Origin of the sequence: Sedimenticola hydrogenitrophicus (assembly GCF_025175675.1) — a bacterium.
Lineage (GTDB): Bacteria > Pseudomonadota > Gammaproteobacteria > Chromatiales > Chromatiaceae > Sedimenticola > Sedimenticola hydrogenitrophicus.
The window spans coordinates 1-56,067 of sequence record NZ_JANIOA010000008.1 but is presented as its reverse complement, the minus strand read 5'-3'; the positions used below and the strand labels follow the sequence as shown (position 1 = coordinate 56,067).

Genomic DNA, 56,067 nt, shown 5'->3' with positions numbered 1-56,067 from the left:
GCCTGTTCTCCGACTACTGGGAGTGGATGAAGCCAAAGGATGACGAGTTGTGGCACACCAACGGCCGGGTCAACGAGATCTGGCAGTCCGGATTTGACGACGTCGACCGGCGCGCCTACATCGCCCAGCGCTGGCCGGAAAACTGGACCGAGATCCACCCGGACGACGCCGCCGCGCGCGGTATCGAGTCGGGCGATCAGTTGATGCTGTTCTCCGAGCGGGTGCCCAACCTGAGGCAGAGCATCAAGGCACAGGATGATGCGGATTTCAGTTTTGCCTCGCGGCTGAAGAATGGCTGGATCGAGCTGAACAAGGCGGCAGTGACCGCCGTCGCCATCGTGACGCCCCATGTAAAGAAGGGGACCCTGTACTCCTACTATCTCAACACCAATCAGCCCAGTAATGCGTTGCAGGGTCGCGTGCCTGACCAGATCAGCGGCAACTACAATTACAAGATGGGCGTGGCCAAGGTGAAGAAGATCGGCGAGTCGAAGTACAAGAGCGAGTTCCGCTCCATGTCCTTCGCACCGCGTAATATCGTCTGATTCATCTTTTTGTTGTACTGAAGAGACAGGGGCGGCCTTCGGGTCGCCCCTGATCCTGATTTGGAGCATTACACGAATTCAGAACAATCGTGTAATACTCCCGGTTGTATCGTAAGTAACCACGGAGGTGGTTATCTTGGTGCTTACGTTTTTTCTCGGTAACTACTCACCCCCCGTCATCCCGCATGCCTGCCGACGGCGCCCACGGGGAGCCCCATGACCTGTTTTCGGGGTAGGATGCTGGTGAGCTTGCGAACCGCATCATTTGCTCGTCGCCGGACCGATGCGGTTCGTTTTACTCACCGCATCCTACGGGTTGTAGTTTTGCGGGCGGAGCTCCGCAAAACCGCACTGGATGCCCGCCTGCACGGGCATGACGGGGGTGAGTAGTTACGTATCTCTTTGTGTACTTTGAGCTCTTCGCGGTTGAATCGGAGAATTCAGGTTTAATCGACAGTGGGAGCCTGTTCCGCGTTATCATGTCACCCACCTTATTCAAATACATGAAGTTTTTGCGGTAATCCTTCAGGAAAGCATGGCTTTATTACGTTTTGCGGGCCTCTCCAGGCGAATCTATCTCTCTTTTCTGCTGGCCGCCGCGGTGCCGACAGCCATTTCCGGCGCGATCGGCATTGTCTATTCGTTGAATGCCCTGAAACAGGAGACCCTGACGAGCGTCGAGCAGGAGATTCTTATCCGCACCGCGAACATTGCCCGTTTCTTTGCCCAATTGTCGTCGGAACTGCGTTTTCTCTCCCAATCCGACGCCTTGCACCAGTTGCATGAGGTGGCGGCTCGGGGGACTGGCGAATCCAGCGTGGCGGCGTCGCGAGAGCGGCTGGAGCAGGACTTCTCCCGCTTCGCGGCGTACTATCCCCACATCTACCAGATCCGCTATTTGGGTCCGGATGGGCGGGAGCTGGTGCGGGTGGATCGGCGGGGCGAAACGATCGAGACGGTGGCCGCCGGGCGCCTTCAGGATAAGTCCGATCGCTACTATGTGGTGGAGGCGAAAGGCCTGGCGCCTGGGGATGTTTATGTATCCCCGCTCGATCTCAACATCGAATACGGACGGGTGGAGCGGCCGGAGCGCCCGGTTATCCGTTTTGCCACGCCGGTGAAACCGTTGAACGCGGCGGATGCCGGCCTGCTCATCGTCAATCTCAACGCCGATATCCTGCTGGACCAGATCCAGCAGTTGGCGGACGCGCGGGGCGGCATCGCCTACCTGTTCGATCGCGCCGGCCACTTCCTCTCCCGCAGTGCCGGTGGCAAGCCCGATACCTTTGTGATGCAGCCCATCGAGCGCTTGCGCTCCGAGTTCGGCGAGACGGTGCTCGACGAAGTGGTGTCGGGTGGCAGCGGCACCACGCTGGTCGCGGGGCAGATCTTCTCCTTCGCTCCGGTGACGCCCTTGGATAGCCAACACGCCCAAACCAGGACCAAGGGTTGGGTGCTTGCGCTGGCCTTTCCGAGAAATCGGCTGTTTCTCTCCATCTTCAATCTGTCCACGCTCTATATCGTGCTGCTGGCGAGCCTGGCGGCCACCGCCCTTGGCGGTTATCTGGTTTCACGGCGGCTCCTGGGACCCCTTGACGACCTGTCGCGGGAGGCGGAAGCGGTCGCCGCCGGCGATTTCACCCGCCGCGTGCGTATCGAAGGCGATGACGAGATAGCCGGGCTTGGCGAGCGCTTCAACATCATGGCGGAAAGGCTTCAGGAGCTGGTTGGAAAGCTCAACGCGCATCGTTCCCGGCTGACCGACGAGGTGCGGGCGCGAACCGACGAACTGGATCGCGAGCGCGCTTACCTGGCGGCGGTGATCCAGCATACCGGGGATGGCATCCTGGCCGTTGATGAACAGGGGCGCTGCACCCTGGCCAATGATGCGGCAAGGCAGCTGATCGATGGACTCGAACGGCACCGGCCGCTGGTGTCGTGGCTGCCACAGTGGCCCGGGTTGGCTGCCGCGGCGGCCGCCGCCGGGGCGTATCGCGGGGACATCAGCCTGGCGGGACGGACCCTGGCGCTGTCGGTAACCCATACCAGCGACGGCGGTGGCGAGGCCTTCATCGTCGTGGTCCGGGATGTCAGCGAGGAACGGCGTCTGCTCGATGAACGGCGGGAGTTGGATCGGCAGATGTTCCAGATGGAGAAGATGACCACCCTCGGCGAATTGGCCATGGGCCTTGCCCACGAGATCGGCAACCCACTGGCCGGGCTGAAGGCGGTTACCCAGTCGCTGCGTTACGAGTCCGACACGCCGAGCCACTTATTGGAGGCGCTGGGCCGGATGGAGGGCGAGATCGACCGGCTGAGCGGTTTTCTGCACACCTTCAACAGCTTCGCGGCGCCGCCCGCCGGCGCTCCCGTTGACTGTGATCTGGCCGGGGTGATGGACGATGTCCTGTTCTGGACCCGCAAGGAGGCACACGGCAAGGGGATCGATCTCCTCACCGAGATCGACGGGGTGGTGCCGTTGCGCGCCGATCCGCGCCAGATGAAGCAGCTGCTGCTCAATCTGGTCATCAATGCGATGCATGCCATGCCCGAGGGTGGGCTACTGCGTATCGGTGCCCGCTTGCGGGGGGCCGAGGTGGTGATCGAGGTGGAGGATTCGGGTGCGGGCATACCCGCCGAGGTGTTGCCGCGGATCTTCGAGCCCTTCTACACCACCCGCGGCGAGGGCACCGGACTGGGGCTGGCCATCGTGCGTAAAATCGCCCAGGACCACCACGCCCGGGTCGAGGCGAAAAGCGAGCCTGGCCAGGGAACCCGCTTTACCTTGTATTGGCCGGCCGCCGGAGGTGCGCATGTCTGACCACATTCTCATTGTTGAAGACGACCAGACGCTGCGTCTGACCCTGGGCCAGTTCCTTACCCGCAGAGGCTTCGAGGTGGAACTGGCCGCCGATGCGGCCGCCGCGCTGGCGGCTGTGCGGCGGGGGCGATTCCAACTGGTCCTGCTCGATCTGCGGCTGCCTGATAGCGACGGCCTGGAGCTGATCGGCCGGCTGCGTCAGCTGGACGATGGTTGCCTGGTGGTGATCATGACCGCCTACCCCGAGGTGCGCACCGCCATCGCTGCCCTCAAGGCCGGTGCCTACGACTACATCAATAAGCCGTTCGATCTGGATGACCTGCTGGAACTGATCGGTCGCGCCGTCGATGCTCAGCACATGCGCCACGAGCTGGAATGGCGCCGCGCCCAGTCCTCGGCGCAGGATGACGCGGAGTGGATCGGCGACAGCGCCGCCTTCCGGGAGATGGTTGACGTGGTGAGTCGCATCGCCGCCGCCGGGCGGGTGCCGGTGCTCATTCACGGTGAATCCGGCACCGGCAAGGAGCGGGTGGCCCACACCGTGCACGCCCGTTCCACACGGGCGGAGGGTCCGTGGATTGCGATCAACTGCGCCGCCCTCCCCGAAACGCTGCTTGAGGCGGAGATGTTCGGCTACGAGAAGGGCGCCTTCACCGACGCCCGGCAGGCCAAGCGCGGGCTGTTGGAGCTGGCCGACGGCGGAACCCTTTTTCTCGACGAGATCGGCGACCTCGCCCTCGCCCTGCAGCCGAAGCTGTTGCGGGCGCTGGAGACCCAGACCTTTCGGCGCCTTGGCGGCAGCCGCGAACTGCAGGTGGATGTCCGCATCGTCGCCGCCACGCACCGCGACCTGCCGGCGATGGTGGCCGCCGGCCAGTTCCGCGAGGACCTCTATTACCGGCTCAACGTCGGCGCCATCGACGTGCCGTCGCTACGCGAGCGCCGCGACGACGTGCTGCCCCTGGCCCGCTATTTTCTGCGGCAAATGGCGCCGACACTGGGTGTGGCCCCACTCACCCTGACTCCGGAAGTGGCCTCGTTTCTGACCGCTTACCCCTGGCCGGGCAACATCCGTGAGCTGCGCAACGTGATGGAACGGGCCGCGATCCTGTCACGGGACGGCGCGATCCGCCCCGAACACCTGCCCAGGGAGATGTCGGGTGCCGGCCAGCCGGGCATGGCCCAAGCCGCCGAGTCCCCCCTGCTCCTGGCGGACGCGGAGCGGTTTCACATTCAACGGGTGCTGGCCGCGTGCGAGGGCAACAAGACCCGAGCCGCGGAGTTGCTGGGTATCACTCGCGCCACCCTGCGCAACAAGCTGGGCGATCAGCGCGGCAACGAAGACGATGAGAGATCGTAACTACTCACGGGGTGATTGGCCAACAAGGCAGGCCAATCACTTACAGACCGGGTAAGTAGTTAGTGAGAGAGATCGTCATAATCACCGGTCGATTATTGACCGGTCGCCACCACAAGCCGGGCGATATTTATCCGCTGGATAGCCGGAATAATAATATATTTACCATGAATACAATGTGTTAAAGCATTGGCACGGGTTGTGCTCCGAGGCTGTAGATGCCTGCCTTAATAATTAAGGTGGCGCCACGAAACCTAACAGACTCGCCGGGAGCCCAAGCATGAATCTGGCTTATGCAACACAGATACAACCCGTGGATGATTTCGCATGCCGGGACGATGCCGTGTGCCGGGACAGTTGCTGTCTAGCGGGCATATGCCAGTTCGGACTCTGGCCCGGGGCACAGGCCGTTTCGGTCGAAGTGCGGGCGGGCAGGCCGATCATTCGAGATGAACCGGCCCTGTATGTGGTCAAGGAGGGGTGCCTCAAGGTCAAACCGGAAACCCCGGATGCGACCTGGGTTGATTTCCGTGTACCCGGCGAATCCCTTGGATTGCAAGGGGTCTACTACGGCTCGCCGGAACGGGAAATCGCCTGGGCAACCGTGGATACCCGGTTGTGCAAGATTCCCTATACCAATGTGCGCCGAATCGCGGATGCCGCTCCGGGTCGTTTCGCCACCTTGTTCAAGATGCTGGCGCATGACGCCAGCCGCGCGCATGCGCTGATTGCGCGAACGGAAAAGTCGGCGGATGCCCGGCTGGCCGAGTTTCTTCTTGACCTGGCCGTGCGGATGCGGGTGCCTGAAGGGCGGCGGTTAAAACTCAACATGAGGCGGCGCGATATCGCTCACCACTTGATGATCGCACCGGAGACGCTGAGTCGTGCGCTGCTGCGCCTCAGTGACAAACAACTGATCACTGTCGATCGAAAGTGGATCAGGATATGCCGTCCGCTCACCCTGCTCAGGCTGTCCGGTATTGACAGGCATTCGGCCGGGGCGTGCCGGTTACCGGCGAAGCGGAGTTATGACCGCCCGTTGGAGCAGGCGCGACTCGCGTAAGCCGCATGCGCGGATTTGCCGCCAACCTGAGTCCGCTTGAACCATAGGGCGGGCCGTGCCCGCCGCAACACCGGCACGAACATCCATGGCGCCCATGGGGCGCCCTATGACGGGTTTTCGGGGGAGGGAAGCCCGTGCTCGCAGCGACGCAGCAGCACGCTATCCCATGCGGCTGCAGCGACCGGGGTAGCCAGTCCGGCATAGGCGAGCGGCACCAGGATCTATGCTTTTTCGTAACTACTCACCCCGTGAGTAGTTACTTCCTCGCTTAAATTCCGAATTCTGCAATCTTTGCGCTTTTGGCGTTCTTCACGAGAGAAAATGCCTTCTCTCCGTACCTACAAGTCTTGCGAACGATCTCTATTTGCTCTCGGGCGCGAAGGTGTTCCCGTCAAATCCACTCCCGCAGGTGGCAGGTTCGCCCCGTCGGTGTGTAGGCCTGTAGCGCGCAAACAAACGCCCCCGGCGGCGATGCCGTCGGGGGCGTTTTTTCAGGGATAGCCTTATGCCGCGAAGTGCGGGAGCGGCTCTCAACTGCGATCAGCCACCATGAATGATGTCGGTCGAGATGTCCTGACGTTCGTTGGCGACCCGCTCGAACGGCTGGGCCTTGTCACTCTGGCCGCGGCTGTCGGAACCGTAAACCAGATCGGTGACCAGCTCCGAGTTCACGGGGCCGTTCTGTACGAAGGGGCTGCTCGGGCTGACGCTGACCGGGGCGCCACCGTACAGGATATCGGTGCTGAGATCGTCAGCGAGGGCACCGGTGGAGGCGAAAGCCAGTACTGCGAGAGTGATCAGTTTGTTCATGTTGTTCTCCTTAAAGGGTTGTTTACTGCGTAATGTTTTGCTCTGTGACTTGGATGTTGCAGATGCCGTGCCAGTTTTGTATATTTCTATATTTATATAATTAATACAGATACTTATATGTTTCTTGCAGGGTTTGTCGGTGGCGGTTGAGGCGATGGGACATAATGTTTCGATGTAACGAAACGTTAGATAGCGTAATGCCCCGTGGTATTTCGCGGTATGGGCGCAGGTTGGTTTGATCAGGCAGATCCTCCTAAACAATTACGTCTGTGGTGAAATCGGAATGGCGCAACTTATGGCTGGACCGGGACAAGAGGGGCATTTACTCTTCCTGTACTTGCGAGAACGGATTTATGCGCCCGCCACCATTAAGGAGGTACCCATGTCACTGAAGGACAAGACCGCCGTCATCACCGGATCGACCCCGGACATAGGACTCGACATTGCCGCGGAACACGGCGGCTGGACGATACTGTGAGCGCACCCAAGCGCATCAATCTTGCGCTCCAGGGCGGCGGCGCGCATGGCGCCTTCACCTGGGGAGTGCTCGACCGGTTGCTGGCGGATGACGGCATTGAGATAACGGCGATTTCCGCGACCTCGGCGGGGGCGCTCAACGGCGCGGCGCTGAAGGCGGGGTTGCAGCGCGGCGGCCGCGCCGGGGCAAGGGAAAGCCTCGACTGGCTCTGGGAGCAGGTAGGCGCGCTGCCCTCCGACGCGGTGACCGCCTGGCTGGCGGCGCTGAGCCCCGAGCCGAGTACGATCTCGGCGATGATCGACGCCTCGCCGGTGTTCAACTGGGCCGATATGATGAGCCGCATCATCAGCCCCTACGGAATGCCCGGCGACAACCCGCTGCGCTGCATCGTTGAGCGTTTCGAATGGGATCTGGTCTGCGACACCCGCCCGCCCGTGCTCAACATCTGCGCCACCAATGTGCGCACCGGGCGCATCCGCGTTTTCACGGGTACCGAGATCTGCACCGATACCATGCTTGCGTCAGCCTGCCTGCCCACACTCTTCCGCGCGGTGGAATGGGACGATCCGAGCACCGGCCGGCGCGAGGCGTTCTGGGACGGCGGCTATATCGGCAACCCCGCGCTCTTCCCGCTGTTCCGGGCCGATCTGCCGCGCGATATCGTGGTGGTGAACATCAACCCGCTGTTCCGCGAGGAGGTGCCACGCACCGCGCGCGACATCCAGAATCGGATCAATGAGATTAGCTTCAATTCCTCGCTCCTGCGCGAGCTGCGGGCGATCTGGACGGTGCGCAATCTGGTGGACGGCCATACGCTCGACCCCGGCGGCATCCAGCGCGCATTGATCCACATGATCGCCGATGATGTGCTGATGAACCAGCTTTCCGTGGCTACCAAGATGGTGGCTCACCCGGTGATCCTGCACCGGCTGAAGGAGGCGGGCCGCACCGCCGCCGACCGTTTTCTCGCCAGTCACCGAGGTGATTTGGGCGAACGCGATACGGTCGATACCGACGCGATGTTCGGCTGACCCCCCGCTGCGCGCAAAGCGTGCCTTGCCCGCAGGAGCAGATTTGCCGCCAACCTACGTCCGCGAGAACCATAGGGCGGGCCGTGCGTGCCCGCCGCAACACCGGCATGAACATCCATGGCGCCCATGGGCGCCCTATGACTGTTTTTCGGGGCAGGGAATCCCGCGCTCGTAACGACGCAACAGCACGATATCCCACGCGGAGGCCGCGACCAGGGCAGCCAGTCCGGCATAGGCGAGCGGCACCAGGAACCACAACGCCGCGAAGGCGACCAGGCTCGCCACCAGGCCCAGCACAAAAGGCCCGTTCCGGCCATGGTGCCGGCGCGATTTGCGCAACCCCCATAGCGTGATGCCGAGAAACAGCACGAACAGGGGGATCAGCACCAGGTCATTGATAAGAAATCCCGCGCCGATGGATGAAAGCCCGGCAAGAAAGGGCGTGAACCCGAGGCAGCAGGCGCCGCTGATGGCGGAACCCGTCGGGCTGATGATCTGTTTCAGCATTTCCACATCACCCCGCGCAACAAGAGAGTTGTTTGACATCCCGGGTGAAGGTCTGCGCGCACAGCTTCAGCCCCTCGACCATGGTGAGATAGGGGAACAGTTGATCCGCCAGCTCCTGCACCGTCATGCGGTTGCGGATGGCCAGGGCGGCGGTCTGGATGATCTCCCCGCCCTCGGCCGCCAGCACTTGGCAACCGAGAATCCGTCCGTCGTCCCGCGCCGCCACCAGTTTGATGAAACCCCGGGTATCAAAGTTGGCCAGGGCGCGCGGCACATGCTCCAGCGGCAGGGTGCGTGACTCCGTCTCGATGCCTTGCGCCCGGGCCCGGTCTTCGCTCAGGCCCACCGTGGCGACCTGCGGATCGGTGAACACCACCTCCGGCATGGTGGTGAGATCCAGCGCCGCCTCGCCGCCGGTCATGTTGACGGCGGCACGGGTGCCGGCGGCCGCAGCCACATAGACGAACTGCGGCTGATCGGTACAGTCGCCGGCGGCGAAGATATGTTCCATCGAAGTGCGCATCCGCTCGTCGATGGCGATAGCGCCATTGCCGCGGGTGTCTATACCGGCCTTGTCGAGTGCCAGCCGGTCGGTATTGGGTTGGCGTCCGGTAGCCACCAGCAACCGGTCGGCGCGGATCTCGCCGTGCCGGGTCGTCAGGATGAACGCCTTGCCGTCATGGGCTATGGCATCGGGCAGGTTGTGCAGCAGTACCTGTGCGCCTTCCTCCTCGAATATCCCGGCTAGGGCCTTGCCGATCTCGGGGTCTTCCTTTGAAAGGAAGGTGCTGCGTGCCAGGATGGTCACCTCGCTGCCCAGGCGCAGGAAGGCCTGGGCCAGTTCCAGCGCCACCACCGAGCCGCCGATGACCGCCAGCCGCTTGGGGATCTCCTCGGCGACCAGCGCTTCGGTGGAGGTCCAGTAGGGGGTGTCGCGGAGGCCGGGGATGTCGGGGATGGCTGGGCGGGCGCCGCTGGCGATCAGGATGCGATCGGCGGCGAAGCTGTTCTCCGAACCGTCCGGGCGCGTGACCGTCAGGGTGTGCGGATCGGCAAAGCGTGCCCAGCCACGGATCAGGTGGATGCCGGGATAGTTCTCCAGGACGTCCTGGTATTTGGCCTGGCGAAGCTCCTCGACCCGGGCCTGCTGCTGCCTGACCAGGGCGCCGCGATCGATGGCTGGCTGGTGGAGTGCAATCCCGTCGAACGCATGGTGCGCCTGCAGGTGGGCGATATGCGCGCCACGGATCATGATCTTGGAGGGTACGCAGCCGACGTTGACGCAAGTGCCGCCGATCACATCGCCGCCTTCAAAAAGGGTCACCTGGGCACCCGCGTCGGCGGCTCGAATGGCCGCCGCGAAGGCGGCGGATCCGCTGCCGATGATGGCGACCCGCAATCCGCCGGCAGTGTCACCAACGCTAGTCCGGTCTTGCTCATTTGACAGATTGGCCTGGTAACCTGCAGCCACCACCGTTGCCAGCAACCGATTCGTTGGGGTCGCGCCGGTGGTCTCGACCCGGGCCGTCGCCGCTTCGTGGGAGACCTCGGCCTTGACGCCAGGCAGCGCGTTCAATGCCTGCTCGACACCTTGCGCGCAGTGCCCGCAAGTCATTCCCGTGATGTGTAATGTGATGGCTGACATGGTGGATAGTCTCCGGTTATTGGTATTGTTTATTCGGTCTTGAGCGCGGAGGGGTAGCCGGCTTCGAATGTCGCATCCGTGAGCATTTCAACGTCGGTCTTCGACCCATCGAAGGTCACCCTGGCCCAGCCTATGCTACCTTTTTCGTATCCCGCCTCGGCTTTGATGACGCCCGGTACTCTCTCCAGGGCCTTGCGCACGGTGATGGGGCACATGCTGCAGGTCATGTTCTCAACACTCAGGGTGACGGTTCGGGGTTGTGCTTGTCCGGCGGCTTGGGTGGCCGGAACCGCAAGTGCCATGCCCATGGTAATCAATCCCAGCAGCAGTATGAACGTAATTGTACGAATCATCGGGTTGTTCTCCTTGTCAAAGCTCACCGGTTAACCGAGCAGGATGGGGGCGTACCAGGGGAAGGCGATCAGCAAACCGAGGATCGCGGTCACGAACCAGAAGATCAGGCGCTGGTTTCGGCGCACGGAAGGATTGGCGCAAGGTGTGCCCGGCTCGCAAACCTGGGGCACGAGGTAGAGTTTTCGAAATGCCAGCCCCAGGAACAGCAGGGTCAGGCCGATGAAGATGGGACGATAGGGTTCCAGGGCCGTGAGGTTGCCGATCCAGGCACCACTCACCCCCAGCATCAGCAATACAAACGGGCCGACACAACAGAGCGAGGCACCGACCGCCAACAGCGCCGCTGTGATCAGTGAACGGTTCTTGGTTACGGTGTATTCCGCCACGAAGCACTCCTCATTCATTGGTTCCAATCCCTGAAATAAGGATAAACGCCGTACCCAGGTACGGAGTCAAGTCGCTGACCGGAATCCCAGCAATTCTAAAATTGGCGAGGTTTAGCCTCAGCATCTCTTGGCAAGGATTCATTTTTAGCCGCGAATGAACGCTAATGAATAAGAATAAATTTACTATAACCCCCTCCGATGGTTTGGTGGGCGCCAGAGAGGTGAGGCATAACGGGCAAATTCATAATGGGCGGGACCCAGGAGAACCACGGATTCACACAGATAAACACGGATTCAGAATTCTGATCTCCTATCTGTGTGAATCCGTGTCCATCCGTGGTTCCTTACTAGCCGGGGCTGGGATAACTAAACGGCTATTGAAAGCCGTACTTAGAATTGCTGCCGGAATCCAGTTGGGGTTCGCAGGCTCACCGCAACGAGTCGGGGTGGAAAAGAGGTCCGTAGGAGCGCCTCCGGCGCGAAGGTTTTCGCGGCAAAGCGACGCACAAGGAAGTGCTAATGCCGCGGGAGGCAGGATGCCGGGAGCGGCCACTCCTGTAGGTGGCAGATTTGCCACGCCGGGGTGTGGACCCGTAGCTCGCAAACAAAAGCCCCCGGCGGCGGTGCCGTCGGGGGTGGCTTTATCATTCATCATTCAGCTGTGATCAGCCGCCGTAGATGATGTCGGTCGAGATGTCCGGACGTTGGTTGGCGAACTGCTCGACCGGCTGGGCCTTATGACTGTGGCCGCGGCTGTCGGAACCGTAAACCAGGTCGGTGGAGAGGTCCGTGTTCACGGGGCCGTTCTGCACAAAGGCGCTGCCCGGGCTGACGCTGACAGAAGCGCCGCCGTACAGGATATCGCTGCTGAGGTCGGGCGTTACGTTGGCGGCCAGGGCACCGGTCGAGGCGAAGGCGAGTACTGCAAGAGTGATCAGTTTGTTCATGTCGTGCTCCTTAAAGGGTTGTTTACTGCGTAATGTTTTGCTTTGTAATCTGGATATTGCAGATGCCGTGCCAGTTTTGTGCTTAACTATTTTTATGTAATAAATACAGCATGTTATGGTTTGGTGGCGGGGGTGGGTGAGGGGGGTTGAGGCGATGGATATTAATGTATCGATGTAACGAAACGTTATGTGGCGTAATGCCCCGTGGTGTTTCGCGGCGTTAGTGCGGGGTTGGTTTGCGCCGCGTATTCCGGATGATTTTCGCCGCGGCGGTGAATAAAAAACAGGGCTTGACCTGGAGTCAGCTCCAGGGTCTATGCTTTTTAAAACTTGGATATTTTTTCGCGGCAATCTGAACGTGGGAGTCTGTATGAGTAGGCATTACAATGGAGGAGGGGCAGTCTGGGCAGTCGCCCTGTTGGCGCTATTGATCAACAGCCCTGCCTGGGCGCATGACCCGGTGTTCGGTATCGGTCCCCACGTGCTGTACAAGGGTGGTGTCGAGGTGGCCACGGAGGTGCATCTGGGCGAGGCGGGCGAGGAACGGGAGTTGGAACTGGATCTGGAGATGGTGTACGGCATCACCGGGGATTGGGCCGCGGGTATCGAACTGCCCTACGCCTGGAAGGAGGAGGGCGCGGATGATTCCAGCGGCCCAGGCGACCTGAGCCTGTTCACCAAGTACCGGTTCTGGCGCCACGACACGCTGGGTGCCCAGGAGAGCGCGGCCGCGCTGCTGAAGATCAGGACCGATACCGGTGACGAGGGCGCCACGCCCGCCCTGGGGAGCGGTACCACCGATGCCATCCTGGGTCTGACCTACGGTTACGAGAGCCTCAAGTGGTACCGCTGGGCCAGCCTGCGTTACCGGCATAACGGAGAGAACGATGCCGGCCTGCGGCGGGGCGACAAGGTGCTACTGGATCTGGCCGCCGGCTGGCGGCCCAGGCTCCCCAGTTACTACCTGCCGGATACGGTGTGGCTGCTGGAGCTGAACGGCGAATATGGCAGACGCGCCGAGCTGAATGGTGCGGAACTGCCCGACAGCGGCGGCACCGAGTGGTTCCTGTCGCCGGGCATTTTCTGGACCAAACGCAACTTCGCGGTCAAGGCCGGGGTGCAGATTCCGATCGCCAGCGATCTGAACGGCAATCAGGAGCAGACCGACTACCGTGCCAAACTGGTGCTCGAATGGCATCTGTAGGTTGTCGGATAGTGATGGAATGAGCAAGGGGTCGGAGTCAAACCGCCGGGGCGGGTGGTATTTACCAGTCGCTGGAGCACGGTTTGACTCCGACCCGAATGGTACTTACTTAAGCCAAGAACCACCGTCATCCCGGCGCAGGCCGGGATCCAGATTGCTTAATGTGGCGATATTCCTGGATTCCATCCTCAGGTCCGTAAACGGTGCATCCCTGCACCACTCCTTCGGCTGCGCCGGAATGACGATTTCTGTAGGCCGTAGGTTGGGGTGAGGAACGAACCCCAACATCATGGCATTGAATGGGTGTTTGTTGGGGTTCGCAGGCTCACCCCAACCTACATGGACATATCACTTTAAAAGTGAAAGAGGTGATGAGATGAAACGCTATATTATGTTGCCGCTGTTGTTGCTCTGGAGCCTGACGGCCTTGGCTGCCGGCACGCAATACGCCATGCGGGTGGATGGGCTGGCCTGTCCCTATTGCGCCTATGGCATCGAGAAGAAACTGAACCAGATCGAGGGTGTCGAGCGGATCGATATCGACCTGGAAAATGGCCTGGTCACGGTGGATGTGCGCGAGGGGGTGGAGATCACCGAAGCGCGGATGCTGCAGCTGTTCAAGGACGCGGGTTTTAGCTATCGCAGCATGACGCGGCAGCGGCTGTGAAGCAAAGTTCAGTACTGAAAATCGGCGCCACTACAGCAGCGGGTCTGCTGGTTCTTCTGGCCGTCGTCTGGCTGGTCTGGGTGCCGTCGCCGAAAGAGCCGGCCTACGTGTTGACCATCAGTTGGGGTGGGCTCGGTTCGGGAGCCGGACAGCTCAATGAACCCACCGGGATCGTGGTGCACGAGGGCGAGGTGTTCGTCAGCGACGCACGCAACGCGCGCATTCAGGTGTTCGACGTTGACGGGCGCTTCAGACGCCAGTTTGGCGGCAAGGGCGACGGTCCCGGCAAACTCGGACGGCCGATGAATCTGGCCATCCACCAGGATGAACTCTACGTGGCCGACTACTGGAACGACCGCGTCGAGGTGTTTGCCCTGGACGGCACGCCGCGTCGCCGCATCGGCCGCGCCGGTAGCGCTCCCGGCGAGTTCAGCGCTCCGGGCGGAGTGGCGGTGGCAGCCAACGGCGATCTCCACGTGGTGGATTTTTATAACCAACGGGTGCAGCAGCTGAAGCCGGACGGGCGTTTCGTCTCGCAACGGGGGGAGAGCGGCAGGATCGGCATCTGGGCGGGCGAGTTCAACTACCCGACGGATGTCGCCCTGGCGGGTGATGGTACCCTCTACGTGGCCGACGGCTACAACGACCGCATCCAGGTATTCGCCGCCGATGGGCGCTTCCTGCGCAAGTGGGGCGGTCCATTCGCACTCAATGTTCACGGTCCCTTCAATGGTTGGTTCGCCACTGTCACCTCCATCGCCCTGGGGCCGGAAGGCAATGTCTTCGTGGCCGACTTCTATCACGATCGGGTGCAGAAGTTCCGCCCCGATGGCACCTTCCTCACCGCCTTCGGTACCCCGGCGACGGGTCCGGCCCATACCGCCATTGCCGTGGATGTCGATGCCGACGGAACGGTCTACGTGGCCAATTTTGATGCCCATCGTATCGAGAAATGGCGGCCGGGAAAGCGCTGAAGATGATGCTGAAAAGGTAAGGAGGCAACGGATGAGTATCAACGTCGAGCTGTTCTCCTCTCCCGGCTGCCGCAGTTGTGGCCAGGCCCGGGAGACGTTGCGCAACCTGGTCGGGGAGTTCGGTGAAAGCCGTATCGAATGGCGGGTGGTCGATGTGCTTGAAGAGCTGGATCATGCCGTGGCGCTTGGCGTGCTCGCCACCCCCGCCATTGCCATCGACGGACAGCTCCGGTTTACCGGCCTGCCGTCGATCCGCGAACTGCGTGCCGAGTTCACCCGGCGACTCGCCGCGAAAGGGGGGTAGCCCTGCCCTTTACCCACAAATGCCGATGAACAAGCGTGTAGGATGGGTGGAGGCGCGGCACCATTGTTAAGGGCTATTCACGGCGATAGGTCGCGCCGTAACCCATCTTCGGATGCGGATGCAGGTGCGCGATGGGTTGCGCGCCGGAGAGGGAGCTGGCGGAGAGTTCATGGAGGCGCTCCACCCATCCTACGCCTGGATGCAGTCCGAGCCACTTATGCATAAAGGGTAGAGGCAGCCCGTCCTGAAGGACGCCTTGTGAACTCCGAAACTTTAGCCACCAAATTCACACCGAAGGCGGACATAACATGAGTGATCATCATCAGTCCCGATTCCGTATCGGCGAGGTGGCCCACCTCACCGGCCTCAGTGTCGATACGCTACGCTACTACGAGAAGATAAAGCTGTTGCGGCCGGTCGGCCGTTCGCTCTCCGGGGTGCGCCTTTACGACCACCACGACCTGTCACGGCTGCGCTTCGTCCAACGGGCCAAGGCGATGAAGTTCTCGTTGGAAGAGATCGCCCGGCTGCTGGAGATGCGCGAGGACCCGCAGCACGCCCGCGATGAAGTGCGCGAATTGACCCACCAGAAGCTGGCGGAAGTTGAAAATCAGATGAAGGCGCTTGAAACCCTGCGCAGGGAATTGACGCTACTGGTTAATCTCTGTCATGGCACCCGGGACGGATGTCCGATCATCGAGGATCTGGATAATCCTGCCTGACCAGAGAAAATGTAAGATTTAAATCACCTGATAGATAAAGCCCTCGCCATTTGGCGAGGGCTTTTCGTCCTTCAGAGTGGGTAGTGAGAAAATATTCAGATTCCTGAAGCCCGCTCGCTGGGGTGGTCTTGCATGCCACCATAGTTCTGCGCCGTTTTGATTGTGGTGGAGCGGCCCGCACCGGTAGCTGGCATGCGGCTAAAATTTACCTCGCTATTTACGCTGGGACCGTAGACCAGATCAGTATTCAGATCGGTATTGATGTCGGCGCTGGCAATGCCGGCAGCGAAAAGTGAAACCAGGGTAGTGGTGATGAGTATGCGTTTCATGACAATTCTCCAGTTGTTGATATTTGAGTTTGATATTCATGGACCTGAGAAGTGGTCCTTGCTGTAAAAGACCTGGAGAGCGGCTGGAATATTTCACGGATCAGTGAATTCTGCAATTGATCTTGTATTGTTTGATAGACCCCGGATTTGTGTCTTTTCAATCCGGCATGTTTAATTACTGTCGTTTTGTGGACGTTGCTTTAACTGCTAAAAAACTCGTTGAATCAATTATACATCGTGTTTGACTGTGTCATGATGCCTGTTGCAGGGGCATTTTCTGATACCGAATTGCAAGGGTCAATCGGCATACGCAATTATATGGTTATTGCATATGAACTTAGAAAATACTGCCTTATGCAAGGCAAGATAAAACAGTTGGTTTTCCTTGGCGTTACTTGTGATACGAAAGAATAGGCAGCAATTACTGGTCTATTACATTACACAACGAAACGTTTTTCATTGTGTAAAACAAATAACGCAAACTAAAAGGAAAATCGCCATGAAGAAATCAACATCGATTGTAAGATCACTCAGTATTGCCGCGGCCCTATTTGGTTCAATGGCGCTTTATGCAACCTCGGTACCGGCAGCGACCATTGAAGGTAAGCTCAATGGCCTGGAATGTGCTTCACGTGGGGAGGAGTGCCCTGTTGACAAGCTTGATCCGCATATTGCCACGGAACGTGACTTCGTAGTACAGACCGATGACGGCCAGTATTACTTTGTCACCAATATTGACCGGGCAATAAAAGCACGCCATGCACTTGAGAAGGTTCGTGTAGAAGGTAAATTGAGCCCAAAATTCAATGCGATAAATGCCAACGAATTTTGGGTAGACAAAGGTAACGGCTACCGTCTTATCTGGAGCATTGAACTGCAGGAGCAAGAAGAGAGGCGCATGCGCGGAACCGGCCCTGATAAAGGCATAGATCGTAGTTGATAACGAATAATCAGACCATTAACCTAACAGGATAATTTGCCAGGCAAACAGGGCGTGGATGTCAATAAGTGTCGTCCACGCCCTCTTTTTCGGGTGAAAAAATTCAAATCATGAACATCATTCGATTACTCAGCTTGCAACAAATAAATTACCGGCCGCTATCTGTTCACAGCCGGCTCTTCTGTACCATCATGGTATTCATATTAACCTTTGCCTCGTCATCTCTTATGGCAAAGGAAAATACCTCAAATAGACAGCAATCCTATCGAACCGATCTTGATGCAGTTACCGACAATCGTTTTGCCTCTGATTTTGAACTCCCTGACCGCAACGGCAACCGTCATCGCCTGGCGGACTACCAGGGACGTATAGTGGTGGTCAACTTCTGGTCAACCTGGTGCATACCCTGCAGAATAGAGATGCCAGCACTCGAAAGAGCATGGAAAAGACTTGAGCCATCGGGTATTGTTTTATTGGCCATCGCCATGCAGGATGAGTTGTCATCTGTTAACAATTTTCTGGATCAATCGCCGGTATCATTCCCTGTGCTTCTGGATCACGATGGCAAGGTCGCTGGCGAATGGCGCGTCGTCGGTATTCCGGTGACATATATTCTGGATGCATCAGGCCGTATAGTCTACAAGGCAACCGGTATCAGAGAGTGGGACAGTGATTCTATCATCAGTATTATTGCAGCATTGTCCAAAAATCAGGAAACAGGGGAAAGTAAATGATTACCGGAGTTATAAACAAGCAATTGCGACACTAGGGAAAACACCGATTTTTCTCTGCAAGACTGTAAGGCCGGCAGTCCATCTGACGACAGTACCGCGAGAAACCAAATTACGGAGGAAATACTATGGATTATGCCCTGCCGGGTATTGTCGTCACTGTTGCGTTATTTTCCATGATGCTCTCTTCCCGGGCCAATAGTAACCACACTTTTTTCAACGGGCTGTCTGCCAATGGTAATCCGCCGGGCCTGTGGATGCTTACGCTGTCCCAGGTGACCACCTGGATCTTCGCCCGCTCCCTGATGAATGCCGCCATCCTGGGTTACTACTATGGCATCTGGGGCACCCTGGCCTATGCCGCCTATTATCTGTCATTCCTCACCGGCGGAATGATTATCGACAGCCTGCGCTTCAAGCAGGGTTACGATAGCATCCAGGCGTTTCTCCAGGTGCGCTTTGGGGCTTGGGGGGCCGGCTGCTATAACGTGGTAGTGGGTCTGCGTCTGCTCAGCGAGGTATTCGCCAATCTGCTGGTTATTGGCATCCTGTTTGGCGTGACCGGCTCGCAATCCTATGCCTTGTCGGTTATCGGTCTGGCCCTGGTCACCCTGTTCTACTCCATGATAGGTGGCTTGCATGCCTCCCTGCGCACCGATCTGTTGCAGATGCTGCTGTTCATCGGCATATTGCTTGTACTGATGCTATCCGCACTTGTCAGTGGTCACCTCACGCTGGATGCCTTGACCTTCAAACCCTTCGAGATCGACCAACCCGGTCCCGTCCTCATGGCCGTGGCACTGCTGCAGATCTGGAGCTATCCGATGCATGATCCGGTGATGATGGACCGTGGCTTTTTGTCCGATCGTGAAACCACTCGCCGCAGTTTTCTTCACGCCGCCTGGATCAGCATGCTCTGCATCATACTGTTTGGCAGCCTGGGCGTAATGGCGGGAGCCAACGCCCTGGCGGGTGACACCATGAACCAGGTGTTGTCCCGCGTCCTGGGGGAGATTCCCATGCTGTTGTTCGGCGCGGCACTGGTGATATCGGCCATGTCGACCCTGGACAGTACCCTTTCAAGCGCATCCAGGCTGGCGGTGGTGAATATGCGTGTCATTGAGCCTACGGTTAGAAATGGCCGAATCACCATGGCCCTGTTCATGCTGCTGGGGTTATTGCTGGTGTTCGCCGGAAACAAGGATCTGTTCAGTGCCGTGGCGGTCAGCGGTACCGCTTCGATGTATCTTGCACCGGTGGTCTTTTTCTCACTGTGGGGAGGGCGTGAAAACATCCCGCTCTGGAGTTACCTGGCCACCTTCGTCCTGGCCATTACGGGCGCGGCACTCTATTTTACCGAATCCGCCAATCACACCCAGTGGCTGGGGGATATGCATAAGTACACGAAACTGCTCTACATCTCGATCAGCGTACTGGGGATCGGCTGCCTGCTGTTCTGGGTTGGCGATCTGCTGACAAACCGGCGCCGCAGTCCGGTCGCGTCCACGGTCCAACCCTGATGGCAACCAATAATGCATTACATCATCTGGGCTCTACGGATGGGCCGCTGCTGCTGTTTGGTGGGCCCTACGGCAACCTGGAGGCGTTAACCGCCATCCGAAACGAGGCGGAGCGTCGGCATATACCGGCGCAACGGATCATTTGCACAGGCGATCTGACGGCCTATTGTGCGTCACCCTTTGAATCGGTTGAAATGACCCGTGACTGGGGTATCCATGTCGTCATGGGCAACTGCGAGGAGGCGCTGGCAGACAAAGCCATTGATTGCGGTTGCGGATTCGATCAGGGGTCTGTCTGCGCCCAACTCTCCGAGTCGTGGTTTGGGTATACCAATAGCCGGATCACGCCGGCGCAGCGCGACTGGATGCGCACACTTCCGCGTTCGCTACGTTTTACCTTCGGTGCTCACTCGTTCCATGTGGTGCACGGCGCCCCCAGCTTGATTAACAAATTCATTTTCCCCTCCACCCCCGATGAGGAGAAACAACGGGAGCTTGCACTGGTGGCTGGTGGTTCAGTTATTGGCGGGCATTGCGGCATTCCATTCGGCCAGCGGATCGGCCGGCAGTATTGGCTCAATACGGGTGTTATCGGGCTGCCGGCCAACGACGGCACGCCCGATGGATGGTATCTTCTGCTTGAGTGGAAGGGCAAACGCGTATGTGCCAGCTGGCATCGCCTTGCCTACGATTACCGAAAAGCCGGCCGCGCCATGCGGGACGCCGGCATCGATACAGGCTATGCCAGGGCACTGTCAACCGGACTCTGGCCGAGTCTGGATGTTCTACCACGGCGTGAAAAGGCCCAGCAGGGGAATCCCCTTAACCCTCCAGACCTGTGGCTGACATGATCACGGGCAGTGTGACCGACTGTCGTGGTCGCGGTGAATGAGCGCACATTCAGTGGTGTGTCTGTCGCGTTCCCGTGGGGGCTTCTGCCCGGCAAAAAGCGGATCTTCGTCCGCCTGCGGCGTTACAGCAAAGCTTGCGTAGCGTGACGATGCGCGTTTGGGACAAACAATAGCCCGGTGCAATTCGTAGCTGCCATATCTTTTTAGATGTTTACTTCGCGTCACCGCCTCCAATGCGCCGGCACGCCTTGCGTATGAATTCCATTTGTCGGTCGTAGTTCGTGCATCCCGAACACATTATCAGGTGGAGACGCAATGCGAGACGCTCCCTGTATGACAGGGGCCGATCCTGTTTTTCCGATAGCAGTTTCGTGGTCTGTTTGCAGTTCAGCATGTCATTTACCCGCGGTTGATCCAGTTCTCTTCCAGGCACAGGCGCAGGCGTGATCTCGCCCGATGCAGGGTTACCCAGCAGTTGCTCTCGCTAATGCCGAGTTCCGTACAGATCATCGCCGTTTCCAGGCCGAGAAATTCGCGCATGGTGAAGATGCGTGCTGTATTCTCCGGCATGGCGTTTAGACAGATCTCAAAAATCATCCAAAACTGCTCGCTTCCCAGGGCCGCTTCCGGATCGCCCCAATCGGCAGGGCGCGCCGCTTTGTGCCAGTACCCACCCTCGTCAAAAAGTGCGCCGACCTCTGTATCGCTGCCATCGTCCCGGGTAAGGCTGTGGGTTGGATGGCGTGTATGACTGCGTATCTGGTCGATGATCTTGTTGCGCAGGATGGAAAATATCCAGGTCTTTACCTGTGCCCGACCGGCAAAACGCTCCCGTGTCGCATAGGCCGCCGATAGTGCCTCCTGTACCGCGTCTTCCGCCGTGGCGACATCACGCAACTGCAGTTTCGCGAATCGCAGCATCTCCTGGCGCAGAGTGGCGATCTCCGACTCTTGCAGCCAAAGCTCCGTCGCTGTGCTGGTGTTACCGTCCATTTCACTGTTCATGATCTGCCCGCGGCCGATGAAACAGCGACTATTGTAAACACCAGGATGCACAAAAGGTATCGATATGCGTCTGTAGGTATAGACGCTGCAGGTCGACTATCCTTACAGGCGGGAGCGGTACCCGGGTTCGACCGGATGAATGAAAGATTTCACCGCCGGGAACCGGTCTCATGGGTTGAGCGAAGGTAGAAAATGAGGAGATCGACATGCGTCAATTACTGATGGCCGGCCTGGTTATGTTGGCCCCTGTTCCGAGTGCCCCTGCGTTGGCGGAGACGCAAGTCATCGAGTTGACCCAGGTGCCGTGTCAGTTCCTGGAGAGCGAGCGGGGTATCGACCGGGGCTTTTCATCCCGGAATATCGGCGATTGCCAGGCGATCAACCAGCGGACGGGCGACGAGCGACTGGCCGAGGCCGAGGTGATCACGCTCACGCCCGGGCGCTATGTATTCAGGGTCAGCAACAAAAATGTACCCTATGAACTGGGTTTCTGGCTGCGCGGAGATGGTCTGGTCAACCGTGCCCGGTTGCCCAGCGTCTCGGGTGGCGGACTGACCACCGGCAAGACCCAGGACTACCCGGTCGACCTGAAACCGGGTGAGTATGTCTACTCCTGCCCCCTCAATCCGACGCCCGACTACAAACTGATTGTCAGTGGCGGTTGAGCGAATAAGGGGCGGCGGGATTCCCGCCGTTCAGCGCCGGCGATGTTCGAGAACATAGGGCGGGCCGTGCCCGCCGATGGCCCCCACGGGGCGCCCTATGACCGGTTTTCTGGGTAGGATGCTGGTGAGCTTGCGAACCGCATCATTCGCTGACCGCTGGACCGATGCGGTTCGTTTTACTCACCGCATCCTACGGATTGAACTGCTTACTTGGACTGACTGCCGGGCAGAGGCGCGCTGAAAACAAACCCTCCTTGTTCACCCGTCAGCAATCCCGGGCCCGGTGGAATCTCCGTTTGATCGACGTACTGGTAGCTGCGTGCGGCGCCGCAGCCGGTCAGCCAGAGCAGGCTGAGCAGAACCAGTACCCATTGGCTCCCGCTTGATGAACGAATATTCATATCAGAATTTCACCCTGACGCCTGCCAGCAACGCCGAGACATCCTCGAAATTACTACCTGGTCGATCCAGTGAATAATTCCTCAGACCAGCATAGGCTTCGGTTGCCCACGGTTTGATCTCCTGAACCAGCTGAAGACCGTAACTGCTGGCGTCATCACCCAGCACGCCGGCATCATCCGTCTGATGATAGTCCACGGAGAGGGATGTCTTGCCGACACTGAACCAGGATGCCCGATAGCCTAGCTTGGCATAATAGAAGTTCGGGTCCGCGGAGGTCCCATCCTTGTCCTGATCACCGGCCCCAAGGGTGAAATTCAACCCGTTGTCGAGCAGGATCGAGGCGGATCCATTGACCTGATCCGAACTGGATGTCTGGGCGTAGGCGAGTGCGCCAACCAGCTTGAAGCCGGGGAAGGCAGATGAATAGAGGGCTGCCACATCCCAGGCGTCGCCATCCACCAGGCTGGTCGCCAGCTTCAATCCGCCGAAGCTGGGTGTGTCGTAGCGAATACGATCATCACGCCCGAGACCATCCAGGTTGGTCAGCACACTCTTGACCGTGATGGCACTCAGCACGCCGTTGCTGCCACGGAAGAAGGTGCCACCCGCCAGGATATCGGTATCCGAATAGCCGGCCAAGGCGGTACCCGACAGGTCCGCTTCCGAGGTTCCTTCACTGGCCGTCCAGCCTTGGCCCAGCCACAATTTACCAAAGCGCTTATGATCGAAATAGACCTCAAGCCGGCGTTGGGTGAAATTGTCGGTGCCAGGTGTGGGTCCACCTGTTTCCCTGGTCAACTGACTCACATCGGCGGTGGAGTTCGATTCGAACTGCACCTCGATTGCCGTACCTACCGTCAGTTCATCGGTGGGGTCTGCTTCGCCAATGAAGCGGATACGCGTGGACGAGGCATCATTGTCGACATTGTGGTAGTCCGTCTCTTCCCCGTCATCGGTTATCAGCAGGCCCCGGTTGACTTGCCCTGAGATGGATAGTCGCACCTGCTTCTCGCCGGAGGTGACGGTCGGCTTGCTGTCGGCGGCGGTTTTCTGGTTTTCCAACTGCTCTACCCGGGTCATCAGTTTTTGGACCTGAGCCTTCAGGTCATCAACCTCGCCTGCAAAAAGTGGTGCTGAATTCGCAATAAACAGCCCCACCGCGGTGCAGATGAGCGTTTTTTTCATGTGCATATTGGTATCTCCGTATAATGAAAGGGTTGGTCGGAATGGCGACATTTACATCACTTGGCGACCCCATCCCTTGTTAGGAGACCGGGAAGGTGATTCAGAAATTTCACCGGACTGGAGATTCTGAATAAGTGCGTTGTTGCGAGCATATCCCCCGCTTAGAGTTGTTGAGAAAGGACGAAAGGGAGGGCAGTTTGGATGGGTTAGGTGCGGTCTGCATCGGGGGTGGTAGTTTGCATTGCACCGTGCTCGCCGTAACCCACCCTTTAGCGGCCGAGGAGTCGATGGGTTACGTGGTGCCCGGGCGTTGTCGCGGAATGAACGTGTCGTGCCTGTGCGCCGCTACCCCACCCACCAAGACTCATCGTCCCGCGCCGACGGTGTACGAGAACATAGGGCGGGCCGTGCCCGCCGACGGCGCCCTCGGGGCGCCCTTTGACCGGTTTTCGGGGTAGGATGCTGGTGAGCTTGCGAACCGCATCATTTGCTCGCCGCCGGACCGATGCGGTTCGTTTTACTCACCGCATCCTACGGGTTGTAGTTTTGTAGTGGATAAGCCGGTAGGTGCATCCACCTTTGTCTCTTCATGAGGTGCCGGTTGTCGCCGCCTCCATGACTATCATTTTACGCACCTGCATGTCGTGCAGGGTGTAGGGGATGCCACCCACGCCGAGCCCCGATTGGCGGAGTCCGGCAAAGGGCATCCAGTCCACGCGGAAGGCGGTGTGGTCGTTGATCATCACCGCCGAGGCGTCGAGTCGACCGGCCGCACGATTCGCTGTTGCCATGCTGTCGGTAAACACCGCCGCTTGAAACGCCCAGGGCAGGCTGTTGGCGCGGGCGATGGCCTCATCGAGGTCGGTATAGGGATAAACGCAGACCACGGGGCCGAAGATCTCTTCGTTGCTGACCCGGGAACTGTCCGGTGGATCATACAGCACGGTGCAGGCATAGGTGGTGTCTGAGAGTGGCCTGCCGCCACAGAGCAGCTCCGCGCCGTCTTCCATCGCCTCCCTGACCCATTGTCCGATACGCTCGACCTCGGCGGGGCGGATCAATGGACCCACTTCGGTCTGTTCCAGGGTGGGATCACCAATACGCAAACTGGCCGCGCCCTCGGCGAGTCGGCTGGCCAGTTCTCTCGCCAGGGTTTCGTGGACGAATACCCGTTGAACCGAGACGCAGACCTGGCCGGCATGGTAGAAGCCGCCCTTGAGCAGCTTCGGTACCACCGCCTTGATGTCGGCATCCTGGTCCACAATTACCGGGGCGGCACCGCCGTGCTCCAGCGCACAGCGGGCACCGGGCGCGAGTTGTGAACGTAGCATCCAGCCCACCCGTGCACTGCCGATAAAGCTCAGGAAAGCGACCCGCCGGTCCGCCACCAGCCGGCCGGTCACCGCATTGCTTTCGGTCACCAGTGCCTGGCACCAGGCGTCCGGCAGTCCCGCTTCGCGCAGCAGGGCGACCAGACGGTAGCAGGAGAGCGGCGTGTCCTGGGCCGGTTTGACAATCACCGGGCAGCCAGCGGCAATGGCGGGGCCTATCTGGTGGGCAATAAGGTTGAGTGGGTGGTTGAAGGCGCTGAGTGCCACCACCACGCCAATCGGCTCGCAGACGGTGTGCGCCTGTTTCCCTGCCGAGGCGGGGTTGATGCCCATGGCAATCACCTCACCCCTTGCGTCGCGCAGGGAGTCGGCGCAGAGGCGGATACTGTCAATGGCACGCACCACCTCGACGCGTGAATCGATCAGCGGCTTGCCCCCTTCACGCGCCGCCTCAATGGCCAGAAAATCGGCGCGCGCGCGCATCAGTTCGGCACACTGTTCCAGGATGGCAATGCGCCGATGCACAGGCAGCCAGGCATCACGGTCGCGGAATAGCGTGTAGGCGGTTTGCAGTGCCTGTTCGATACCATCGGATCCGCAGGTATCGATCCTGGCGATGGGCGATTGATCGAATGGCGCCACGACCTCCAGCGAACCGGTGGGCTCGATGGCCCCGGCGATCATCAGCGGAAAGTGTTCAGGCATGGTGTGCTCCCTTGGGTTAAATGGTACGGCTCTTTTCCTTGATCTCGTGGTTAAGGATACGGTCATTATCACGGTAATCGATTTGGGCATCCACCAGATGCACCCCGGGGCTGTCCAGACACTGCTGCAGCAACGGCAGCAGATGATCCGCCGACTCCACGCGATGGCCCTGTGCGCCATAGCTCCTGGCATACTGCACAAAGTCGGGATTTGCGTAATCGAGGCCAAAGTCATCGAAACCCATGTTGGCCTGCTTCCATTTGATCATGCCATAGGCGTCATCGCGCAGGATCAGTATCACCAGATCCAGGCCCAGACGCACGGCGGTCTCCAGCTCCTGGGAATTCATCATGAACCCGCCGTCACCGCAGATGGCCATCACCTTGCTCTGCGGGCGGACCATCTTCGCCGCCATGGCCGAGGGCAGTCCCGCTCCCATGGTGGCCAGTGCGTTGTCAAGCAGCACGGTGTTGGACAGATAGGCCCGGTAGTTGCGGGCAAACCAGATCTTGTAGACGCCGTTATCCAGCGCGATGATGCCGTCATCCGGCATCACCCGACGCACATCCGCCACCAGCCGCTGCGGGTAGAGCGGGAAGCGTCCGTCGTCGCTGCCTTCAAGCAGTTGCGCGTCGAGCGCCTGCTTCACCGCCATGAAGCGGTTGAAATCCCAATGGTCCGGCGGCTCGATCGTCCGGGTGAGCCGTTCCATGGTGTCGGTGATATCGCCGATCACCCCCTGCTGAGGGTAGTAGACCGCGTCAATGGCGGCGGTGATGTAGTTGATATGAATCACCTTGGCCCCGCTGGCGTCCCCCGCGCCTTCCCATGCGTCTTTCAGGTGGCCGCCGGCCATCTCCTGTCGAGCTACGTTGCCCATGATAAAGGGCGGTTTTTCCACCACATCGTGGCCCACGTTGATGATCAGGTCCGCCGCCTCGATGGCCCGATGCAGGTAATCCTCGCCGGACAGGGCCGCGTTGCCGATAAACAGGGGATGGCGTTCGTCGATCACCCCCTTGCCCATCTGGGTACTGAAGAAGGGGATACCGGTCTTGTCGACAAAGGCGCGCAACACACCGCAGGTGTGGCGGCGATTGGCCCCGGCGCCGACCAGCAACAGCGGATGCCCGGCCTGCTCGATCATGTTCTTTGCCGCGGCGAGGGAGTGCTCGCTGGCGCGTGGCTGCTCGAAGCGGCTGCGCTGAATTACCTGGGCATCGGTCTGGTCGTGGGCGATGTCCTCCGGGAGTTCCAGATGCACTGCGCCAGGCCGCTCATCCTCCGCGCGCCGGAATGCCTCGCGTACACGCGCCGGGATGTTGTGGGCGCTGCCGATTTGCCGCGTGTACTTGGTCAGCGGCTGCATCATGTCGACCACGTCGACAATCTGGAACTCGCCCTGCTTGCTCGCCTTGATCGGTTTCTGGCCGGTAATCATCAGCATTGGCATGGCGCCGAGCTGGGCGTAGGCGGCGGCGGTGACCAGGTTGGTGGCGCCCGGCCCCAGGGTGGCCATGCAGACACCGGTCTTGCCGGTCAGGCGGCCATAGGTGGCGGCCATGAATCCCGCCGCCTGCTCATGGCGGGTGAGAATCAAGCGGATCGACGACTCCCTGAGTGAGTTGAGCAGGTCAAGATTCTCTTCCCCGGGAATGCCGAAGATGTACTCCACCCCTTCCGCCTCCAACGCCTGGATAAACAGGTCCGATGCCTTCATGAAACGTCCTCCATGGTTTGATGTTTATCTTCACCGACCTGTTTGGTGCCGGGAAGCGACGCTTGCCCGGCGCCATCGACTTCGCAACACTCCCGGTCGATATGGGTCAGGCACATTTTCGGCATGAAGCTGCCGGGGTCGGCCTCGTCCAGATAGAGCCGCCAGGCCTCGGGCGGACTGCCCGAGAGCAGGCAGTCACGCTTGAGGTAGGGGAATACCTGGTCATAACGCCGCACCGTCTCCTGGTTGACGCGCCGGTAGATATGGGTGCGGGTCAGTTCACTAGTGTGGCACAGGCCCGCCGAGGCGATGATTTCGGCGGTGGCATGCACGGTCTTGGCATGGAACTGGGCCACCCGCCGCGCCTTGTCGGTAACCACCAGGCCGCGGTAGAGGCGGGGATCCTGGGTCGCCACGCCCGAGGGGCAGTGGTTGCTGTTGCAGGTGAGCGACTGGACACAGCCCAGCGCCAGCATCATGCCGCGCGCGCTGTTGCAGATATCCGCCCCCAGTGCCAGGTTCTTGACCAGATGGAAAGCGGTGAACACCTTGCCCGAGGCGATGATACGGATCTGTTGGCGCAGACCAAAACCGGTCAGGCAGTCATCGACAAAGGCCAGCGCCTCGCGCAACGGCATGCCGACGGAGTTGGTATACTCCAGCGGCGCCGCGCCCGTGCCCCCCTCGCCGCCGTCCACGGTGATGAAATCGGGTGTGATGCCGCTGGCCACCATCGCCTTGCAGATGGCGATGAATTCGCTCTTGCGCCCGATCGACAGCTTGAACCCCACCGGCTTGCCGTCGGAGAGCTCGCGCAGCTGCTTGACGAAGTCGAGTAGCTGCAACGGCGTGGAGAAGGCGGCGTGGGCGGGTGGCGAGTTTACCTGGGTGGCGACCGGCACATCCCGTATCGCGGCAATCTCGGGGGTGTTCTTGTCGGCCGGGAGGATGCCGCCATGCCCCGGCTTGGCCCCCTGGGAGAGTTTGATCTCGATCATCCTGATATTTGGCAGCAGCGCCTTGTCACGGAAGGTATCGGGGCAAAATCGGCCAGCGTGGTCGCGGCAACCGAAATATCCGGTGCCGATCTGCCAAACCAGATCTCCACCCGACTCCAGGTGGTGGGAACTGACGCCGCCCTCACCGGTGTTGTGGTAGAACCCGCCAGCCTTGGCCCCACTGTTGAGGGCGAGAATGGCATTGCGGCTCAGGGCGCCGAAGCTCATCGCGGAGATATTGAAGATGCTGGCCAGGTAGGGCTGCCGGCAATCGGGGCCACCGACGCTGACCCGCAGGTCATGCTCCACCTCGGTTACATCGATGGCGGAGATGGAGTGGCCGATCCATTCGTAGCCGTCACGGTAGGTGTCTATCTGGGTGCCGAAGGGTACGCTCTCCAGGGCGCCCTTGGCGCGCTGGTAGACAATGTTGCGGAACATGCGATTGATCGGCGCGCCGTCGGTGTCCGACTCGATCAGGTACTGGCGGATGAAGGGGCGCAACCACTCCATGAACCAGCGCCCACGCCCGAACAGGGGATAATTCCGGCGTAGCGAATGATGTGGCTGGGACATGTCATACAGGCCCAGCAGAATCAGCGGAATCAGTACCAGGAGCGCCCAGATGACCGGCGGCCATAACCCGTAAAGTAGTGCGACGATAGTCAGCGATCCGACGGTAAACAGAAAAAAATTGCGGTGCATCGCTTTCCTCTCCCCTTATTTGTAATTTCAGCACGGTAGTTCCGTGACTTTCCGGATCGGCTTTGAATAAGTCAGCCCCAGCACCAGTCTAGCCTTTGTGGTTTTTTTATGTGGTTAAATTTGATATTTCCATTTGTGCAGCAGAGATTTTTTTGGCTCGTCCGCAAAATTTATGGGTACGAAGAGAAGGCATTTTCTCTCGCCAGGAACGCCAAGACTGCATGTATCGGAATTTAAGCGAAAAAGTCAGTTTTTCTTGGCGTTATTGGCGAGAGCGGAAAAATCCGCTCTGGAAAAAATCGACCCGGAAACATGACCTGGCATTATTTTTATTCGTTCAGTACAAGCGTGTCACATAAAGCTCGCCTCCATTCGCGTCATCAACCTGCTCCACGGCATGACCGAGGGCGCGGCAGGCGGCTGTCAGATCGGTGAGCACGGCGGCTGTGCCGGGGATGATTCTGAGGGTTTCGAACGGCGCGATATCCCCGAGACATTCCTTGAGCTTGAGGATATGGGTGGGGCAGGCGACACGCGCGATGTTCACCACTTTGACATGGGGGTGTTCTGAATCGAGCATACGTTGCCGCTTCTCCACCTGGCGCTTTTCATAGGCGATATTGGAGCGCCTCACCATATCGGTAAATGCCGGATCGGCGGACAACGGTTTGGCGGTTGGACGTCTGATGACGGTACGTCTGCCTGGTGTGCTGCACATTGTGCGCCTCCGGTGGATTTGCCGCTTGATAAGAAGTTTGTCGGCACGAGGTGCCAATTCCTTACAGGAGATACGCCAGGCCACACGAATCAAGGAAATTTCCACCCGGGGCTAGGCATGACCTGTCAGTTGACTGCGCAATCGAGACAGCAGGTTCGGTTTGCTCTCGTGGAGCAAGGTGTCGGCCCCTGCCAGGAGATCATCGATCATGTCGTCATCCAGGCGCGGCATCAGCTGCGCGGGCGTGCCGCGTTTGCCGGTCGGCCGGGTCCGCCACTCTCCAGCTTGCCATAGCAGTTCCGATTCACCGCCGCAGGAGCGGCAATAAAGGTGATCGCCGGGCGCGTTGTGGCGCGTTATCACCAGCGACGGACCGCAATTGGGACAGACCTGCAACGGGATTCCCGGTTCGCTGTGGCCGACGATGGGCGACAGATGACCCGCCTCGCCCAGATTGGTAAAGCGTACCCCAAGCGCCGGGTCGAACTGAGTGCCGAGGTTGTCACGGATAATGTTCAGCGCGGTTTCAATCGGCATGCCCTTGCGGTAGGGCCGTGTGCTGGTCATGGCATCGAAGGCGTCGCAGATCCCCACGATGCGCGCATCGGGCGGAATATATTCAAGGGTAAGCCGGCGCGGGTAACCATGGCCATCGGGGCGTTCATGGTGAGCGTGAACGACGTCGATGACCAGTGCGGCGAGGGGATGGTTTTGCAGCAACCGTTGGCCCACATCGGGATGGGTCTGGATCACCCGGTACTCTTCATCGGTCAGCTTGCCCGGTTTGTTGAGAATGGCGTCCGGCACACCGATCTTGCCCAGATCATGGAGGAAACCACCCAGTGCGATACGCGCCTGCTCGATGGGCGGGAATCCGGCATCCCTGGCAAGCAGACGGGCAAATTGCGAGACCCGCCAGAGGTGGCCGCCTGTGTAGGGGTCTCGCGCCTCGACCGCCGAGGCCATGACGAACAGGGTGCGCAGCAGTGGTTGTGTGTATTCCATCCTGATGGCCCTCAGTTGTTACCCCCACTGGATTATCGGCGAGTGGCGTCTCCGACAATGGCATTGAATATCTCGTCGAGCTCCGTTGCCATCGCATCCAGATCCCGGTTGCCATAGGGCGCGAAGATCGCGCTCGGCAGGCGATAGGTCAGGTTCGAGGTGCCGTCGCCGTTCTCCGTGAGGTAGAGGCGCAACGGCGCCTCGAAGCCGGCCGCGACGCTGGCGTTGAGCATGCGCACGGCATAATCGTTACGGAACACCATGAGTACCAGATTGCCGGGGATGCTGACCCCGCGTGACGCGGCACCGCGGCTGGCGCTGGCCTGTGCCACCAATCCCATCTTGTGATTACTGACCGCCTGTTCGACCCGGGTGGCAAGCACGTCGAACGGATATGACGTCTGCAGGGTGACGGTTCCGGGAAGTGGCGTGTCGATGTCGGCCCGGGTAGCGGAAATGAACAGCATGCCGAGTGCCAACAGGAGGCCGTGTAGTCGTATATTCGTTGATTGAGTGGTCATCTTGGTTCCTTTTGATGAAGATCTAATCCAGTTGAGCGTCGCCATAGCCATTTTAGATGAAGCTCATGAAAAGAGACCGTGAATTGTCGAGGATTATTTCCTCCCTTCAGCAACACCGGTCGTCATCCGGTCGGTGTGCCGCCGGTGCCGGGGTCAGGACGGCTCTTTTCAGCAGCAGGCCGCCGGCCACCCCGCCGACCAGCATGAGGTAGATCCACAGGCTGTGCGGGGTGAGTGTGGGGATCAATCGCAGTAGCAGGGTGTCGTTGCCGCCGGGGATCAGGGCGCCGCCGAGCCCCATCAATAGGCCGCCACCGAGATTCAGGGTCCAGCCTGTGGCCGGTCTCGCCTTGTGCCAGGCACCCCGCCGCCAGGCCGAGATCATCATCCCGAGCAGCAGCACGGGTACCAGCAGAAGCTGGGTGGCGGGCGGTGCTACCGGGCCGCCCGCCAGCGCGCTGACCGAACCGCGCAGGGTATAGGTGTAGGTCCAGGGTCCGAATCCCAGGTAGAGTGCGCCGGCCCCCAGGCCGAGCAGGACGGCGGTGGTCCGGGGGCTGTAAGCGTCGGCCCCCAGCCGTTCCCGCAGTCCATGCCTGTGTGGCCAAAGCGCCCGGATCTCGGCGCCTCCCCAGATGACCAGCAGTGCCAGCGCCGCCATCAGCCAGGCCGGGGACGGAAGGCCCGGTGGGGTGTTCAGGGTGAACAGTGGCGGCGCGAGCTGCCAGGCGGCGACGCCGCTGATGAAGCCCGCCAGCGTGGCCAGCATCCGCCAGTCGGCGTCGGCAAGCCGTTGCAGGGTCGAAAAGGAGCAGCCACCATTCAGGGCCGCTCCGAGGCCGAACAGGAATCCGCCGCCCAGTCCCACCCACAGCGGGGCCGTTGGAGCGGGTGCGGCGTACAGGTTCGGCATCAGCAGGAGCGCCGGCAGGGTCAGCAGCATTGCCCACAGCACGGCCCGCAGGAATCCGCCGAAGCGTTCAAAACGACGCGATTCCAGGACATCCGCCACCGCCCGGACCGTACAGAGGCTGGCGCGGTGCGCGGCATAGCCGAGGAAGGCCACCAGGGGCGCCGCCCACAGCAGCGAGAACGGGTATTGCATGCTGGACATCGGATTCTCCTACCTCGATTTCCCGTACATCCCTGGGTTGTCGTGCAGACGCGCCGACCCTTACGTCGGCAGGCTCCCGGAGTGCTTCTTTCACGATTGGCGCATGGATTAGGAGTTTGCCAGAATGCGCAAAAAGCTACATCATTACTTGACCCGCGATATGAAGAGATCGCGCTTCCGAGGCTCGCCGATCTCGGCGGCAAGGTGGTGGATCATCCGCGCAAGCGCCGCCGGATCGGCCGGCTTTCCGTGATCCTGGAGATACTCCTCGCACAGGATGGCCGCAATGGGCCCGATATGGACGGTCAATTCCCGCCGCAGGGTGGCGAGTGTCTCGTCCGATGGGTCCGCGGCGGCCGGGCCGAGGTTGTCCTCGTCTCCCCTGTCCATCTGGAGGAGACCCAGCAGCTCGCTGGTCTCCGGCATAGGGACCTCCTCCATGGACATGAACCCCTGATCCACGAAGCGGTAGTAGCCGCTCCTGATCTTCTGAATCCTGGGCAGGGCATCGTAGCCGTGATAATGCCGGTAGCCGAGGGAGGTCACCTCCCCCCCTTCCAGGACGAAACGGGCGGCATGGTTATCGTCCGTGGTGATGAAGAGTGTCCCCGATCGCTTCTCCCCGGAGAGCCGTTTCAGCTCCTCCAGGATTTTATCGAAGCCGACGATCGTACGTTGATTACTGTTCATGGGCAGGTCTTCCCCGTCGCATCGCCGGGCACGTCAGGCCCGGCGCCGGTGTTCTATGGCCCGCACCATGCTCACGCGCATACGCTCGAACGCCTCGCCCAGTCGCCCGATCTCGGTGGCATCGCGCAGATCGATGGGGTTGAGCAGATTCCCCATGCTGACCTTGTCTGCCTGCTCGGTGAGGTATTCAATGGGCCGCGAGATCCTGCGGTCAAGAAACCAGGCGAGTAGCAATGCTACCAGCAACGCCCCCGCGAGGATGGCCCCGAAGTTGATCCGAAACTCGGTGACGCTCGTCAGCAGTTCGTCCGATTGACGAACCGACAGGACGGTCCAATACCTGTCCGACGCGGGGACCTGAAGAGACTGATAGGTGATGAGCCGGCTTGCGGTCTCCAACTGTCCGCCTTGGCGTCCCAGCAGCTGGGAAATATCCTCAGGGTTGTCCTTGCGCAGGCCCTCTCCCGTACCGAGATCCCGCTCACTGCCCCAAACCTTTTCCGGGTCCGGGTGGGCAAAGTAGTAGCCTTTCTCATCGACCAGCCAGGCCTCGCCGATGGCGGACAGGAATTGCGTTGCATCTACATTGGTCAGCACGACCCCGGCCTTTCTGCCATCGGAGAATCTCACCGGCGTCGCGTAACGGATGACCGGCCTGTGCGGGACCTCGATCTTGCCTTGCTCGCGGTTGAGATCGAGCGGCGAGACGAACACCCTACCGGGAAGAAGTCCGACCGACTCCTCGAAATAATAGTGTCCCGACTTGTCCTGCAGGCGATTCCGGGATCGGATGGAGGCCTGTTCGCCGTCGAAATCCACCCGCACGACCTCCCGCCCCCTTTCGTCCAGATAGCGCACCTGGTAGTAGATGCCGCGTTGCTGGGCAAAGGATCGGAACTCCTGTTCCAGCTCACCGCGGGCGGATCGCACAGACGATCCGGCGGTCTCCCCCTGTTCGCGCGCGCGAACGAGCGCCACGAGTCTGGTTATCAATATGTATCTGATCTCCGGTCTCCCCCTGTTCGCGCGCGCGAACGAGCGCCTGCATGGGACGGGATTGGCTGAGGTAGAGCACGTCCCCCCGCGCCGAATCCAGGAATCCCTCTATGACCCGCCTCGCATTGTCCACGCCCTGCCGTTGGGCATCGAGTTCACGATCCAGCAGTGACCGGCTGGAGACCCTTTCGGAATAGGTGCCGATGACCAGCGCCGGGATCAGCGCGACCGCCACGAAGGCGAGCGCCAGCCGATGCTGGATGCGATGAACAATAGCCATAGAAGTTCCCCTGATCGATCCGGTCGCCACTGGAAGCGCGCCGATTCTTGTTCGCGGACAGAGTGTCCGCCCGGAGCCGATCCACGGCGCTTGCCGTCCCGGCCATCCCTCGAAATGTGTGCAAGATATATTCCATCCGATGAGGATCGGTCGCACCGGATGGAAATCAACCGGTTACCAGGTTTTTTTCCCGATAGGGGGGCACCGGGTTCGGAGAAATGGAACGAAACATCTAATTACCATTTATTAAATGTGGATATTTCGTTCAGTTCACTTCGCTACCCGAAAAGTGGCTGTGGCAGCATCGCGTGCTTCATGCGGGTTGCCTGCTGCATCCACGGGTGGCGGTGTCTTCCCGTCGGTCATCGGCAGATGCAGGACTACCGTCTCCGGCGCCAGGCAGACCTGGTCATTGCAGGCCTGCAATCCCAATCTTAACGGCACGATCCGCGATGCCGGTGCAACGGGTTCGATCGTGGCCTCGATCTGCACCTTGCCCTGGTAGAGCGAGAGGGGTTCGCGCTGGAAGCCCAGCTGTTGGCGCTCGCCCACCGGGTAGTCGATTTGTCCCAGGCGCCATCCATCGGTGCCGGGTACGAGGGCGAGGGTGGTGGGGATCAGATTCTCCTGCAAGGGCTGGTGGGCATTGACATGCCAGCCCGGCGGGATCTCCAGTTCCACGGTGACGCGCCGGGCCCCGGCCTGCGCGGCGTGGATGCGTATGCCGCCGAGGGCGGCGTAGCGGCGCCGGCCCCACTCGCCATGCAGCAGGTAACCGAAACCCGGGGGATGGCGCGCGACGGGTTCGGCGAAGGCCGCCAGCGTGGCCCTGGCCCGCTCGCCGTAATCGAACCGGTCGGTGCGCACCGAGAGCATCTGCAGCACCCGCAGGGCCACCGAGTTGCCGGAGGGCATGGAGGTGTCGCCGCTCATCTCCCGGGCACGGCCCAGGGCGGTGATCTGGTTATCCTGACGGGCCATGAAAAATCCGCCCTTCTCATCATCCCAGAAGCGCTCCAGCATGGCGTCGGCCAGTTCGCGCGCCCGCTCCAGCCAGAGGCTGTCGCCGGTGCTGTCGTACAGCTGCAGCAGCCCCTCGGCAAAATAGGCGTAGTCCTCCTGGAGGGCCGGAATGGATGAGCTGCCATCGAGATGCACCCGCCACAGCTCGCCTGCCGCGCGGTGGTTTTGTTCCCACAGGAAGCGGGCGGCCCGTGCCGCCGCCCCGGTATAGCGCGGCTCGCCGAGCAGATCGCCCGCCTGGGCCAGGGTGGTGATCATCATGCCGTTCCAGGCGGTGAGGATCTTGTCGTCGCGCAGGGGATGGGGACGCGCCTCCCGCGCCTGGTAGAGGCGTTCGCGGATGCGGTCGAGGCGATCCAGAAGCTGCGCCTGCGACATCCCGTTCTCCCCGGCAAACTCGGCCAGGGGGCGCGGCAGATGCAGGATGTTGCCGCCCTCGAAGTTGCCGCCGTCGGTGACGCCGAACAGGTTAATGGCCAGTGCCGCGTCCTCCCCGGGCAGCACGCCGCGTAGCTGTTCCGGCGTCCAGAGGAAGAAGGTGCCCTCACGGCCCTCGCTGTCGGCATCGCTGGCGGAGTAGAAGGCGCCTTCCGCCGAGCGCATGTCACGCAGTACGTAATCCAGGGCCTGGGTGGCGACGCGGCGGTAGAGTGGATTGCCGGTCAACCGCCAGGCCAGGAGATAGACCCGGGCGAGCTGGGCCTGGTTGTAGAGCATCTTCTCGAAGTGGGGCACCAGCCAGTCGTTGTCGGTGGCGTAGCGGTGGAAGCCGCCGCCTACCTGATCGTGGATGCCGCCCCGGGAAATCGCATCGAGGGTGGTTCCGATCGCCTCCAGCAGTGCCGGTTCGGGGCTGCGTTCGGCCGCGTTCAGCAGCAGCATGAGCAGCGGTTCGCGGGGGAATTTGGGCGCCGGGCCGAAGCCCCCCTGCAGTTCATCGTGTGTCTCCAACGCCTCCGTCACCGCCGCCTGAATCGCCTCGCGGCCCACCGCGCCCGCCATGGCCTGGCGCGCCTGCACCGCGGCGAGTACCTGGGCAACGCGTCCGGCCTGGTCCAATACCTCCTGCCGCTTGCCGTCCCAAAGCGCGGCGACCCGAGTCACCAGGCCGCGGAACGGGCCGGGTGGGGAGTAGGTGCCGCCATGAAAGGGTCTGCCGTCCGGGGTGAGGAAGGCGTTGAGCGGCCAGCCACCGCGGCCGGCGATCAGCTGCACCGCGGTCATGTAGGTCTGATCCACCTCGGGACGGCGCTCCCGGTCCACCTTGATGGCGACGAAGTGGCGGTTGAGCAGGTCGGCGATGGCCGGGTTTTCGAAGCTCTCGCGCTCCATGACGTGGCACCAGTGGCAGGTGGCGTAGCCGATAGAGAGGAAGATCGGCTTGTTCTCCCGCTTCGCCTTCTCGAACGCCTCGGCTCCCCAGGCATACCAGTCCACCGGATTGTGGGCGTGCTGGGTCAGGTAGGGGGAGTCCTCCAGGATCAGCCGGTTGGTGTAGCGCGGGCTGCCGTCGGGCCGCAGGTGTTCGCTGCGGGGCCGGTAGTCTGCGCCCTTGGCCTTCAGGGCTGTGTCGATGCGCGCGTTGAGGGCCGCGGGACGCGGGGAGTGTGTGACCGGCGTGCTGCCCCCTGGCACACCGGCATACCGTCCATCCATGGAGATAACCGGTGTTTCCGTTGCGAGCGCTGGGGCCAGGGAGCCGGCCCACAAGAGGGCAAGCAGAACGCGGGGTATTTTCATCGACTCATTCCATGACGCCAGTCGTAAAAACATGCACCCCACCATAACACCCGCTCGGAGGGGTGCGTCCCTTCCCGGGCATGGGCAGTCTGCTTGATCGTCTCGGTCTGATGCCGGTAGACCGGGGACGTGACCGGTAACCTGTCGAGACCGATGCGCTTCATATCAAGACGGTCCATCGGTATCGGCAGGCGATGAATCCCTGGCCGCAATCCGCGTCATTGCGTGGGCGACCTCCTGCTTGCCATATTTCTTCAGTGGCAGGCTCACCAGGGTCTCCACCCGGGAGCGGAGCGTTTCGAAGCAGGACTTGAAGGCCGCCCGGGCGTGCCCGGGATCGCCGGTGACCGCCGCCGGATCGGGCAGACCCCAATGGATGTGAACACTATCTCCGGGAAAGGCGGGGCAGACCTCGGCCGCCGCGCTATCGCAAACGGTCAGCAGGATATCCAGGGGCGGCGAGTCTTCGGTCGTGAACTCCAGCCAGCTCTTGCTGCGGTAGTCCGAGGCGGACATCCCCTGTTCCCTGATGCGCTCCAGGGCCAGTGGATTGACCTTTCCCGTGGGGCGGCTGCCGGCGCTGAAGGCCTGGAAATGGCCTCCTCCGAAGTGATTGAAAATGGCCTCGGCCATCACGCTGCGTGCCGAGTTGCCGGTGCACAGCACCAGAATGCGGCAGGGTGGCTGAATGGGTTTTCCCGTGGGGTGTTGTTTATCCTGGCTTGGTTGCATGTGCGTTATCCGTGTTTTGAATGGCACTAAGTTAAGGCAGGAATCCATTTTTTCGTCATTCCGGCGCAGGCCGGAATCCATGAATTCACCGCGGATGCGGGTTCTGGATCCCGGCATTCGCCGGGATGACGGGGCTCTGGGCTTAACTTAGTGCCATTCATCCATGTTTTCAATGATCATTCAGGGCACCGCCGCAACTGCTGCCCTGGCCGGCGGTACAGCCGTAGCAATGGTCGGCCACCCGGATCGGGCGGCCGGCAAAGTCGTGATCAAGCAGTATGGACAGGTGGACGGGTTCGCTGCTACCACCCGGTGGCAGCCCCAGCATCTGGTTGAAGTCACAATCATACACCCGGCCCTGCCAGTCCACCGATAGCATTGTACGGCACATCACCGAGGCCAGGTTGCCTTCCTGGTGCGCACCCTTGAGCAGATTCATGTAGTCAAAGAATTCGTTGTGGGAGATGAGTTGGCTGCCGAAGCGGCGGATCGGCATGTTGGCCAGGGCGTACAGCTGGTTGAAGACAATGCCGAAGCGGGACCGCAACTGCGTCCGGTAGTCGGCCTCCAGTTGCCGCTGATCGGGCGGCAGGCTCGGTCCGGCAGGGTTGTAGACCAGATTCAGCCGTCTGCTGCTGTCCGCTTCTCCGTAACCCAGTGCGTTGAGCCGGTGCAGGCCGGCGAGACTGCCGTCGAACACCCCCGAGCCCCGTTGCCGGTCCACATTCTCCTCCAGGTAGCAGGGTAGCGAGGCGATGATTTCGACGTCGTTATCGGCGAGAAACCGCGCCAGATCCTCCTGGCCGGGTTCGTTGAGTATGGTGAGATTACAGCGGTCGATGACATGCAGCCCCTGTTCACGCGCGGCGATCACCAGGTGGCGGAAATCCGGGTTGAGTTCCGGGGCGCCACCGGTGAGATCCAGGGTGGTGATGCCCTGCCGGCGCGCGAAGAGTAACAGCAGGGCCATGGTCGTCCGGCTCATCGCTTCCACGCGTTTCGGGCCTGCCGCCACATGGCAATGCAGGCAGGATTGGTTGCAGCGGTAACCGAGGTTGGCCTGCACGGTCTCGATTCGTCGGCGCCGCAGAAGCGGAAAATCGGTATTCAGCAGTAGCGGAAGTGTTTCGTTCATTCTGAATTCACTGGTTCTGATTCACTTGTGCTGATTCACTGGGCCTCAGCGCAGGCTGTTGAAATAGCTGGCGAGATCTTTCATATCCTGATCCGACAGTCCCTTGGCCTGGCTCAGCATGATCGGGTTGGTGCGTTCCTTGTGCTTGAACGCCTTCAATTGCTTCAGCAGGTAGAGCCCCTTCTGTCCGGCCAGGTTGGGGTACATGGGATTGGCGCTGATCCCTTCCTGTCCGTGACAGGAGACACAGCCCAGGCTCCGGGCCTTCTCCTTGCCGGCGCTGGCGTCGCCGGTGGCCAGGCTCTATCCAGAGGCTCCCAGGGCCAATACGCCGATAAGGGCCAGGATTGCGGACTTGTGTCTGGAAAGGTACTTCATGGTTGCTCCTGTAGGGTCGTCGTTTCTCTCTGTGCCGATGGCACCTATCGAGAAAATTGGTCGGCGAACAGGGCGATTCCTTACAGATCCTAACCTCAAGTTTCGGTGTTCAGTTCCAGACACTGCAGCGACGTTTGACAAGAAGGCAGCGAGATACCCAGGGTTTGAAATGCTCGGATAAGGGATTCTCTTGCGAGACTGCAAGAACCTCCGGGGGCGCAAACGGCACTCGTTATCATAGCAATGGAATCTCCCGCTCAAACAGGGTAAAGACCGACGCATCGGCAGCATCGAGCGCACGCCGCAGCAACCCGCTGCCTTTACCGGCCCAGCCGTTATCAAGCATTGCCTGGTAGAAGTCCCGGTAAAAGCGGTCCGGCTCGACGCGGATGCGCAGGCGCAGGGAACCGGCTTGCGGATCGCGCGGCTGCCGGTAGTCGAGAGTGATGCTCCCGCCCGGCGCCAGTCGGGTGTCGGACAACTCCTCGCTCAGGTCCATGCTCACCTGCCGGGCGATGATCCGCTCCTCCCGGGTCTGCGGCAGCAACGTACCGTCCGCGTCCAACTGTACCGCCTCCATCACCACCCGGGGCGTCACGTAGGTGGGGAAGTGGTGGCCGACACCGCTGTTGGTCAGGCTGAGCCTGGCGGAGAGCGTCGGGCCGGTGGCCGTGACACCGTCAAGCCCGATCTCCACCCCCGACAGCACGGTATCCTTGTCGTGGATGCCGCGCCACTGGTGGCGGCGGTCCGGCATGTGGCAGGACTGGCAGCTCTGCCCGGCCGCCGCCTGGGGACTGGCGCGCCACTCCGTGAAGGTGTTTTCCAGCAGTTTGCCGTTGAGGGCGAAGCCGTCCGACTCGAACTGGTGGCAGGCGGCGCAGAAGCGTGAAGACTCGAAGGCTACGTCGGGATTGAAACCGCCATGTGGTCCGGCGGTTTTCCCGCTTTCATCCCCGTTGCGGGCGGGCGGGCCGTGAATCTCCCAGGCGCGCAGGTGGCAGGCGGTGCAGATCAGCCCCTGGTTGAAGAGTGGGCCGGTGGGCACCCCGGTAGGCGTGGCCGGGGCCAGGCCGCTGTGGCCCTCGGCGATCCAGGTCGCCACTTCCCCGGCCTGCTCCGCCAGGGGGGCGTGGCAGCGCAGGCAGGCCTGGTGTTCCTCGCGGTTGGCCGGGTCCATCTCGATGAGCTGTCCCAGCAGGCCGGGACCCATGGCATGGGCGTGCAGGCTGTCCTTCCAATCCTGGAACTGGTGGGGATGACAGGCGCCGCAGGCGCGTGGATCCAGGGAGCTCTCCAGCGGTGAAAAACCCGCCGGCGCTTCCCCCTGGAGTGGCAGCGGGCGCTGCCAGTGGCGGTCGAGGAAGCTGTCGATGGAAGGGTCGGCATCGCTGTCCGCCAGTGACACCGTTGCGCCGGACATCAGCAGCGCCCAGCAGATAAACGCGATTCGGAAACGGAGCCGGGTCATGAAGCCACCTGCCTCAATTCCGCCATCCAGTCATCCACCGAAACGGGCAGATAACCGGTCAATTCCAACTCGCGGTCCTCGAACACATCCCGCTGCGGATGGGCCTGTTGCCAGGCATTGATCACCACATCGCGGTGCAGGATCAGGGCCTCGACGTGGGGCCGGAACAGCCGCAGCATGGCGCTGATCCAGCGGTTCAGCGGCCAGGAGGGCCAAGCGTGGCCGATGGCGAAGCGTGGCAGCATCTCGATGACGTTGTCTGCCGGGTACCAGGTCTCGCCGGTGACCCAGCGGTTGGCGGCGAACAGCCCGATGGGCCGGCCCCAGGCATCCATGGAGATGCCCGCCAGATGGGCGATGGCCTCGTCCCCCCGGGGCCAGGGGGCGCTGGCCAGGGGGTAATCCAGGGGACGTGCATCCCCGGGCATGCCGCCGGCGCGCAGAAAGGTGTGGAAGTGGCCGTGTTCGCCGTGATCGGCGCGGTGGGCGTGGTAGTAGTACTGGCCATGGGTCTCGTCGTCGAACACATCATCCTTCGGATAATGCTCCAGCTCGATGAATTCGCCCTGGCCCTTGAGCACCTCGCCCACCAGGTTGAGCCCGACCCGTTCCAGCGCCCGGATACAGGTATTGACCTCGTCGCCCGCAATAAGCATCTGCTCGATTACCCCGGCGGGCAGCCGGGCCGGATCGGGAGGTGTCAGGATGGCGGGTGTACGGGATATTGCTGCACTATCTGTACTATTCATCGATTCGAAAGTCCGAAATGGGGCCGCCAGCACACGCCCAGCACGCTGCCGGCGAGGGCGCAGATGATCCACAGCCAGCCGTGCAGGCTGAGCGAAGCGACCCCGGAAAAGAAGGCGCCGATATTGCAGCCGTAGGCGATGCGGGCGCCGTAACCCATCAGCACACCGCCGATAATGGCCGCCGCCAGGGAACGCATCGGGATGCGGAATGACGGCGCAAAGCGGCCACCCAGCCCGGTCGCGGCCAGCGCCCCGAGGAGGATGCCGATATCCATCACCGAGGTCACATCCTGTAATACACTGCCCTGGAGCGCCGCCTGCTGAAAGCCTCCGGTCCAGAAGGCTGATGTGGCGGGATCCCAGCCTAAAAGCAGCGCGGCCTTGGCGCCCCACAGGGTAAAGGCCCAGGTGATGGTCCAGGGATGACCGGCGGTGAGCAACGTCGCCAGTCCGAGCAGGGCAAGTGCCAGGGCGGCGGCGGGCAGGCTCCAGGGGCCGGTCGACAGACGTTTCCAGAATCCCTGCCGTATACGCGGTGCTGCATCGCGCCGCACGCCCCAGCGACGCAGCAGCAGGGCGAGCAGGCCGATGAATCCAAGCTGCAGGGTGACCGCCAACGGATAACCCAGGGGTTCGGCAAGCGACTGGGTCTGTAACGCCGGCAATGTCTGCCACTGGACCATGTGCAGGCTGGCCCAGAAGGAGCCGGCACAAAATGCGAGCAGCGTGATGACCATGCGCGGTGCGCCGCCGCCGGCCTTGTAGAGGGTGCCGGAGCCGCAGCCGTCACCCAGTTGCATACCGATGCCGAACAGGAAAGCCCCGGCGGCGACCTGCAGGCCGGCCGGCGCCCAGGCGCCGATCAGGCCGCGGCCGAGAAACTGGCCCTCGCTGAGAAAGGGCGCGAACAGCAGCGTGGCGACGGCGAGCATGAGCAACTGGGCCTGCAGCGCTGGAGTTTCGCGCTTTAGCAGGAAGCGCCGGTAGGCACTGGTAAAACCAAAGGCGCCATGCTGCAGGGTGATGCCCAGGGCAACGCCCAACAGCAGCAGCAGCGCCAGGCGTGGCGTGGCGAGAAACGCAACAAGCACCAGGATAACGAGTGACGCTATCGAAAATACGCCCCACTGAATGGCTCTCCGGGAGCCGTTACGGGATGCCGGAGCGGTGGGTGACACCTTCTCCACATCCGATAGTCTGTTCAAAGATTCATTCATCAATAGGGATTGACCATTACTTGATGGAAACCAAATTCAGGCCACTGCCGCCTGGATCGGCGGCGGGCTCAAGCCCGCCGCCGATCGACTATTTCGCGGAGCAGGGGTTCATTGGCTTCGCGGAGCAGGGGTTCATCGGCTTGGCCGCACACGGATTCATCGGTTTCGCGGCGCAAGGGTTCATCGGCTTCGCGGCGCAGGGGTTCATTGGCTTGGCCGCGCAAGGATTCTTGGCCGCACAGGGATTCATTGCCCCCGTCTTGTGCTGCTTGGCAAAGCCCTTCTGCTGTTCGGTGACATAGGCGGCGAGGGCCGCCAGTTCCCGGGAGTCCCAGGGCAACGGTTTGGCGGCCATGGGTGCGACCATGCAGAGCTGGACCATCTCATCGGCGTGGACCGCCTTCAGCTTGAACTGGTCATTGGCCATCTGCACATAGTGGGGATACGGTTGCGCGAAACTGGCCTGGAACATGCCGTTGTTGTTGTGACACGTGTTGCAGGACATCCCGTTGGTGCTCAGGCTGGTATCCTTGAACAGCTTCGCGCCCTCGGCAACCAGGGCCGCGTGATCGCCCTTATAGGGCTTGTAGTCTGCGGGGCGTGTCACGCCCGCGGACATGTTTTTGGCCGCGCAGGGGTTCATGGGCTTTGCGGCGCAAGGGTTCATCGGCTTCGCCGCGCAGGGGTTCATCGGCTTCGCGGCGCAGGGGTTCATCGGTTTCGCGGCGCAGGGATTGGCGGCCTGCAGCGGGCCGCTGCCGAGGGCGACAACCGCGAGGCATCCGCCGACAATGGCGGTCAGTTTCTTCCTGGAAAAAGTTGTGGTCATGTTTATTCTCCTTCTGATGGGTAAAATCCTGATATTTCCTCAGGCGGGAATTTCCAGCGGTTAGTCGCGGGGATTTTATATTCCTTACAATGGTTGTATTCATGGGCGTTCATGTGCCAATGGCTAAGAGTAGACTGAATCCTCACCCGTTGTGATTTGCGGTTCGTTCCGATTTTCATCCTCCCAATGCAACTTGCGAAAATCGAAACCCATTTCGACGGTGGGTTTGATCACCCGAAAATAAGGTGACACATCGAAGTCCCGTGGCACAAACAGACTGTGATGCCGAACCCTGAGGCTCTCTTTGGTGCACTCGCGACAGCCGGGCGTGGACGCGGATGCCACGCTGGCGATCGGCAGGATCGGGTAGCGAATAGACTGAAAACATTGGGCGATCAAGGTCGAGCAGATCGCCCGTGTCGGATCGCCACTACCGAACGCGAGCATGCGCCGGCGCCACTGTACCGGCACGGGGGGGGGCGGGAGCAGATAGCGCGCCAGATCGATCACATTCCTGAGATCGTAGTGTTGCCCGACCCGGGACAGCGCGTAGGCGATCAGCTGTTCCAGTTCGGCGGCCCGCAGACCGATTGGACGGCAGATTCTGCTATGCAGGCCATTAAACTCGGAAATGCCCACCAGGCGGATACCCTCCGTGATATCGGCCTCTACAAAGCAGGGGGGCTCCCGATCACCGGCCACCCCGGGACGCCGGTCGCCCTGAGGTCCGACGTAGAGCGCGGCATGCGACCAAGTGGACTGGGTCAGATACTTGATCGCCACACTCACTCGACTGTTCCCTTCGACCAGCAGCACATCCCCCGGTTGGAGCGTGGAGACGAGAAGATGCCCAGGTGTCGGCCGCGACGTATCATGAATATGTGCGGGTTGGTTCAGCCAGCGCCCAAGTCGTTCGCCCACCCATTCCAATACCCTGAGCATATCACTCTCCCGTATGACGGCAATTCAGCTGCATTGGTGAGGAGTGGTACAAGGATGTACCGTTCACGGACCTGAGGATGGCATGCGCCTACGGCTTATCCACCCTCCATTTACTATTTTCGTTCATTCGCAGCTAAAAAACCAATCCTTACCGGAAGATAGTGAGGCTGAGCCGCGCAATGACGGCGGCGGGTCAGTACCCCCTACCCCCGCCGCCGACCACAGTTATTTCGCGGAGCAGGGGTTCATCGGCTTGGCCGCGCAGGGGTTCTTGGCCGCACAGGGATTGGCCGCGCAAGGATTGGCCGCACACGGATTCATCGGCTTCGCCGCGCAGGGGTTCTTGGCCGCACAGGGATTGGCCGCACATGGATTCATCGGTTTCGCACAGGGATTTGCCGGTTTGGCCGCACAGGGATTGGCGGCGTAGAGGGGGCTACCGCCGAGGGCGACCACGGCGAGGCATCCGCTGATGATGGCCGTCAGTTTCTTCCTGGAACAAGGGTTTTTCATGTTGCGTCTCCTTTGGTGAAAAATTCTGGATTTTTTTAGGTGGAACTTGGTGAAGTCGCTGGGGCTTCACGTTACTTACAGCGTGGCCCATGACCGCCGGCGCAGAAACATCCTCAAGACATTTATACCAAGCAGGCCATATACCTACAGGACCGGGAAATGCGCGCTTTCTTTTCAGGGTTTGGCCCATAATTGGCCGGTTCAGTCCGCCAGGCTCCCGGCGAATCGTTGATTTTCCAGGAAGTCTGACCGAATGCTCAGCAGTAGCCAAACGCCCCCTCCCACTGGCCATTCTTATAGTCGATACGCAACCAGTGGGGTACAAACGCCGCCGCATTGACGACCGGGAAATCGGTTAGCGGCGGCGCTTTACCCGCGATTTCATCGACCTGGCAGGACTGGGTCATCACCGGACGGAAGCGAACCCGGAGTCTGTCGTTGACCGCTACCGACTCACCCGGGAGGTTGTCCGCGCCGTCATGGAACCGCACCTGCTTGCGTACCAGGCAACTGAAGTAAAGCTCCATCTCCGTTATCAGCGGAGTCTGGCGTTGCGACAGTGCCTGTTCGGCGCGGCGACTCAGTTGAATGCCCAGCCGTTTTCCCTTGATGGTAATCTGTGTGTTCACGGTGTCCCCTTTTAGGTGAATGGCCAGCGCTCTCTTCAATACCGTCACCCAGTGCCAGGTGGCAACCTCACACGGATGCATCGCCAATTGTTTATGCGGTTTGTATGCGTCCGCTGATGAAAACGCCACCGCTACCGGGCTCGCGCCGCGCCAGGTACTCGATGTGTTGACCCTGGATCTCATGCCAAAGACGCAGCGTGGTTTCCGAGTTGCCAAACAGCTGTTGCCTGTAGTCGGGCGGCAGGATTTCCTCCGGATGTTCCAATGAAAGCCCCGCCTCATACAGCCGCTGTATCACCGCCCGATTGATGTATCGCGGTGCTCCGCCGGAATCGAGTTTGATTACCAGATCAGGATTGGCCTCGGGAAATGCCGCCATCAGGCAGTCGCGGGATTTGCAGTTGAGCCGGTTGGCCATGCTGGTGATTACCCAGGGTACAAAGTAGGGGATCAGCAACTGGATGACGGCGCAGAGCGGGTTGTCGATCAGCAGTTGCCAGTGGATGGGGAGATACTCCGCGGATCCGAACCACCACAGATCCAGGGTGATCAGCCCATGGATGGCGCTGCCAACCAACAGGGCCACCAGCCAGGGGCGATTGAACAGTTGACGCAAGTAGCGTTCGCCGTGGCTCTGGTCGGGTAACAGTGGGTCGATTTTCATGCCGCATGAGCCCTCACTCTATGGCCGTGACGAGATAGTCTGGCGCCTGTTTCAAAACAAGACCGGGACGGGGGATGGAATATTTCGCGGGCCGGCGCGGCACCGCGTGGTCGCTTGTGCAACTGTCGTCTGGACTCCTCCAGACTTGCCGGCGGCATTTTTGTCCAGGAGGAGTGGTACAGGGATGTACCGTTTTCGGAGCCGAGGATGCAATGGCCGGGAGCGGCTTTGGGCAAGGTTGAGCCCGGGGAGCCCTTTAAGGCCCCCCCGGCACCCGGTCAGGCCGGGTCGCTCCAGCGCCGTTCCTCGAATACCGGGTCAAGCGGTGTATGGAACAGGTGGTTGGCATAGTTGCTGAGGGTCTTCACCGCCAGGGCGAGGACGATCTCGAGGATCTGCCGTTCGCTATAGCCGGCCGCCAGGAATGCCGCGGTGGCGGCCTTTGACGGCAGGCCGCGCGTGTTCGCCACAACCCGGGTGAACTCAGACAGCGCCGCCAGCCGGGTATCGGTGATGGCGGTGCCGTTGCGGATGGCATCGGTCACTTCCGGGGCCAGCTTGGACTTCATGTCGGCCAGGAAGGAGTGCGCGGAGACGCAGTATTCGCAACCGTTTTCGCGACTGATGGTAAGGAAGACCACTTCCTGCTCCGGTGCCGAGAAACCGGAATCCGCGCGGAACGCCGCGTAACCGGTCAGGTAGGTCTCCAGCAGGCCCGGCGAATTGACCATATTGCTATACATATTGGGAATGAAGCCAAGATTGGCCTGCGCGGTTTCGAGCAGGGTTTTTCCTTTCGGCTCGGCCGTTTCAATGGTTTGTGCGGGAAGGGTGATCTGGTATTCGGCAAGCATCTGTATCTCCTTGGATAAATATGCACCAATCGGTACAAAAATGGTAAAAAAACGCGCCCTTCAGCTCAGGGCAGACAGCGCCAGCTCGGCCACGTCTTCGATGGCCGTGGCCTGCATGCCCGCTTTGGCCATGGTTTTGAGTCCGCTGATGGTGGTGACGACGTAGCGGGCCAGCACCTCGGCGTCCTTGCCGGAGTCGATCTCGCCGACCGACTGGGCACGTTCGATGGCACAGCGAAACACCTCGGTAAACTGGCTGGCACCTTTGCCGACCAGGTCGGCGACTATGGCGTCCCGTCCAGAGAACTCGGTCGCCGTATTCATGATCAGGCAGCCTTTGGGAGGCTCGTCCGCAACCACTTCGCTGGCCGCCGACCTGAGCATGGTTCGGAGGAACTCCTTGCCGGAGGGTGCCTGCTCAAGGGCTGCCGTCATCAGCCTGACCTGGCGCTCGCGAAACAGCTGCAGACAGCGCTGGAAAAGCTCATGTTTGCTACCGAAGGTCTGGTAGAAACTGCTCTTGGAGATAGCCATTGCCGACAGCAGGTTCTGCAGCGAGGCGGCTTCGTATCCGCGACGCCAAAATACCTCCATGGCTTTCTGCAGCGCGAGGTGGGGATCAAATTCGAGAGGGCGGCCCTGATTCATGGGGTAATTATGTACCGATCAGTCCTTAAGTCAAGTGGCCTGTCTTGGTCTGGGGTGGTGCAATAAAGGCCCGCTATTCTCCAAGGGTCCGCCATCTAAGGGCTCGCGCAAGAATAAGTATCGGTATTCGGTCGCAACTGTACCCCTCTGGCGGCGTTACGCTTTTTGGCAAGGGACGGACCTATGTAACCCGTTGCACAACGCCGTGAGCGGGCCGAGGGCGAAGCGAGATGGGATGAGTTATTTTTTCCGTGGCCCTAAGGTAAGATCATCCATACAAGACCCGCAGGAAGGAAAAATATGAAACCGACAGACGACGAGTTGGCCAACGCCCTGCAAACGGCGGAGGGCATGCGTGAGCGGGGAGAAGATCCGGATAATCTGGCCAAGGTGCTACTCTACCTGCATCGCCGGGATGAGATGCTTGAGCGGGTGCTGGATCACCTGGAACTGTTCCTGCGTTTTGGCCTGCCGGTGGACGAGCATATGAAACTGGTTCGCCTGGTGGAGGAGGCCAAGATCCAGGAGGCCCGGGAGGAGGGTACGGACCCGGGCAAGCTGGGGTTATGAGCCTGGGAGGCTGCCGGGCTTGACATGCCCCTGTTGTCAATCAGTCAGCGTCCGGCGTAGACTGTGCAATCGCGGACGTCCGACGGATGGACAGGGAAGCCGCAAATAATAATTATATTTGATACGTTATACTCAACAAGCCGAGTATGACCTTTCTGAAGAAATATACTCTGGCCAGTGGGGTCTTCGCTATCATAGGGAACCTGCGTCCAGCCCACCGTCCGCCGATTTAAAGGTAATGTCGAACCATTGGGGCGGTGCGGGTGTCGCGCTTCTTATCCGCCACCGGTCCGAACCTTTCACACCTCGAGTCGGACACACAGTCCCAGGGAAGCGGACACCAAGTGCCAGGTTTTTCCTGGCGATTGAGCAATCCAGAGGCACGTTGGAACCGATCAAATGAGTCACGATATTTCCAATCTGCGGAAGTTTGTCGCCCCGGAGATGATTTTTGGCGCGGGGGCACGCAAAAGCGTCGCCAACTATGCAAAGACCTTTGGTGCCCGCAAGGTGCTGCTGGTTTCGGATCCGGGGGTCGAGGCGGCTGGCTGGGTCGAAGACGTCTCCAGCACCCTGCGAGAGGAGGGGATCGATCACGTCACCTTTACCCAGGTGTCACCGAATCCGCGATCCCATGAAGTGATGGCCGGGGTCGATTTTTACCGGGAGCACGGCTGCAATATCATTGTCGCCGTGGGCGGCGGCAGCCCGATGGATTGCGCCAAGGGCATCGGCATCGTCAGCGCCAATGGCCGGCATATCCTCGACTACGAGGGGGTTGATCAGATTCGCGCCCCCATACCTCCGTTGATTTTTATTCCCACCACGGCCGGAACTTCCGCCGATGTCTCGCAATTCGCCATTATCAATGACGAGGCGGAACGGGTGAAAATCTCCATCGTCAGCAAGGCGGTGGTGCCGGACGTGGCGCTGGTGGATCCCGATACCACCCAGACCATGGACCCGTTCCTGCGCGCCTGCACCGGCCTGGATGCCCTGGTGCATGCGATCGAGGCCTTCGTCTCCACCGCCTCCGGCCCAATGACCGACATGTTCGCCCTGGATGCCATCCGCCTGATCAACGGTAACCTGGAGCAGTTGGCAGCCAATCCCGCGGACCCGAAGTTGCGGGAGCAGATCATGCTGGGCTCGATGAAGGCGGGGCTGGCCTTCTCCAACGCCATTCTCGGCGCCGTGCATGCCATGTCCCACAGCCTGGGCGGGTTTCTCGATCTGCCCCACGGATTGTGCAATTCGATCCTGCTGGAGCATGTGATCAGCTACAACTACAGCGCCGCCACGGACCGCTTCAAGATCATTGCCGAGACCATGGGGCTGGATACCCGTGGCCTCAACGCCACCGAGGTGAAGGCGCGCCTGCTGGCCCGGGTGGTGGAGCTGAAGCAGAACATCGGGCTGTATCAGAAACTGGCCGAAATCGGTGTCCGCACGGCGGATATCCCGACCCTCTCCGCCAAGGCCATTAAAGACCCCTGCCTGCTGACCAATCCGCGTAAATCCAACCGGCGTGATGTCGAGGTGGTCTATGAAGAGGCGCTCTGAGCCGCCTGACCTGGAATCGGAAGAGCAGGGTTTATCGTTTCAGGATCTGATCGGCCTGGGTTCGCATTCGGCCCGCAAGAGCCACTACTCCATCCTGGAAGAGAAGCTGGCGGAGCTGGAGGCGGAGCGCAATCGCTACAAATGGCTGTTTGAAAATGCCCTGCACGGCATATTCCAGGCCGATTTCAACGGTGCGGTACGTGCCGCCAACCCGGCCTTCGCCGCGATGTGCGGTTTTCACGACAGCCGCCTGATCATTGCCCAGCCGCGGCCGCTGGAGGCGCTGTTCGATGACCCCGGCGACTATGAGCGGCTGAAGCAGGAGCTGCTGTGCCTGGGCAAGGCGTACCGTTTCCTGACCACCCTGAGGCGCCGTGACGGGGTGCGTATCCATGTCTCCATGAATGTGCTGCTGCGGAGCGGGGAGGGCGGTGACCTGTTCGAGGCCTTCGTGCAGGACATCAGCGCCTACCGGCGCGCCCAGGAAGAGCTGACCCGCCTGAATGAGGAGCTTGAGGCGCGGGTCGAGCGGCGCACCCGGGAGCTCACCCAACTGAACAGGAAGTTGCTCCGCGAGATCGGCGAACGGGAACAGATGCAGGAGGAGTTGCGCCTGGCCAAGGAGGCCGCGGAACAGGCGAATCTGAGCAAGGACAAGTACCTTGCCGCCGCCAGCCATGATCTCCTGCAGCCGATGAATGCGGCCCGGCTGCTGGTCTCGACCCTGCGCGAACGGGCGCTGGCCGAACAGGACGGTTACCTGGTGGAGCGGGTGCATCTGGCGCTGGAGGGTGCAGAGGAGCTGCTCAACGATCTGCTGTATATCTCCAAGCTCGATCAGGATGCGGTGCAGCCGAAGTTCGAGGTGTTCTCGATCCAGCAGCTGCTGGCCTCGCTGGAGGGTGAGTTCCAGCCACTGGCCTCCTGTTCCGGTCTGCAACTGCGGGTGCTCCCCTCGTGCCTGAGCGTCCGCTCCGATACCCGACTGCTGGGGCGGATTCTGCGCAATTTCATTAGTAATGCGCTACGCTACACCCCCCAGGGGCGGGTGCTGGTAGGTTGCCGCCGCAAGGGCGGTCAGCTCAGTATTCAGGTATGGGATACCGGTGAGGGGGTGCCGGAAGAGCGTCTGCAGGAGATATTCCATGAGTTTTACCAGCTGAACACTCACCAGCGGGGGGCGCGCAAGGGGGTCGGTCTGGGATTGGCCATCGTGGACCGCCTGGCGCGCATGCTGGAACACCCAATCGAGGTCCTCTCCTGGCCGCCCCGGGGATCGATGTTTTCGGTGGAGGTGCCGTTGGCGGAGGCGCCGGCGCCGCTGCCAGCCGAGTGCAGGCCGGCGATTACCGGCAACAATCTGGAGGGTGCCTGCATCCTGGTGCTGGACAACGATGACAATATCCTGATCAGCATGGAGGCGCTGCTCCGGCAATGGAACTGCGTGGTCTATCTGGCCCGTGACCGGCACGAGGCGATCGACCTGTGCAAGGCCCGCTCATTGCGGCCGGATGTGATCCTGGCCGACTACCATCTGGACCGGGGGCAGACCGGGACCGATGCGGTGCTGGCCATGCGCAAGTGCGCCGGGAGCGCTATCCCCGCGGCGATCATTACCGCCGACTACAGCGATGAGAGTGTCCAGCTGTTTCAGGAACTGCAGTTGCCGATGCTGAACAAACCGGTAAAACCGGCCAAGCTGCGCGCCCTGCTGAGCCATCTGCTGCGTGATCGGGTGAGCTGAGCAGTCACCCTGCGGGTGCCGGCATTTTTCCGCGTGATACCTAAGAACAATTCAAAACCCACCGGTGGGCCGATACACTGGGGGCCCCCTTGTCAGCCATCGTCAGTATCGGAACCCGGCAGAATGAGTGATTTAGTAACCGCCCACAGTGGCACCTCTGGTTTTTCCCTGTCCGCACCGGATCAACGGATCCCGGTGCGTGAACTGTTCGGTATCGACAGCGATATGGAGGTGCCGGCCTTCTCCCGGGGCAACGAATATGTGCCGGATTCGGATCCCACCTATCGGTTTGATCCCGAGACCACCCTGGCGATCCTGGCCGGCTTCGCCCACAACCGGCGGGTCATGGTGCAGGGTTACCACGGTACCGGCAAATCATCCCATATCGAACAGGTGGCGGCGCGCCTGCGCTGGCCCTGTATCCGGGTCAATCTCGACAGCCATGTCAGCCGCATTGACCTGATCGGCCGGGATGCCATCGTGTTGAAGGACGGGCAGCAGGTCACCGAGTTTCGCGAAGGCATCCTGCCCTGGGCCTTGCAGCACCCCTGCGCGCTGGTGTTCGACGAATACGACGCCGGTCGCCCGGATGTGATGTTCGCCATCCAGCGGGTGTTGGAGGTGGAGGGCAAACTGACCCTGCTGGATCAGAACCGGGTGATCCGGCCGCACCCCTATTTCCGCCTGTTCGCCACCGCCAATACCATCGGCCTGGGCGATACCACCGGCCTCTACCACGGCACCCAGCAGATCAACCAGGGGCAGATGGATCGCTGGTCGCTGGTGCAGACCCTGAACTACCTGCCGCATGACGTCGAGGTGGAGATCGTGCTGTCCAAACTGCCGGCGCTGGACAACCCGGCGGGGCGGGAGACGGTCAGCGCCATGGTGGAATTGGCGGACCTGACCCGCCAGAGTTTTATCAACGGCGATCTCTCCACCGTCATGTCACCGCGCACCGTCATCACCTGGGCGGAGAACAGCCGCATCTTCCAGGATTGCGCCTACGCCTTCCGGGTCACCTTCCTGAACAAGTGTGATGAGCTGGAACGCCCGGTGGTGGCCGAGTTTTATCAGCGCTGCTTCGCCGAGGAGCTGCCGCTGAGTGCCGCCCGCGTGGCCCTGAGCTGAGGCGGGCGGGTGCCGGAAAGCGCAAGAGAGCTGTTCGAGCGGGTTACCGGCGCCACCCTGCGCGCCCTGGCCGCCGCCCCCGATACCCGGGTCAGTTTTGCCACGTCCGGGAGCGTCGACGCGGGCGCGGTGCGGCTGGCCCTGCCCGGGCAGGGGCGCCTGTCGGCGGACGACATTGCCCGCCTGCGCGGCCTGGCCGACGCCAGCTCCCTGCGCCTGCGCTTCCATGATGCCCCCTTGCACCGCGCCCGCCTGCCGCGGGACCCGGAGGCAGGCGCCCTGTTTGAGCTGCTGGAACAGGCCCGGGTCGAGGCGCTGGGCGGACGCCGCTTGAGTGGGGTGGCGCGGAACCTCGCCACCCTGCTGGAGTCGAGAGGCCGGGAGTGCGGCTGGGGACGGGCCGAGCGGCGGGCCGATGTCCCCCTGGTCGAGGGGGTCGCCCTGCTGGCGCGGGAACAGTTGAACGGAGTGGCGCTACCGGCCGCCGCCGCCCGGGCCGCCGCTCTCTGGCGGCCCTGGGTGACCGCCCAACTGACCTCCCAAGTGACTACCCAAGTTACCGCTGAAGAGGGTGCCGGCGCACTCGGCGAGCTGCGTACGGCGCTGGCAGATCAGGGGGAGTACGCACGGCGGGTCTGCGGCCTTCTGGAGCTCCTCGGCCTGGACAGCCGCCCGCTGGAGGCGTCGGGGGTGTTGCTCCCGTCCCCGCCCGAAGCGGCGGGCGCCGACCCGGAGGCGCTGGCCCCGGACGGAGAGGCCGAGCCCGCCGACCAGCCGGGCGAGGCGGCGCCCGCCGAGGATGCCGGCCAGGCCGGCCCGCTCCAATCGGCCGCGCCGGGGACGGGTCTCGCGGAAGAGGCCGAAGGCGCGGGCGAAGGGACGCTGTCCGAACAGGCGCTGCGTATCAACTGGCTCGATCCGCGCCAGGCCATCCGCTCCGAATACCGGGCCTATACCCGCGAATTCGACCAGGCGGTGGAGGCCGATGAACTGGCCGGCAGCGAGGAGTTGGCCGAGCTGCGCCGCCAGCTCGACGGCCAGCTCGCCCCGCTGCAGGGACTGGTGGCGCGCATCGCCAACCGGCTGCAGCGACGCCTGCTGGTGCAACAACAGCGGGCCTGGGAGTTCGACCAGGAAGAGGGGCTATTGGATGGCGCGCGCATCGCCCGGGTTGTGGCCAACCCCACCCATGCGCTCTCCTATAAGCGGGAGAAGCAAGCGCCTTTTCGCGATACCGTGGTCACCCTGTTGATCGACAACTCCGGTTCCATGCGCGGCCGGCCGATCACCGTGGCGGCGTTGAGCGCCGACATCCTGGCCCGCACCCTGGAGCGCTGCGGCGTCAAGGTGGAGGTGCTCGGTTTTACCACCGGTGCCTGGAAGGGGGGGCGGGCCTGGGAAAAATGGCAAAACGCGGGCGAGCCTGCCGACCCCGGCCGCCTCAATGAGCTGCGCCACATCGTCTACAAGGCGGCCGACCAGCCGTGGCGGCGGGCCCGGAACCGTATCGGCCTGATGCTGAAGCCGGGGCTGCTCAAGGAGAACATCGATGGCGAGGCCCTGATCTGGGCCTATCGGCGCCTGATCCGGCGTCCCGAGGCGCGCAAAATCCTGCTGGTGATCTCGGACGGGGCGCCGGTGGATGATGCCACCCTGACCGCCAACCCCGCCTCCTACCTGGATGCCCACCTGCGGGAAGTGATCCAGTGGCTGGAGCGGCGCACCCCGGTGCAGCTGATGGCTATCGGTATCGGCCATGACGTGACCCGCTACTACCGCCAGGCGCTGATGCTGCGGGAGCCGGAAGAGCTGGGTGGGGCGATGCTGCAGCAGCTGGCGCGGCTGCTGGATCCACGGCCCGTGGATATCCAGCGGGCGTCGAACTGACCGACCCACGAAGACCACCTTTTGTGAAGGGCAACAGGCTTACCGGGTCACTCGGCCGACGGCCGTGAGGAATATCGAGCGGCTGGTTATGTATGTCCGGAAGTGCCGGGAGCTAAACCTGACGTCCTATGCGGGAGAGTCTCTTAACCCTCGTGCTCCGACAGCCAAGTCGTAGCATCCTTCATGGTCAGGAATAGCGTTTCGCAGTCTGGAAGAGCCTCAAAGCCGTGATGAAGGTAAAAGGAAGAGGCTTGCTGATCGATGGGGTCTACCACAATGGCCCAAACGGCCACCTCCTCCGCGGCGTTCGCAATGCGCCCAAGCGCATCGAGAAGCAGCGCAGAACCCAAGCCTTGCCCCTGGAGGGCATTGTCCACCGCCAGTTCCCCGATCCGAACCACTGGCACGGGATATTTGGGCAGACCTCTGCAAATTGCAGGGGGAAGGTTATCGAAGGCCACGGCGCCGGCCGAGAGGGTGTAATAGCCAACAACCGGATTACCGGCCTCGGCGGGGACCGCGACATACGCTCTGGCGACACCGTTCTGGTCGTTTTGACGGGCAAACTGGGTGAGGTAGGTATTAAGGAATGGATGCCCGCAGTCAAAGGTAGCGCGATTATGCACTGCCCTGACTGCTTCGATGCGATAGGTGATCGGAGTGGCCTCAGTCACCTACCACCAGTGCAGCATGACGGGCCTTGGCCTTGCGAATGGATTCAGGCATGGGGCGGGCCGGTCGGTCTAGTGCGGCAAGGAACAGGTCACGGTCGCGGTCGGTAAGCATCACTGCCTGCTTGCGGCGCTGCGCCCGTGCCACCTGCTCCTTGGCGGCGGCAATCATAAAGGTCGAGAGGTTCATGCCGAATACCTCCGCCGCCTCGGTAAATTGGGTCTTAATGGCCTCTTCCACCCGGAAGTCGATGCGATCTTGCTTTGCCATAGCGCTATCCTCCTGCACATATTCTAGCTAATGTACGGAAATTGTCCACACATAAACGACTGGCAGGAGCGGGCCTACCTCCCCCGTCTGGGAAAAGGGCAAGGGGAAAAGGGAGGGGGAAAGGGGGAAAAGGGGACACCAGACGAAAGGGACGGAAACAAAAGTTCGGGGGACACCAAAGTTCGGGGACACAATACTTAACTCCTGCTATTAAGTATCGTGTCCCCAGAACTCCCGCCCTATCAAGACGGGTCGGCGGACCGGTGCTTTCACGCTGGGTAGGGACCGTCTCGAACTACGTCGGTTCATGCTCGGCTCGGGTTCGGATACTTGATCCGCCGGCGCATCATGCCAATCCCGAAAACGCCAAGACAGACCAAGGCGAGCGCGTTAGGTTCGGGGACGTTCACAGGAACTCCACGCATTTCGTCCGAGCCCGAGCCGACGATGTTGACCCCGAAGCCGAGCGGATTCGGTGTC

58 protein-coding genes (1 of these 58 only partly in view) are annotated in these 56,067 nt (G+C 61.1%); 20 read left to right on the top strand and 38 right to left on the bottom strand.

Features of this window, described 5'->3' with window-relative positions:
- The 4 genes from NPX02_RS06435 to NPX02_RS06420 form a co-directional block, all read left to right on the top strand.
- Positions 1-545 carry the 3' portion of an arsenate reductase (azurin) large subunit gene (locus tag NPX02_RS06435; RefSeq protein ID WP_260292626.1) on the top strand. It extends 2,149 nt beyond the left edge of the window, so the window shows 545 of its 2,694 coding nt (coding positions 2,150-2,694); its start codon lies off the left edge, out of view; it ends in the stop codon at positions 543-545.
- A 535-nt stretch (positions 546-1,080) separates the two neighbouring features.
- Positions 1,081-3,366, top strand: coding sequence for an ATP-binding protein (locus NPX02_RS06430; protein WP_260292625.1), 2,286 nt, complete (start codon positions 1,081-1,083; stop codon positions 3,364-3,366).
- Positions 3,359-4,726 (top strand): sigma-54-dependent transcriptional regulator, encoded by a 1,368-nt coding sequence (locus NPX02_RS06425; protein WP_260292624.1) that lies wholly within the window; start codon positions 3,359-3,361, stop codon positions 4,724-4,726. The genes NPX02_RS06430 and NPX02_RS06425 overlap by 8 nt, the downstream gene beginning before the upstream one ends.
- A gap of 277 nt (positions 4,727-5,003) precedes the next feature.
- The gene (locus NPX02_RS06420) at positions 5,004-5,786 is read left to right on the top strand and encodes a Crp/Fnr family transcriptional regulator (RefSeq protein ID WP_260292623.1); all 783 of its coding nucleotides are present in this window, start codon (positions 5,004-5,006) and stop codon (positions 5,784-5,786) included.
- Between the two features lie 540 nt (positions 5,787-6,326).
- On the opposite strand, the gene NPX02_RS06415 is transcribed toward NPX02_RS06420, so the two are convergent.
- Entirely contained in the window at positions 6,327-6,596 is a 270-nt protein-coding gene (locus tag NPX02_RS06415) for a hypothetical protein (protein ID WP_260292621.1), read from the bottom strand.
- A gap of 474 nt (positions 6,597-7,070) precedes the next feature.
- Between NPX02_RS06415 and NPX02_RS06410 the strand changes: the two genes are divergently transcribed.
- Positions 7,071-8,105 (top strand): patatin-like phospholipase family protein, encoded by a 1,035-nt coding sequence (locus NPX02_RS06410; RefSeq protein ID WP_260292620.1) that lies wholly within the window; start codon positions 7,071-7,073, stop codon positions 8,103-8,105.
- 135 nt (positions 8,106-8,240) lie between these two features.
- Here the strand turns inward: NPX02_RS06410 and NPX02_RS06405 are convergent, their stop codons facing one another.
- From NPX02_RS06405 to NPX02_RS06385, 5 genes are all read right to left on the bottom strand, one after another.
- The gene (locus tag NPX02_RS06405) at positions 8,241-8,612 is read right to left on the bottom strand and encodes a MerC domain-containing protein (protein ID WP_260292619.1); all 372 of its coding nucleotides are present in this window, start codon (positions 8,610-8,612) and stop codon (positions 8,241-8,243) included.
- 7 nt (positions 8,613-8,619) lie between these two features.
- Positions 8,620-10,257 (bottom strand): mercury(II) reductase, encoded by a 1,638-nt coding sequence (gene merA, locus NPX02_RS06400; protein WP_260292618.1) that lies wholly within the window; start codon positions 10,255-10,257, stop codon positions 8,620-8,622.
- A 29-nt stretch (positions 10,258-10,286) separates the two neighbouring features.
- Positions 10,287-10,637, bottom strand: coding sequence for a mercury resistance system periplasmic binding protein MerP (gene merP, locus NPX02_RS06395; protein WP_335342517.1), 351 nt, complete (start codon positions 10,635-10,637; stop codon positions 10,287-10,289).
- Between the two features lie 3 nt (positions 10,638-10,640).
- On the bottom strand, positions 10,641-11,015 hold the full coding sequence (locus NPX02_RS06390) for a mercuric transporter MerT family protein (RefSeq protein ID WP_260292617.1): 375 nt from the start codon (positions 11,013-11,015) through the stop codon (positions 10,641-10,643).
- A gap of 647 nt (positions 11,016-11,662) precedes the next feature.
- Positions 11,663-11,944 carry a hypothetical protein gene (locus tag NPX02_RS06385; protein ID WP_260292616.1) on the bottom strand — a complete coding sequence of 94 codons (282 nt, stop codon included), beginning with the start codon at positions 11,942-11,944 and terminating at the stop codon, positions 11,663-11,665.
- Between the two features lie 370 nt (positions 11,945-12,314).
- On the opposite strand from NPX02_RS06385, the gene NPX02_RS06380 reads away from it, so the two are divergent.
- From NPX02_RS06380 to NPX02_RS06360, 5 genes are all read left to right on the top strand, one after another.
- On the top strand, positions 12,315-13,148 hold the full coding sequence (locus tag NPX02_RS06380; protein ID WP_260292615.1) for a transporter: 834 nt from the start codon (positions 12,315-12,317) through the stop codon (positions 13,146-13,148).
- Between the two features lie 376 nt (positions 13,149-13,524).
- On the top strand, positions 13,525-13,815 hold the full coding sequence (locus NPX02_RS06375) for a heavy-metal-associated domain-containing protein (RefSeq protein WP_260292614.1): 291 nt from the start codon (positions 13,525-13,527) through the stop codon (positions 13,813-13,815).
- The gene (locus NPX02_RS06370) at positions 13,812-14,789 is read left to right on the top strand and encodes an NHL repeat-containing protein (protein ID WP_260292613.1); all 978 of its coding nucleotides are present in this window, start codon (positions 13,812-13,814) and stop codon (positions 14,787-14,789) included. Before NPX02_RS06375 ends, NPX02_RS06370 begins: the two co-directional genes overlap by 4 nt.
- A gap of 31 nt (positions 14,790-14,820) precedes the next feature.
- Positions 14,821-15,093 carry a thioredoxin family protein gene (locus NPX02_RS06365; protein WP_260292612.1) on the top strand — a complete coding sequence of 91 codons (273 nt, stop codon included), beginning with the start codon at positions 14,821-14,823 and terminating at the stop codon, positions 15,091-15,093.
- Between the two features lie 308 nt (positions 15,094-15,401).
- Complete coding sequence (locus NPX02_RS06360) at positions 15,402-15,815, top strand: heavy metal-responsive transcriptional regulator (RefSeq protein WP_260292611.1); 414 nt, start codon at positions 15,402-15,404, stop codon at positions 15,813-15,815.
- A gap of 95 nt (positions 15,816-15,910) precedes the next feature.
- Here NPX02_RS06360 and NPX02_RS06355 read toward each other — a convergent pair whose 3' ends face one another.
- Positions 15,911-16,144, bottom strand: coding sequence for a hypothetical protein (locus NPX02_RS06355; protein WP_260292610.1), 234 nt, complete (start codon positions 16,142-16,144; stop codon positions 15,911-15,913).
- Between the two features lie 499 nt (positions 16,145-16,643).
- On the opposite strand from NPX02_RS06355, the gene NPX02_RS06350 reads away from it, so the two are divergent.
- The 4 genes from NPX02_RS06350 to NPX02_RS06335 all read left to right on the top strand — a co-directional run bounded on the left by NPX02_RS06350 (position 16,644) and on the right by NPX02_RS06335 (position 20,186).
- Positions 16,644-17,084, top strand: a complete 441-nt coding sequence (locus tag NPX02_RS06350) for a hypothetical protein (protein WP_260292609.1) — start codon at positions 16,644-16,646, stop codon at positions 17,082-17,084.
- A 110-nt stretch (positions 17,085-17,194) separates the two neighbouring features.
- The gene (locus tag NPX02_RS06345) at positions 17,195-17,818 is read left to right on the top strand and encodes a TlpA disulfide reductase family protein (RefSeq protein ID WP_260292608.1); all 624 of its coding nucleotides are present in this window, start codon (positions 17,195-17,197) and stop codon (positions 17,816-17,818) included.
- Positions 17,819-17,943: 125 nt separating this feature from the next.
- Positions 17,944-19,335 carry an SLC5/6 family protein gene (locus tag NPX02_RS06340; RefSeq protein ID WP_260292607.1) on the top strand — a complete coding sequence of 464 codons (1,392 nt, stop codon included), beginning with the start codon at positions 17,944-17,946 and terminating at the stop codon, positions 19,333-19,335.
- Entirely contained in the window at positions 19,335-20,186 is an 852-nt protein-coding gene (locus NPX02_RS06335; protein WP_260292606.1) for a metallophosphoesterase family protein, read from the top strand. Before NPX02_RS06340 ends, NPX02_RS06335 begins: the two co-directional genes overlap by 1 nt.
- Before the next feature lie 211 nt (positions 20,187-20,397).
- On the opposite strand, the gene NPX02_RS21585 is transcribed toward NPX02_RS06335, so the two are convergent.
- Both NPX02_RS21585 and NPX02_RS06325 read right to left on the bottom strand, forming a co-directional pair.
- Positions 20,398-20,580 (bottom strand): zf-HC2 domain-containing protein, encoded by a 183-nt coding sequence (locus tag NPX02_RS21585; protein ID WP_260292605.1) that lies wholly within the window; start codon positions 20,578-20,580, stop codon positions 20,398-20,400.
- Between the two features lie 5 nt (positions 20,581-20,585).
- Complete coding sequence (locus tag NPX02_RS06325; RefSeq protein ID WP_260292604.1) at positions 20,586-21,191, bottom strand: sigma-70 family RNA polymerase sigma factor; 606 nt, start codon at positions 21,189-21,191, stop codon at positions 20,586-20,588.
- A gap of 206 nt (positions 21,192-21,397) precedes the next feature.
- Here NPX02_RS06325 and NPX02_RS06320 point away from each other — a divergent pair, with 206 nt between their 5' ends.
- Complete coding sequence (locus tag NPX02_RS06320; RefSeq protein ID WP_260292603.1) at positions 21,398-21,856, top strand: hypothetical protein; 459 nt, start codon at positions 21,398-21,400, stop codon at positions 21,854-21,856.
- A gap of 206 nt (positions 21,857-22,062) precedes the next feature.
- Here NPX02_RS06320 and NPX02_RS06315 read toward each other — a convergent pair whose 3' ends face one another.
- The 26 genes from NPX02_RS06315 to NPX02_RS06185 all read right to left on the bottom strand — a co-directional run bounded on the left by NPX02_RS06315 (position 22,063) and on the right by NPX02_RS06185 (position 47,696).
- On the bottom strand, positions 22,063-22,257 hold the full coding sequence (locus tag NPX02_RS06315; RefSeq protein WP_260292602.1) for a hypothetical protein: 195 nt from the start codon (positions 22,255-22,257) through the stop codon (positions 22,063-22,065).
- A 1-nt stretch (position 22,258) separates the two neighbouring features.
- A complete protein-coding gene (locus NPX02_RS06310) occupies positions 22,259-23,443 on the bottom strand; it encodes a porin (RefSeq protein ID WP_260292601.1) in 1,185 nt (394 codons plus the stop codon).
- A gap of 587 nt (positions 23,444-24,030) precedes the next feature.
- Complete coding sequence (locus tag NPX02_RS06305) at positions 24,031-25,479, bottom strand: aldehyde dehydrogenase family protein (protein WP_260292600.1); 1,449 nt, start codon at positions 25,477-25,479, stop codon at positions 24,031-24,033.
- Positions 25,480-25,495: 16 nt separating this feature from the next.
- Positions 25,496-27,199 (bottom strand): acetolactate synthase large subunit, encoded by a 1,704-nt coding sequence (locus tag NPX02_RS06300; protein ID WP_260292599.1) that lies wholly within the window; start codon positions 27,197-27,199, stop codon positions 25,496-25,498.
- Complete coding sequence (locus NPX02_RS06295) at positions 27,196-28,902, bottom strand: FMN-binding glutamate synthase family protein (RefSeq protein WP_260292598.1); 1,707 nt, start codon at positions 28,900-28,902, stop codon at positions 27,196-27,198. The genes NPX02_RS06300 and NPX02_RS06295 overlap by 4 nt, the downstream gene beginning before the upstream one ends.
- A 337-nt stretch (positions 28,903-29,239) precedes the next feature.
- Positions 29,240-29,620 (bottom strand): sulfurtransferase TusA family protein, encoded by a 381-nt coding sequence (locus NPX02_RS06290; RefSeq protein WP_260292597.1) that lies wholly within the window; start codon positions 29,618-29,620, stop codon positions 29,240-29,242.
- A 111-nt stretch (positions 29,621-29,731) separates the two neighbouring features.
- Positions 29,732-30,625, bottom strand: a complete 894-nt coding sequence (locus tag NPX02_RS06285; protein ID WP_260292596.1) for an HD-GYP domain-containing protein — start codon at positions 30,623-30,625, stop codon at positions 29,732-29,734.
- A 32-nt stretch (positions 30,626-30,657) separates the two neighbouring features.
- The gene (locus NPX02_RS06280; protein WP_260292595.1) at positions 30,658-31,146 is read right to left on the bottom strand and encodes a DUF302 domain-containing protein; all 489 of its coding nucleotides are present in this window, start codon (positions 31,144-31,146) and stop codon (positions 30,658-30,660) included.
- A 106-nt stretch (positions 31,147-31,252) separates the two neighbouring features.
- Positions 31,253-32,260, bottom strand: a complete 1,008-nt coding sequence (locus tag NPX02_RS06275; protein WP_260292594.1) for a YeeE/YedE thiosulfate transporter family protein — start codon at positions 32,258-32,260, stop codon at positions 31,253-31,255.
- A 144-nt stretch (positions 32,261-32,404) separates the two neighbouring features.
- Complete coding sequence (locus NPX02_RS06270) at positions 32,405-32,950, bottom strand: DUF4388 domain-containing protein (protein ID WP_260292593.1); 546 nt, start codon at positions 32,948-32,950, stop codon at positions 32,405-32,407.
- A gap of 33 nt (positions 32,951-32,983) precedes the next feature.
- Positions 32,984-33,880 carry a HAMP domain-containing protein gene (locus NPX02_RS21465; protein ID WP_260292592.1) on the bottom strand — a complete coding sequence of 299 codons (897 nt, stop codon included), beginning with the start codon at positions 33,878-33,880 and terminating at the stop codon, positions 32,984-32,986.
- On the bottom strand, positions 33,861-34,226 hold the full coding sequence (locus NPX02_RS06260; RefSeq protein WP_260292591.1) for a hypothetical protein: 366 nt from the start codon (positions 34,224-34,226) through the stop codon (positions 33,861-33,863). The genes NPX02_RS21465 and NPX02_RS06260 overlap by 20 nt, the downstream gene beginning before the upstream one ends.
- 270 nt (positions 34,227-34,496) lie before the next feature.
- Positions 34,497-36,905: a DUF255 domain-containing protein gene (locus NPX02_RS06255; protein ID WP_260292590.1), complete on the bottom strand. Its 2,409-nt coding sequence runs from the start codon at positions 36,903-36,905 to the stop codon at positions 34,497-34,499.
- 249 nt (positions 36,906-37,154) lie between these two features.
- On the bottom strand, positions 37,155-37,721 hold the full coding sequence (locus NPX02_RS06250) for an arsenate reductase ArsC (protein ID WP_260292589.1): 567 nt from the start codon (positions 37,719-37,721) through the stop codon (positions 37,155-37,157).
- A 169-nt stretch (positions 37,722-37,890) separates the two neighbouring features.
- Positions 37,891-38,856, bottom strand: coding sequence for an arsenosugar biosynthesis radical SAM (seleno)protein ArsS (arsS, locus tag NPX02_RS06245; protein ID WP_260292588.1), 966 nt, complete (start codon positions 38,854-38,856; stop codon positions 37,891-37,893).
- A 45-nt stretch (positions 38,857-38,901) separates the two neighbouring features.
- Positions 38,902-39,156 carry a c-type cytochrome gene (locus NPX02_RS06240; protein WP_260292685.1) on the bottom strand — a complete coding sequence of 85 codons (255 nt, stop codon included), beginning with the start codon at positions 39,154-39,156 and terminating at the stop codon, positions 38,902-38,904.
- 313 nt (positions 39,157-39,469) lie between these two features.
- Positions 39,470-40,705 carry a multiheme c-type cytochrome gene (locus NPX02_RS06235; RefSeq protein WP_305792772.1) on the bottom strand — a complete coding sequence of 412 codons (1,236 nt, stop codon included), beginning with the start codon at positions 40,703-40,705 and terminating at the stop codon, positions 39,470-39,472.
- Complete coding sequence (locus tag NPX02_RS06225) at positions 40,702-41,454, bottom strand: DUF6969 family protein (protein ID WP_260292586.1); 753 nt, start codon at positions 41,452-41,454, stop codon at positions 40,702-40,704. The genes NPX02_RS06235 and NPX02_RS06225 overlap by 4 nt, the downstream gene beginning before the upstream one ends.
- The gene (locus NPX02_RS06220; protein ID WP_260292585.1) at positions 41,451-42,659 is read right to left on the bottom strand and encodes a YeeE/YedE family protein; all 1,209 of its coding nucleotides are present in this window, start codon (positions 42,657-42,659) and stop codon (positions 41,451-41,453) included. Before NPX02_RS06220 ends, NPX02_RS06225 begins: the two co-directional genes overlap by 4 nt.
- Before the next feature lie 100 nt (positions 42,660-42,759).
- Entirely contained in the window at positions 42,760-43,500 is a 741-nt protein-coding gene (locus tag NPX02_RS06215) for a c-type cytochrome (RefSeq protein WP_260292584.1), read from the bottom strand.
- A gap of 123 nt (positions 43,501-43,623) precedes the next feature.
- Positions 43,624-44,442 (bottom strand): YiiX/YebB-like N1pC/P60 family cysteine hydrolase, encoded by an 819-nt coding sequence (locus NPX02_RS06210; protein ID WP_260292583.1) that lies wholly within the window; start codon positions 44,440-44,442, stop codon positions 43,624-43,626.
- 225 nt (positions 44,443-44,667) lie between these two features.
- The gene (locus tag NPX02_RS06205; protein ID WP_260292690.1) at positions 44,668-44,955 is read right to left on the bottom strand and encodes a hypothetical protein; all 288 of its coding nucleotides are present in this window, start codon (positions 44,953-44,955) and stop codon (positions 44,668-44,670) included.
- Positions 44,956-45,212: 257 nt separating this feature from the next.
- Positions 45,213-45,584: a hypothetical protein gene (locus NPX02_RS06200; RefSeq protein ID WP_260292582.1), complete on the bottom strand. Its 372-nt coding sequence runs from the start codon at positions 45,582-45,584 to the stop codon at positions 45,213-45,215.
- A 91-nt stretch (positions 45,585-45,675) separates the two neighbouring features.
- Entirely contained in the window at positions 45,676-46,248 is a 573-nt protein-coding gene (locus NPX02_RS06195; RefSeq protein ID WP_260292581.1) for a hypothetical protein, read from the bottom strand.
- A 278-nt stretch (positions 46,249-46,526) separates the two neighbouring features.
- Entirely contained in the window at positions 46,527-47,102 is a 576-nt protein-coding gene (locus NPX02_RS06190) for a carboxymuconolactone decarboxylase family protein (RefSeq protein ID WP_260292580.1), read from the bottom strand.
- 60 nt (positions 47,103-47,162) lie between these two features.
- Positions 47,163-47,696, bottom strand: a complete 534-nt coding sequence (locus NPX02_RS06185) for a TetR/AcrR family transcriptional regulator (protein ID WP_260292579.1) — start codon at positions 47,694-47,696, stop codon at positions 47,163-47,165.
- A gap of 354 nt (positions 47,697-48,050) precedes the next feature.
- Between NPX02_RS06185 and NPX02_RS06180 the strand changes: the two genes are divergently transcribed.
- The 5 genes from NPX02_RS06180 to NPX02_RS06160 all read left to right on the top strand — a co-directional run bounded on the left by NPX02_RS06180 (position 48,051) and on the right by NPX02_RS06160 (position 54,645).
- A complete protein-coding gene (locus NPX02_RS06180; RefSeq protein ID WP_260292578.1) occupies positions 48,051-48,320 on the top strand; it encodes a hypothetical protein in 270 nt (89 codons plus the stop codon).
- A gap of 399 nt (positions 48,321-48,719) precedes the next feature.
- Positions 48,720-49,883: an alcohol dehydrogenase-like regulatory protein ErcA gene (ercA, locus tag NPX02_RS06175; RefSeq protein WP_260292576.1), complete on the top strand. Its 1,164-nt coding sequence runs from the start codon at positions 48,720-48,722 to the stop codon at positions 49,881-49,883.
- The gene (locus tag NPX02_RS06170) at positions 49,867-51,627 is read left to right on the top strand and encodes a hybrid sensor histidine kinase/response regulator (protein ID WP_260292575.1); all 1,761 of its coding nucleotides are present in this window, start codon (positions 49,867-49,869) and stop codon (positions 51,625-51,627) included. The genes ercA and NPX02_RS06170 overlap by 17 nt, the downstream gene beginning before the upstream one ends.
- 123 nt (positions 51,628-51,750) lie before the next feature.
- Complete coding sequence (gene cobS / locus NPX02_RS06165) at positions 51,751-52,758, top strand: cobaltochelatase subunit CobS (protein ID WP_260292574.1); 1,008 nt, start codon at positions 51,751-51,753, stop codon at positions 52,756-52,758.
- A gap of 9 nt (positions 52,759-52,767) precedes the next feature.
- Positions 52,768-54,645, top strand: a complete 1,878-nt coding sequence (locus NPX02_RS06160) for a cobaltochelatase CobT-related protein (RefSeq protein WP_260292573.1) — start codon at positions 52,768-52,770, stop codon at positions 54,643-54,645.
- Between the two features lie 143 nt (positions 54,646-54,788).
- On the opposite strand, the gene NPX02_RS06155 is transcribed toward NPX02_RS06160, so the two are convergent.
- The 3 genes from NPX02_RS06155 to NPX02_RS21580 form a co-directional block, all read right to left on the bottom strand.
- Positions 54,789-55,319, bottom strand: coding sequence for a GNAT family N-acetyltransferase (locus tag NPX02_RS06155; RefSeq protein WP_260292572.1), 531 nt, complete (start codon positions 55,317-55,319; stop codon positions 54,789-54,791).
- Complete coding sequence (locus tag NPX02_RS06150) at positions 55,312-55,587, bottom strand: type II toxin-antitoxin system TacA family antitoxin (protein ID WP_260292571.1); 276 nt, start codon at positions 55,585-55,587, stop codon at positions 55,312-55,314. The genes NPX02_RS06155 and NPX02_RS06150 overlap by 8 nt, the downstream gene beginning before the upstream one ends.
- A 305-nt stretch (positions 55,588-55,892) precedes the next feature.
- Positions 55,893-56,012 carry a PEP-CTERM sorting domain-containing protein gene (locus tag NPX02_RS21580; RefSeq protein WP_418067321.1) on the bottom strand — a complete coding sequence of 40 codons (120 nt, stop codon included), beginning with the start codon at positions 56,010-56,012 and terminating at the stop codon, positions 55,893-55,895.
- Positions 56,013-56,067: the final 55 nt, after the last annotated feature.

Bases quoted from the DNA above. Each gene is read 5' to 3' on its own strand.
- NPX02_RS06275 (WP_260292594.1), bottom strand. From the start codon at position 32,260: ATGTCCAGCATGCAATACCCGTTCTCGCTGCTGTGGGCGGCGCCCCTG.
- cobS (WP_260292574.1), top strand. From the start codon at position 51,751: ATGAGTGATTTAGTAACCGCCCACAGTGGCACCTCTGGTTTTTCCCTG.
- NPX02_RS06190 (WP_260292580.1), bottom strand. From the start codon at position 47,102: ATGCTTGCCGAATACCAGATCACCCTTCCCGCACAAACCATTGAAACG.
- NPX02_RS06420 (WP_260292623.1), top strand. From the start codon at position 5,004: ATGAATCTGGCTTATGCAACACAGATACAACCCGTGGATGATTTCGCA.
- NPX02_RS06205 (WP_260292690.1), bottom strand. From the start codon at position 44,955: ATGAAAAACCCTTGTTCCAGGAAGAAACTGACGGCCATCATCAGCGGA.
- merA (WP_260292618.1), bottom strand. From the start codon at position 10,257: ATGTCAGCCATCACATTACACATCACGGGAATGACTTGCGGGCACTGC.
- NPX02_RS06390 (WP_260292617.1), bottom strand. From the start codon at position 11,015: ATGAATGAGGAGTGCTTCGTGGCGGAATACACCGTAACCAAGAACCGT.
- NPX02_RS06320 (WP_260292603.1), top strand. From the start codon at position 21,398: ATGCGTCAATTACTGATGGCCGGCCTGGTTATGTTGGCCCCTGTTCCG.
- NPX02_RS06310 (WP_260292601.1), bottom strand. From the start codon at position 23,443: ATGAAAAAAACGCTCATCTGCACCGCGGTGGGGCTGTTTATTGCGAAT.
- NPX02_RS06195 (WP_260292581.1), bottom strand. From the start codon at position 46,248: ATGAAAATCGACCCACTGTTACCCGACCAGAGCCACGGCGAACGCTAC.
- NPX02_RS06415 (WP_260292621.1), bottom strand. From the start codon at position 6,596: ATGAACAAACTGATCACTCTCGCAGTACTGGCTTTCGCCTCCACCGGT.
- NPX02_RS06335 (WP_260292606.1), top strand. From the start codon at position 19,335: ATGGCAACCAATAATGCATTACATCATCTGGGCTCTACGGATGGGCCG.
- arsS (WP_260292588.1), bottom strand. From the start codon at position 38,856: ATGAACGAAACACTTCCGCTACTGCTGAATACCGATTTTCCGCTTCTG.
- NPX02_RS21585 (WP_260292605.1), bottom strand. From the start codon at position 20,580: ATGCTGAACTGCAAACAGACCACGAAACTGCTATCGGAAAAACAGGAT.
- NPX02_RS06235 (WP_305792772.1), bottom strand. From the start codon at position 40,705: ATGACCCGGCTCCGTTTCCGAATCGCGTTTATCTGCTGGGCGCTGCTG.
- NPX02_RS06360 (WP_260292611.1), top strand. From the start codon at position 15,402: ATGAGTGATCATCATCAGTCCCGATTCCGTATCGGCGAGGTGGCCCAC.
- NPX02_RS21580 (WP_418067321.1), bottom strand. From the start codon at position 56,012: ATGCGTGGAGTTCCTGTGAACGTCCCCGAACCTAACGCGCTCGCCTTG.
- NPX02_RS06250 (WP_260292589.1), bottom strand. From the start codon at position 37,721: ATGCAACCAAGCCAGGATAAACAACACCCCACGGGAAAACCCATTCAG.
- NPX02_RS06280 (WP_260292595.1), bottom strand. From the start codon at position 31,146: ATGACCACTCAATCAACGAATATACGACTACACGGCCTCCTGTTGGCA.
- NPX02_RS06355 (WP_260292610.1), bottom strand. From the start codon at position 16,144: ATGAAACGCATACTCATCACCACTACCCTGGTTTCACTTTTCGCTGCC.
- NPX02_RS06185 (WP_260292579.1), bottom strand. From the start codon at position 47,696: ATGGAGGTATTTTGGCGTCGCGGATACGAAGCCGCCTCGCTGCAGAAC.
- NPX02_RS06295 (WP_260292598.1), bottom strand. From the start codon at position 28,902: ATGCACCGCAATTTTTTTCTGTTTACCGTCGGATCGCTGACTATCGTC.
- NPX02_RS06375 (WP_260292614.1), top strand. From the start codon at position 13,525: ATGAAACGCTATATTATGTTGCCGCTGTTGTTGCTCTGGAGCCTGACG.
- NPX02_RS06405 (WP_260292619.1), bottom strand. From the start codon at position 8,612: ATGCTGAAACAGATCATCAGCCCGACGGGTTCCGCCATCAGCGGCGCC.
- NPX02_RS06180 (WP_260292578.1), top strand. From the start codon at position 48,051: ATGAAACCGACAGACGACGAGTTGGCCAACGCCCTGCAAACGGCGGAG.
- NPX02_RS06380 (WP_260292615.1), top strand. From the start codon at position 12,315: ATGAGTAGGCATTACAATGGAGGAGGGGCAGTCTGGGCAGTCGCCCTG.
- NPX02_RS06150 (WP_260292571.1), bottom strand. From the start codon at position 55,587: ATGGCAAAGCAAGATCGCATCGACTTCCGGGTGGAAGAGGCCATTAAG.
- NPX02_RS06225 (WP_260292586.1), bottom strand. From the start codon at position 41,454: ATGAATAGTACAGATAGTGCAGCAATATCCCGTACACCCGCCATCCTG.
- NPX02_RS06285 (WP_260292596.1), bottom strand. From the start codon at position 30,625: ATGGAATACACACAACCACTGCTGCGCACCCTGTTCGTCATGGCCTCG.
- NPX02_RS06385 (WP_260292616.1), bottom strand. From the start codon at position 11,944: ATGAACAAACTGATCACTCTTGCAGTACTCGCCTTCGCCTCGACCGGT.
- ercA (WP_260292576.1), top strand. From the start codon at position 48,720: ATGAGTCACGATATTTCCAATCTGCGGAAGTTTGTCGCCCCGGAGATG.
- NPX02_RS06340 (WP_260292607.1), top strand. From the start codon at position 17,944: ATGGATTATGCCCTGCCGGGTATTGTCGTCACTGTTGCGTTATTTTCC.
- NPX02_RS06255 (WP_260292590.1), bottom strand. From the start codon at position 36,905: ATGGATGGACGGTATGCCGGTGTGCCAGGGGGCAGCACGCCGGTCACA.
- NPX02_RS06215 (WP_260292584.1), bottom strand. From the start codon at position 43,500: ATGACCACAACTTTTTCCAGGAAGAAACTGACCGCCATTGTCGGCGGA.
- NPX02_RS06365 (WP_260292612.1), top strand. From the start codon at position 14,821: ATGAGTATCAACGTCGAGCTGTTCTCCTCTCCCGGCTGCCGCAGTTGT.
- NPX02_RS06290 (WP_260292597.1), bottom strand. From the start codon at position 29,620: ATGTGCAGCACACCAGGCAGACGTACCGTCATCAGACGTCCAACCGCC.
- NPX02_RS06170 (WP_260292575.1), top strand. From the start codon at position 49,867: ATGAAGAGGCGCTCTGAGCCGCCTGACCTGGAATCGGAAGAGCAGGGT.
- NPX02_RS06315 (WP_260292602.1), bottom strand. From the start codon at position 22,257: ATGAATATTCGTTCATCAAGCGGGAGCCAATGGGTACTGGTTCTGCTC.
- NPX02_RS06425 (WP_260292624.1), top strand. From the start codon at position 3,359: ATGTCTGACCACATTCTCATTGTTGAAGACGACCAGACGCTGCGTCTG.
- NPX02_RS06260 (WP_260292591.1), bottom strand. From the start codon at position 34,226: ATGGCTATTGTTCATCGCATCCAGCATCGGCTGGCGCTCGCCTTCGTG.
- NPX02_RS06270 (WP_260292593.1), bottom strand. From the start codon at position 32,950: ATGAACAGTAATCAACGTACGATCGTCGGCTTCGATAAAATCCTGGAG.
- NPX02_RS06430 (WP_260292625.1), top strand. From the start codon at position 1,081: ATGGCTTTATTACGTTTTGCGGGCCTCTCCAGGCGAATCTATCTCTCT.
- NPX02_RS06350 (WP_260292609.1), top strand. From the start codon at position 16,644: ATGAAGAAATCAACATCGATTGTAAGATCACTCAGTATTGCCGCGGCC.
- NPX02_RS06345 (WP_260292608.1), top strand. From the start codon at position 17,195: ATGAACATCATTCGATTACTCAGCTTGCAACAAATAAATTACCGGCCG.
- NPX02_RS06300 (WP_260292599.1), bottom strand. From the start codon at position 27,199: ATGAAGGCATCGGACCTGTTTATCCAGGCGTTGGAGGCGGAAGGGGTG.
- NPX02_RS06305 (WP_260292600.1), bottom strand. From the start codon at position 25,479: ATGCCTGAACACTTTCCGCTGATGATCGCCGGGGCCATCGAGCCCACC.
- NPX02_RS06210 (WP_260292583.1), bottom strand. From the start codon at position 44,442: ATGCTCAGGGTATTGGAATGGGTGGGCGAACGACTTGGGCGCTGGCTG.
- NPX02_RS06325 (WP_260292604.1), bottom strand. From the start codon at position 21,191: ATGAACAGTGAAATGGACGGTAACACCAGCACAGCGACGGAGCTTTGG.